This window comes from Aquibaculum sediminis, from assembly GCF_040712085.1.
GTDB lineage: Bacteria > Pseudomonadota > Alphaproteobacteria > Kiloniellales > DSM-21159 > Aquibaculum > Aquibaculum sediminis.
This window is the reverse complement of the sequence record NZ_JBFCVK010000003.1, coordinates 279,470-335,807: the sequence shown is the minus strand read 5'-3', so window position 1 is coordinate 335,807 and position 56,338 is coordinate 279,470. Positions and strand designations below refer to the sequence as shown.

The 56,338-nt window shown below is 67.0% G+C and carries 51 protein-coding genes (2 of these 51 cut by a window edge); 31 read left to right on the top strand and 20 right to left on the bottom strand.

Features of this window, described 5'->3' with window-relative positions; translation table 11 throughout:
• Positions 1-633: the 5' portion of a hypothetical protein gene (locus tag ABZ720_RS06685; RefSeq protein WP_366554731.1), read on the bottom strand. 159 nt of this gene lie to the left of the window's left edge; 633 of the gene's 792 nt are visible here — the first part of the coding sequence; its start codon is at positions 631-633; its stop codon lies beyond the left edge, outside the window.
• Positions 634-1,013: 380 nt separating this feature from the next.
• On the opposite strand from ABZ720_RS06685, the gene ABZ720_RS06680 reads away from it, so the two are divergent.
• From ABZ720_RS06680 to ABZ720_RS06665, 4 genes are all read left to right on the top strand, one after another.
• Positions 1,014-1,898, top strand: a complete 885-nt coding sequence (locus ABZ720_RS06680) for a DMT family transporter (protein ID WP_366554730.1) — start codon at positions 1,014-1,016, stop codon at positions 1,896-1,898.
• 111 nt (positions 1,899-2,009) lie between these two features.
• Positions 2,010-2,465: a carboxymuconolactone decarboxylase family protein gene (locus tag ABZ720_RS06675; protein WP_366554729.1), complete on the top strand. Its 456-nt coding sequence runs from the start codon at positions 2,010-2,012 to the stop codon at positions 2,463-2,465.
• 1 nt (position 2,466) lies between these two features.
• Complete coding sequence (locus ABZ720_RS06670) at positions 2,467-3,339, top strand: sigma-70 family RNA polymerase sigma factor (protein WP_366554728.1); 873 nt, start codon at positions 2,467-2,469, stop codon at positions 3,337-3,339.
• 167 nt (positions 3,340-3,506) lie between these two features.
• Complete coding sequence (locus ABZ720_RS06665) at positions 3,507-4,418, top strand: LysR substrate-binding domain-containing protein (protein WP_366554727.1); 912 nt, start codon at positions 3,507-3,509, stop codon at positions 4,416-4,418.
• On the opposite strand, the gene ABZ720_RS06660 is transcribed toward ABZ720_RS06665, so the two are convergent.
• Positions 4,419-5,363: a PDR/VanB family oxidoreductase gene (locus ABZ720_RS06660; protein ID WP_366554726.1), complete on the bottom strand. Its 945-nt coding sequence runs from the start codon at positions 5,361-5,363 to the stop codon at positions 4,419-4,421. It abuts the gene before it with no gap.
• 250 nt (positions 5,364-5,613) lie between these two features.
• On the opposite strand from ABZ720_RS06660, the gene ABZ720_RS06655 reads away from it, so the two are divergent.
• The gene (locus ABZ720_RS06655) at positions 5,614-6,798 is read left to right on the top strand and encodes an aromatic ring-hydroxylating oxygenase subunit alpha (RefSeq protein ID WP_366554725.1); all 1,185 of its coding nucleotides are present in this window, start codon (positions 5,614-5,616) and stop codon (positions 6,796-6,798) included.
• A gap of 75 nt (positions 6,799-6,873) precedes the next feature.
• Positions 6,874-8,217 carry an NAD(P)/FAD-dependent oxidoreductase gene (locus ABZ720_RS06650; protein ID WP_366554724.1) on the top strand — a complete coding sequence of 448 codons (1,344 nt, stop codon included), beginning with the start codon at positions 6,874-6,876 and terminating at the stop codon, positions 8,215-8,217.
• Between the two features lie 36 nt (positions 8,218-8,253).
• Here the strand turns inward: ABZ720_RS06650 and glyA are convergent, their stop codons facing one another.
• From glyA to ABZ720_RS06625, 5 genes are all read right to left on the bottom strand, one after another.
• Positions 8,254-9,582, bottom strand: a complete 1,329-nt coding sequence (gene glyA / locus ABZ720_RS06645; protein ID WP_366554723.1) for a serine hydroxymethyltransferase — start codon at positions 9,580-9,582, stop codon at positions 8,254-8,256.
• A 34-nt stretch (positions 9,583-9,616) separates the two neighbouring features.
• Positions 9,617-10,681 carry a tartrate dehydrogenase gene (locus ABZ720_RS06640; RefSeq protein ID WP_366554722.1) on the bottom strand — a complete coding sequence of 355 codons (1,065 nt, stop codon included), beginning with the start codon at positions 10,679-10,681 and terminating at the stop codon, positions 9,617-9,619.
• Positions 10,682-10,721: 40 nt separating this feature from the next.
• Positions 10,722-11,468, bottom strand: coding sequence for a haloacid dehalogenase type II (locus tag ABZ720_RS06635; protein ID WP_366554721.1), 747 nt, complete (start codon positions 11,466-11,468; stop codon positions 10,722-10,724).
• Between the two features lie 35 nt (positions 11,469-11,503).
• Positions 11,504-12,184, bottom strand: coding sequence for a histidine phosphatase family protein (locus ABZ720_RS06630; protein ID WP_366554720.1), 681 nt, complete (start codon positions 12,182-12,184; stop codon positions 11,504-11,506).
• A gap of 76 nt (positions 12,185-12,260) precedes the next feature.
• Positions 12,261-13,163: a cation diffusion facilitator family transporter gene (locus ABZ720_RS06625; protein ID WP_366554719.1), complete on the bottom strand. Its 903-nt coding sequence runs from the start codon at positions 13,161-13,163 to the stop codon at positions 12,261-12,263.
• A gap of 269 nt (positions 13,164-13,432) precedes the next feature.
• On the opposite strand from ABZ720_RS06625, the gene ABZ720_RS06620 reads away from it, so the two are divergent.
• The 17 genes from ABZ720_RS06620 (at position 13,433) to ABZ720_RS06540 (ending at position 33,233) form a co-directional block, all read left to right on the top strand.
• Positions 13,433-14,239 carry an IclR family transcriptional regulator gene (locus ABZ720_RS06620; protein ID WP_366554718.1) on the top strand — a complete coding sequence of 269 codons (807 nt, stop codon included), beginning with the start codon at positions 13,433-13,435 and terminating at the stop codon, positions 14,237-14,239.
• Positions 14,236-15,252 carry a thiamine pyrophosphate-dependent dehydrogenase E1 component subunit alpha gene (locus ABZ720_RS06615; RefSeq protein ID WP_366554717.1) on the top strand — a complete coding sequence of 339 codons (1,017 nt, stop codon included), beginning with the start codon at positions 14,236-14,238 and terminating at the stop codon, positions 15,250-15,252. Before ABZ720_RS06620 ends, ABZ720_RS06615 begins: the two co-directional genes overlap by 4 nt.
• Positions 15,252-16,235, top strand: coding sequence for an alpha-ketoacid dehydrogenase subunit beta (locus ABZ720_RS06610; RefSeq protein ID WP_366554716.1), 984 nt, complete (start codon positions 15,252-15,254; stop codon positions 16,233-16,235). The genes ABZ720_RS06615 and ABZ720_RS06610 overlap by 1 nt, the downstream gene beginning before the upstream one ends.
• 58 nt (positions 16,236-16,293) lie before the next feature.
• Complete coding sequence (locus ABZ720_RS06605; RefSeq protein ID WP_366554715.1) at positions 16,294-17,319, top strand: DctP family TRAP transporter solute-binding subunit; 1,026 nt, start codon at positions 16,294-16,296, stop codon at positions 17,317-17,319.
• Between the two features lie 71 nt (positions 17,320-17,390).
• Positions 17,391-17,933: a TRAP transporter small permease gene (locus tag ABZ720_RS06600; protein WP_366554714.1), complete on the top strand. Its 543-nt coding sequence runs from the start codon at positions 17,391-17,393 to the stop codon at positions 17,931-17,933.
• Between the two features lie 4 nt (positions 17,934-17,937).
• Positions 17,938-19,239 (top strand): TRAP transporter large permease, encoded by a 1,302-nt coding sequence (locus tag ABZ720_RS06595; RefSeq protein ID WP_366554713.1) that lies wholly within the window; start codon positions 17,938-17,940, stop codon positions 19,237-19,239.
• A 24-nt stretch (positions 19,240-19,263) separates the two neighbouring features.
• Positions 19,264-21,003 (top strand): thiamine pyrophosphate-binding protein, encoded by a 1,740-nt coding sequence (locus tag ABZ720_RS06590; RefSeq protein ID WP_366554712.1) that lies wholly within the window; start codon positions 19,264-19,266, stop codon positions 21,001-21,003.
• 5 nt (positions 21,004-21,008) lie between these two features.
• The gene (locus ABZ720_RS06585; RefSeq protein ID WP_366554711.1) at positions 21,009-21,803 is read left to right on the top strand and encodes an alpha/beta hydrolase family protein; all 795 of its coding nucleotides are present in this window, start codon (positions 21,009-21,011) and stop codon (positions 21,801-21,803) included.
• Positions 21,804-22,031: 228 nt separating this feature from the next.
• A complete protein-coding gene (locus ABZ720_RS06580; protein ID WP_366554710.1) occupies positions 22,032-24,917 on the top strand; it encodes a molybdopterin oxidoreductase family protein in 2,886 nt (961 codons plus the stop codon).
• The gene (locus ABZ720_RS06575; RefSeq protein ID WP_366554709.1) at positions 24,914-25,663 is read left to right on the top strand and encodes a 4Fe-4S dicluster domain-containing protein; all 750 of its coding nucleotides are present in this window, start codon (positions 24,914-24,916) and stop codon (positions 25,661-25,663) included. Before ABZ720_RS06580 ends, ABZ720_RS06575 begins: the two co-directional genes overlap by 4 nt.
• A 34-nt stretch (positions 25,664-25,697) precedes the next feature.
• Complete coding sequence (locus tag ABZ720_RS06570; protein WP_366554708.1) at positions 25,698-26,639, top strand: dimethyl sulfoxide reductase anchor subunit family protein; 942 nt, start codon at positions 25,698-25,700, stop codon at positions 26,637-26,639.
• 124 nt (positions 26,640-26,763) lie between these two features.
• Complete coding sequence (locus ABZ720_RS06565; RefSeq protein ID WP_366554707.1) at positions 26,764-27,873, top strand: S-(hydroxymethyl)glutathione dehydrogenase/class III alcohol dehydrogenase; 1,110 nt, start codon at positions 26,764-26,766, stop codon at positions 27,871-27,873.
• Between the two features lie 85 nt (positions 27,874-27,958).
• A complete protein-coding gene (gene fghA / locus ABZ720_RS06560; RefSeq protein WP_366554706.1) occupies positions 27,959-28,804 on the top strand; it encodes an S-formylglutathione hydrolase in 846 nt (281 codons plus the stop codon).
• Positions 28,805-28,897: 93 nt separating this feature from the next.
• Entirely contained in the window at positions 28,898-30,781 is a 1,884-nt protein-coding gene (mnmG, locus tag ABZ720_RS06555; protein WP_366554705.1) for a tRNA uridine-5-carboxymethylaminomethyl(34) synthesis enzyme MnmG, read from the top strand.
• A 4-nt stretch (positions 30,782-30,785) separates the two neighbouring features.
• Positions 30,786-31,421, top strand: a complete 636-nt coding sequence (gene rsmG, locus ABZ720_RS06550) for a 16S rRNA (guanine(527)-N(7))-methyltransferase RsmG (protein WP_366554704.1) — start codon at positions 30,786-30,788, stop codon at positions 31,419-31,421.
• A complete protein-coding gene (locus ABZ720_RS06545; RefSeq protein ID WP_366554703.1) occupies positions 31,418-32,272 on the top strand; it encodes a ParA family protein in 855 nt (284 codons plus the stop codon). The genes rsmG and ABZ720_RS06545 overlap by 4 nt, the downstream gene beginning before the upstream one ends.
• Positions 32,273-32,303: 31 nt before the next feature.
• Positions 32,304-33,233 carry a ParB/RepB/Spo0J family partition protein gene (locus ABZ720_RS06540; RefSeq protein WP_366554702.1) on the top strand — a complete coding sequence of 310 codons (930 nt, stop codon included), beginning with the start codon at positions 32,304-32,306 and terminating at the stop codon, positions 33,231-33,233.
• A 12-nt stretch (positions 33,234-33,245) separates the two neighbouring features.
• Here ABZ720_RS06540 and ABZ720_RS06535 read toward each other — a convergent pair whose 3' ends face one another.
• From ABZ720_RS06535 to argH, 4 genes are read right to left on the bottom strand one after another with little or no spacing between them, the layout of a single operon-like run.
• Entirely contained in the window at positions 33,246-35,774 is a 2,529-nt protein-coding gene (locus ABZ720_RS06535; protein ID WP_366554701.1) for a TIGR02302 family protein, read from the bottom strand.
• A gap of 43 nt (positions 35,775-35,817) precedes the next feature.
• Positions 35,818-37,104, bottom strand: a complete 1,287-nt coding sequence (gene lysA / locus ABZ720_RS06530; RefSeq protein ID WP_366554700.1) for a diaminopimelate decarboxylase — start codon at positions 37,102-37,104, stop codon at positions 35,818-35,820.
• Positions 37,101-37,283, bottom strand: a complete 183-nt coding sequence (locus tag ABZ720_RS06525; protein WP_366554699.1) for a lipoprotein — start codon at positions 37,281-37,283, stop codon at positions 37,101-37,103. Before ABZ720_RS06525 ends, lysA begins: the two co-directional genes overlap by 4 nt.
• Positions 37,280-38,695 carry an argininosuccinate lyase gene (gene argH, locus ABZ720_RS06520; protein WP_366554698.1) on the bottom strand — a complete coding sequence of 472 codons (1,416 nt, stop codon included), beginning with the start codon at positions 38,693-38,695 and terminating at the stop codon, positions 37,280-37,282. The genes ABZ720_RS06525 and argH overlap by 4 nt, the downstream gene beginning before the upstream one ends.
• Positions 38,696-38,720: 25 nt before the next feature.
• On the opposite strand from argH, the gene ABZ720_RS06515 reads away from it, so the two are divergent.
• Positions 38,721-39,269, top strand: coding sequence for a TlpA disulfide reductase family protein (locus ABZ720_RS06515; protein WP_366554697.1), 549 nt, complete (start codon positions 38,721-38,723; stop codon positions 39,267-39,269).
• A 12-nt stretch (positions 39,270-39,281) separates the two neighbouring features.
• On the opposite strand, the gene ABZ720_RS06510 is transcribed toward ABZ720_RS06515, so the two are convergent.
• The 3 genes from ABZ720_RS06510 to ABZ720_RS06500 form a co-directional block, all read right to left on the bottom strand.
• Complete coding sequence (locus tag ABZ720_RS06510; protein ID WP_366554696.1) at positions 39,282-40,169, bottom strand: 4-(cytidine 5'-diphospho)-2-C-methyl-D-erythritol kinase; 888 nt, start codon at positions 40,167-40,169, stop codon at positions 39,282-39,284.
• Positions 40,170-40,171: 2 nt separating this feature from the next.
• Positions 40,172-41,914, bottom strand: coding sequence for a tetratricopeptide repeat protein (locus tag ABZ720_RS06505; protein ID WP_366554833.1), 1,743 nt, complete (start codon positions 41,912-41,914; stop codon positions 40,172-40,174).
• Positions 41,915-42,092: 178 nt separating this feature from the next.
• A complete protein-coding gene (locus ABZ720_RS06500; RefSeq protein ID WP_366554695.1) occupies positions 42,093-43,745 on the bottom strand; it encodes an electron transfer flavoprotein-ubiquinone oxidoreductase in 1,653 nt (550 codons plus the stop codon).
• Between the two features lie 192 nt (positions 43,746-43,937).
• Between ABZ720_RS06500 and ABZ720_RS06495 the strand changes: the two genes are divergently transcribed.
• The 3 genes from ABZ720_RS06495 (at position 43,938) to moaB (ending at position 47,428) form a co-directional block, all read left to right on the top strand.
• Positions 43,938-44,825, top strand: coding sequence for a uracil-DNA glycosylase (locus tag ABZ720_RS06495; RefSeq protein WP_366554694.1), 888 nt, complete (start codon positions 43,938-43,940; stop codon positions 44,823-44,825).
• Positions 44,826-45,006: 181 nt separating this feature from the next.
• Complete coding sequence (locus ABZ720_RS06490) at positions 45,007-46,776, top strand: lytic transglycosylase domain-containing protein (RefSeq protein ID WP_366554693.1); 1,770 nt, start codon at positions 45,007-45,009, stop codon at positions 46,774-46,776.
• A gap of 106 nt (positions 46,777-46,882) precedes the next feature.
• A complete protein-coding gene (gene moaB / locus ABZ720_RS06485) occupies positions 46,883-47,428 on the top strand; it encodes a molybdenum cofactor biosynthesis protein B (RefSeq protein WP_366554692.1) in 546 nt (181 codons plus the stop codon).
• 51 nt (positions 47,429-47,479) lie between these two features.
• Here the strand turns inward: moaB and dnaQ are convergent, their stop codons facing one another.
• Genes dnaQ through ABZ720_RS06460 form a run of 5 tightly spaced genes read right to left on the bottom strand, consistent with a single transcriptional unit; the run spans position 47,480 to position 51,073 of the window.
• Positions 47,480-48,154: a DNA polymerase III subunit epsilon gene (gene dnaQ / locus ABZ720_RS06480; protein WP_366554691.1), complete on the bottom strand. Its 675-nt coding sequence runs from the start codon at positions 48,152-48,154 to the stop codon at positions 47,480-47,482.
• Positions 48,147-48,776 (bottom strand): dephospho-CoA kinase, encoded by a 630-nt coding sequence (gene coaE / locus ABZ720_RS06475; protein WP_366554690.1) that lies wholly within the window; start codon positions 48,774-48,776, stop codon positions 48,147-48,149. Before coaE ends, dnaQ begins: the two co-directional genes overlap by 8 nt.
• A gap of 1 nt (position 48,777) precedes the next feature.
• Positions 48,778-49,614: a shikimate dehydrogenase gene (locus ABZ720_RS06470; RefSeq protein WP_366554689.1), complete on the bottom strand. Its 837-nt coding sequence runs from the start codon at positions 49,612-49,614 to the stop codon at positions 48,778-48,780.
• Positions 49,611-50,231: a Maf family protein gene (locus ABZ720_RS06465; protein WP_366554688.1), complete on the bottom strand. Its 621-nt coding sequence runs from the start codon at positions 50,229-50,231 to the stop codon at positions 49,611-49,613. Before ABZ720_RS06465 ends, ABZ720_RS06470 begins: the two co-directional genes overlap by 4 nt.
• The gene (locus tag ABZ720_RS06460; RefSeq protein ID WP_366554687.1) at positions 50,228-51,073 is read right to left on the bottom strand and encodes a pyruvate, water dikinase regulatory protein; all 846 of its coding nucleotides are present in this window, start codon (positions 51,071-51,073) and stop codon (positions 50,228-50,230) included. The genes ABZ720_RS06465 and ABZ720_RS06460 overlap by 4 nt, the downstream gene beginning before the upstream one ends.
• Positions 51,074-51,507: 434 nt before the next feature.
• Between ABZ720_RS06460 and hemE the strand changes: the two genes are divergently transcribed.
• The 4 genes from hemE (at position 51,508) to rho (ending at position 55,639) form a co-directional block, all read left to right on the top strand.
• A complete protein-coding gene (hemE, locus tag ABZ720_RS06455; RefSeq protein ID WP_366554832.1) occupies positions 51,508-52,572 on the top strand; it encodes a uroporphyrinogen decarboxylase in 1,065 nt (354 codons plus the stop codon).
• Positions 52,573-52,589: 17 nt separating this feature from the next.
• Entirely contained in the window at positions 52,590-53,642 is a 1,053-nt protein-coding gene (gene hemH, locus ABZ720_RS06450) for a ferrochelatase (RefSeq protein ID WP_366554686.1), read from the top strand.
• Between the two features lie 50 nt (positions 53,643-53,692).
• Entirely contained in the window at positions 53,693-54,133 is a 441-nt protein-coding gene (gene hemJ / locus ABZ720_RS06445) for a protoporphyrinogen oxidase HemJ (protein WP_366554685.1), read from the top strand.
• A gap of 249 nt (positions 54,134-54,382) precedes the next feature.
• The gene (rho, locus tag ABZ720_RS06440; protein ID WP_366554684.1) at positions 54,383-55,639 is read left to right on the top strand and encodes a transcription termination factor Rho; all 1,257 of its coding nucleotides are present in this window, start codon (positions 54,383-54,385) and stop codon (positions 55,637-55,639) included.
• A gap of 101 nt (positions 55,640-55,740) precedes the next feature.
• On the opposite strand, the gene ABZ720_RS06435 is transcribed toward rho, so the two are convergent.
• Positions 55,741-56,338: the 3' portion of a quinone oxidoreductase family protein gene (locus ABZ720_RS06435; RefSeq protein WP_366554683.1), read on the bottom strand. It continues 377 nt past the right edge of the window; the window shows 598 of its 975 coding nt (coding positions 378-975); its start codon lies off the right edge, out of view — the gene reads right to left on this strand; its stop codon occupies positions 55,741-55,743.

The window sequence follows — 56,338 nt, the reverse complement described above, 5'->3', positions numbered from 1 at the left end:
GGTTCCTGGCACAACAAACCCGCCACCATCATATGTTTTGGATATATGTTTAATTGTTTGTGCTGTTGATTCATATATGTAATATGGGATGTTGTTGGTTATTCCAGAACCCAATTCAAAATATGATATCATACCAGGAGAAATATCCACAGACGTCTCTCCTGACTCTGTTTTTAGATAGTGGTTCGGCAAACTATCCGGCATCGAAATGTAATTAATAATTACTTTAACATTTTTCACGGATTTTGTGTTGCTTATATTTTCTATTCCGATGAGATATTTCACAAATCTGATAGTTTTATCGCTTTCCTCCGAACAGTATACCATACACTCCTTTTTGTTCATGCTTACTTTATTCGGCAGATTTACTTCATTGGGAAAACTAATGCGCAAAGGCCCGCGCCAAGATCTCCACCAGGGACGAACGAGCGGCCGTATGTCAATCCAGACAATCCATAACAATGCCGCTGCGAGCAACAACCACATAACGGTTTCGCGTTGGGGAAGGATGTTGCCCCATTCGTACCCATAAGCGATTGGCCAATCTCTAATGTTTGGCCAAAACCACAGTATTCCCAACACGCTCATCATTATTGACAACGAGCGCCAGCTTGCCTTTAATACCTTAAACAAACCACTTATCCTCATAATTTACTTTTTACTTTGTTATTGGTGACCGTTAATCATTTTACTGTTTTGTCCATAAACCACCAAACATTTGGTTACTCTTCGGTCTTTTATGAGCAATATTGACAAAAATTAGAACCGACAAACCGCCTTATTTTACATGTGTCTTCGTTTTTCCATATCGTTCGCCTCAAGAGTGACCAAGCACTCGTCGCTGCCATGACCCTCATCGGGTTTACATAATGAGATTCCGGGGCTCAATAAGGTCGCTGTAAATTAGGCTCTACCTACCATAACAGGTTTGTCCCAGCCCCACAGCAGCCCCCTCGCCACCAACCCGCCCATCTGTTAGAGGCAAAGGGAAACCATTATAGGTGAAGCGTGGCATGAGTCAGCAATCGCAGTTCGGGCCGAAGGACATCTCGCGCGGGATCCTCACGATCTGCGCCGGCGTGGCCTTCCTGGTACTGAACGACGCGATCGCGAAGCTGCTCACCGAGCGCTACGACCCGGTCCAGATCATCTTCCTGCGCAATCTGATCGGCATACCAATGATTGTGGCCGTGGCCGTGGCGCTGCGTGGGCGGCGGGTGCTGCGCACCCGGCACCTGGGCCTGCACGCCTTGCGCGGCACTCTCATGATGGCGGGGGCCTATCTCTACTTCACCAGTCTCAGCTTCCTGCCCCTGGCCGAAGCGACGGCACTGATCTTCGCGGCGCCGATCTTCATCACCGCGCTGTCGGTTCCGCTGCTCGGCGAGGCGGTGGGCTGGCGGCGCTGGGGGGCGGTGCTGCTCGGCTTCATCGGCGTGCTCATCATCGTCCAGCCCGGCGGCGAGGCCTTCCAGGCCGCCTCGCTCCTGCCGGTGGCCGCTGCCTTTCTCTATGCCATCTTCATGATGAGCGCGCGCTGGCTCGGGCCCGGCGAGAGCATGTGGACCATGATGCTCTACGTCGTGCTCTTCCCGATGATCTACTCGGCGCCCTTCGCGCTCCAGGCCTGGGAGCTGGTGCACACGCCGGATCTCTGGTTCTTCCTGGCGATCGCGGTTTGCGGCAATCTGGGGATCACCCTGATCGGCCAGGCCTTCCGCAGCGCGCCGGCGGCGGTGGTGGCGCCCTTCGACTACACGGCCCTGATCTGGGCCACCGGACTCGGCTGGCTGATCTGGGGCGACATTCCGCAGTCCTGGACCATCGTCGGCGCGCTGGTGATCATGGCCAGCGGCATCATCATCGTGCTGCGCGAGGCGGCGCAGGATAAGCGATAGGTCACCAAAGCCGCTTCGATCAGCCGGCCATGGTGAAAAGCATGTCACAATGGACCGGTGCATCTCGTCATGGGATCAGTGATTGGAAATCCCGAGATGAAGGAGCGATGCATGTCCCCACGAATCGATGCCTTTGCGGTGGCCCCCGAGCTTATTCAGGCCATGATCGACATGGAGGTGCGGCTGCGAGAAGCCGGCCTCGAGTCCAGCCTCAGGCACCTCGTCAAGACACGCGCATCCCAGATCAATGGCTGTGCCTATTGCATCCACATGCACACGCGCGAGGCCCGCTCGGAAGGCGAGAGCGAGGAAAGGCTCTATCTGCTCAATGCCTGGCGTGAGTCACCGCTCTACAGTGAGCGGGAACGGGCCGCTTTGGCCTGGACCGAAGCGCTCACGCGGATCGAGAAGACAGGTGCGCCCGATGCGGACTACGAGGCGTTGCTAGAGCGTTTCTCGAAGGAGGAGGCCGTGGCCCTCACGCTGGTCATCACCACCATCAACGCGTGGAATCGCATTGCCATCGGCTTCCGATCGGTTCATCCGGCGGGAACGGGCGCGGCTTGAGGTGACCACAGAAGCCTTTGTTAGGGAGCGGTCCAGCCTGTTCGGGCTGGCCTACAGAATGCTGGGCTCGGTGGCTGAGGCAGAGGACATACTGCAGGAGGCCTTCCTGCGCTGGCAGGGAGCGAATCACGCAGAGGTGAACAACGTCCGCGCCTTCCTGAGGAAGATCGTGACACGTCTTTGCCTCGATCACCTGAAGTCGGCGCGGGCACGGCGCGAACACTATGTCGGCGCCTGGTTGCCGGAGCCGCTGATCGACGAGAGTCCAGCGCCGGATGACCTGGCGCAGGACTTGTCATTTGCGCTGCTGCTGGCGCTGGAACGCCTCTCCCCGCTCGAGCGCGCCGTCTTCCTCTTGCACGATGTCTTCGAAACGGATTTCGCGGAGATCGCCTCCCTGCTTGGGCGCAGAGAAGCCGCCTGTCGCCAGCTCGCTGCGCGGGCACGGGCCAATATCCGCCGGCAAAGACCGCGCTTTTCCGTTCCAGCTGAGCAAGCAAGGGCCTTCGCGACGGCCTTCGACAGGGCCTCGCGAGAGGGTGACCTGGCCGTGCTCCACTCTCTTCTGGCGCAGGACGTCGTGCTCTACACCGATGGTGGCGGCCGGCGTGCCGCGGCACTCAACCCCATCTTCGGCCGCGACAAGGTCTGCCGCTTTTACCTGGGGCTGGTCCGCAAGGGCCTGACGGCGCCCCCGCTGACCCGCCGCTTCGGCTGGGTCAACGGGCAGCCCGGGTTGGTGACACTGGAACGTGACGGCCTACCGCAAGCCATCGGCCTTGAGATCGACGACAGCGCAATTCGGGCCCTCTACGTCATTCGCAATCCAGAAAAATTGCGGCATATAGCCGTGGGCGAAACCACCGACGGCTGAGGTGCCCGGCCACGACCCTGCCGCGGCGCGACCCTGCGCTCTGGCGGAAGGAGCGAAGCCTGCGTACAAGGGACTCGAGAGGCGTTCGCAGTCCCGGAGCCGCGATATTGGGCAGTTCGTGGCGGCAGCAGGTCCATGCGCCTCGGCAACGCTGGGGAAGCACTGGCATGTCCCGCAGGATCTACAATCTCCCGCCCCTGACCACGCTCAGTGTCTTCGAGGCGGCGGCGCGCCATCTCAGCTTCAAGAACGCCGCGGCCGAGCTCAACGTCACCCCCGCAGCGGTCAGTCACCAGATCAAGGCCTTGGAGGACCATCTCGGCGCGCCCTTGTTTCTGCGCCGCCACCGCGGCGTTGAGCTGACCGAAGAGGGCAGCCGGCTCTTCGCCACCCTGGCGGAGAGCTTCGTGCGTCTCTCCCACACCCTGCGGGAGATCCGCCAGCGCGGCGAGGGCGCGCGGGTGACGATGGGCACCACCTCCGCCGTCGCCAGCCTCTGGACGACCAAAATCCTGGCCGACTTCTGGCGCCAACACCCGGAGGTGACCGTCGATCAGCTGGTCTCGGACACGAGTTTCGGCAACACGGGCGAACTCGACATGTTCATCCGCTACGGCCCCGACGCCAATCCGCTCTGGGACCAGCATCCGCTCTACCAGGACACCCTGGTGCCGCTGGCAAGCCCGGAGGTGGCGCAAGGCCTGCAGTCGCCCAGCCTAGAGGAGCTCGCCGCCCAGCGCCTGATCTACCTCGAGTCCCACGACCAGAGCTGGACCCGCTGGAGCGATTGGTTCGAGGCGCTGAACTGCCGGCTGCCGCAGCAGCGCGCGCTGCGAGTCAACAACTACATGATCGGGCTCTATGCGGCGATGGACGGCCTCGGTCTGGTGCTCGGTTGGCGGCGACTGGTGGACCCCATGATTCGCCGAGGGGAGCTGGTGGTGATCAGCAATTACAGCGTACCGGCACCCCAGTGGTTCTACCTCGTCACCCGACCGGACGAAGGCCTTTCCGACGCCGGACGCACACTCCGGGACTGGATCATCGCCACGCTGGGGGACGACGCCAGCGAGGGGTGATCACAGGTCCAGCACCAGGCGCGGCGAGCGCGCCCGGGAAACGCAGGCACACATGAAGGCGTTTGCCGCCTGATCATCGGGAGAGAGCACGCCGTCACGGTGCTCCACCTCGCCCTCCAGCACATCGACGATGCAGGTGCCGCAGAGCCCTTCGCAGCAGGCGGACTCGACTTCCAGGCCACCTCGGCGCAAGGCGTCCAGCAGGCTTTCATCGCGCCCCACCTGCAGGACACCGCCGCTGCGCGCCAGTTCGACCTCGAACGCCACCGTGTCGTCGGCGGCAAAGTCGGCCGCTGCCGCAAAACGCTCGAAATGGATGGCGCCGCCACGCAGGACGCGCCCGGCATCGAAGACTGCCTGCAGCAGGCCCTCCGGGCCGCAGACATAGACGTCGCTGCCCGCCGGCAGGCGCTGCAGCAGTGCGGTAAGATCGATGCGCCCCTGTTCCGCACTGCAATGCAGGTGATAGCGCTCATCCAAACCCAGCCCGCAGAAGGCGGGATCGAAAGCGGCCTCCTCCCGCCGGCGCGCCAGGTAGTGGACCTGGAAGTCGGCCCGGGCCATCTGCAATGACCGCGCCATGGGAAGGATCGGCGTGGCGCCGATGCCCGCGGCCAGCAGCGTGATGTGCCGATCCATCTCGCCCAGGCTGAAATGATTTCGAGGCTCCCCGATCTCGACCAGGGCTCCCGGCGCAAGCGCATGCACCGCGCGTGAGCCGCCACGGCCCTCGGCTTCCCGCTTGACCGCAACGTTGAACCAGCGCCCGGCCGGATCCCAGTCCCAGACCGAGTATTGCCGCACCAGGCCCTCCGGCAGGGCGAGGTCGATATGGGCTCCCGCCGCCAGGCCGCTCAGCGGGCGCTCGCACATCTCGAAGCGAAGGTCCGTGATCTCGTCGGTGAGAGGCGTTTTCGCGAGCAATCGGGCCGGGTCTGTCGGCATGGCCACCTCCCTTCGGCCTTGTACGACCGGCCCCCAGATCGGGCAGAATCCGCCAGGACTTCAAGCCGGAAAAATCTCACCCTGGGATCAGTACAGCTCACCTTGGCACGCGTGCAGCGCAACAGGCCATATCGGCTAACACGACCCTCAAGTGAATCCAGCTCAAGTCACCCATAATTTTTCTGCCGTTGAGTGGGAATACACAGGCGAGCAGGCTCATGGCACGAACTGGCGTCGAGGGAGAAGACCGATGGACGCACATACCCTCACCGAACATACCCTGACGACCGTCCCGCCCCGCGGTCTTGCCCCGGATCGCGGCCTGCCCAACGAGCACTACATCGACAGCGGGCTGTTCGCCGAAGAACGGTATGGCCTCTTCTTCACCCAGTGGGCAGGTCTCGCCTTCGGGAATGACGTTCCCCAGCCCGGCGACGCCCGGCCGGTCGATTTCCTCGGCGTGCCCTTGCTCCTCCTGCGCGATCGGGACGGCAGCATCCGGGTGTTCCAGAACACCTGCCGCCACCGCGGCATGCTGCTGGTGACCGAGCCAACCCGCATCCGCGGCGCCATTCGCTGTCCCTATCACAGCTGGTGCTACGGCATGGACGGCAGCCTGCGCACGACGCCGAACGTCGGCGGCCCCGGGCAGAACTGCCACCCGGCGCTCGACCCGAGCGAACTGGGCCTGATCCCGATCCGCAGCCACGTCTGGCGCGACATCGTCTTTGTCAATCTGGACGGCACAGCGCCCCCCTTCGAAGTAGCCCACGGGCCACTGCTGGAGCGCTGGCGCGCGTTCGAGCAACCGCTGTACTTTGGCGGCCCTGGTTCCGCCTTCGAATTGGAGGTGCAGTCCAACTGGAAGCTGGCGGTCGAGAACTACTGCGAAAGCTACCACCTGCCCTGGGTTCACCCCGAACTCAACAGCTACTCCCGGCTGGAGGACCACTACAACATCGAGGGCGACGGCGGCTTTGCCGGCCAGGGGTCACGGGTCTACCGCCAACTGTGCGGCGAGGACGGCGCCGTGCTTCCGGACTTCGCCGGGCTGGGCGAGACCTGGAACGAGGCGGCCGAGTACATCGCGCTCTACCCCAACGTCCTGCTGGGCGTACAGCGCGACCATGCCTTCGCCGTGCTGCTCGAACCGCGTTCCTGCGAGCGTACGCTCGAGCACATTGTGCTTTACTACGCCCAGGATCCCGCCAGTACCCCGGAGCTGGACGCACTGCGCGCTGAGAATGCGCGCCGCTGGAAACGCGTCTTCGAGGAGGACATTTTCGTGGTCGAGGGCATGCAGAAGGGCCGCCACGGGCTGTACTTCGACGGCGGGCGCTTCTCCCCGGTAATGGACGGGCCCACACAGCACTTCCATCACTGGGTCGCCCGGCAGTTTGCGGCGCCGCCGCGCACACTGCGGGCGTCCATCTGAACCCCGACACCAGTACATTCGAAACTTCGGGTCGAAAACCTCGCCCCGGTTAGAACGCGCGGAGCAGCATCAACCATGGCCTTCCCCGAACAGGCAGAGTTCGTCATCATCGGCGCCGGCATTCACGGCCTCTCCACCGCCTGGCGTCTGGCCGAAGCCCTGCGCGAAAGGGGAGAGACGGTCGAAGGCCGCATCGTCGTGCTGGACAAGGCCGGCATCGCCAGCGGCGCTTCAGGCATTGCCTGTGGCGTGGTGCGCAACAACTACTTCCAGCCGGCCATGCGCCGGCTCATGGCCCATTCGGTGAGCGTGTGGGAAAGCGACCCCGAGGCCTTCAGCTACCATCCCGTCGGCTACATGCAGATCTCCTGCGAGGCCATGCGCGCGGACGTGGGCGAGATCTTCGCCCAGCAACAGGCGATCGGCTACGAGAGCGTCTTCATCGAGGGCGCCGAAGACAGCACGCGCTACATGCGCGGCTTCTTCGACGACTGGCAGGCCCGGGGGGTCACCTCAGTGCTGCACGAAAAGCGCGGCGGCTACGCCAACAACACCAAGGCGATCTATGGCCTGGCCGCGAAGGCCGAGGCGCTGGGCGTGCGCATCATCACCGGCACCGAGGTGCTGGGCCTGGTGAGCGATCCCGGCTCGGCGGCGATCCGGGCGGTCGAGACCCAGCGCGGCACGCTGCACTGCGAGCAGCTGGTGATCGGCGCCGGCCCCTGGGTACGCGACTTCTGGCACATGCTGGAGCTGCCGCGCCGGATCACCCTGCGGTCAAAGCCGGGGGCCGCACCCCGGGAGGTCGATATGTGGCGCTACTGGCAGCTGGAAGAGGGCGTGCTGCAGGTCGAACCGGGCCTGCTGTTGACCAACGACGGTGCCGTGCCGCCGGTCATCCACGTGGACAGCGATGCACCGCTCCACTCGGATGTCGACGGTTCCCTGATCACCGAGGAGGCCTGGGGCATCTACTACAAGCCCGACTGGCACTTCGGCGGCGTCCAGGGCGGCGCGGCCCCCTACCCCATCGATGCGCCGGCCGAGAAGGTGGCGGTGGACCCTTACGGCCCGGAAAGCCCCGACTTCGTGTCAGGCCCGGACTTCGCCCACATGTGGGTCTCGGCGCTGGCGCACTGCCACAAGCGCTTCCATGGCACCCTGCCGAAGTACGCGCGCGAGCCTTCCGGCGGCATCGGCTGCTTCACCCCGGATTCCTTTCCGGTCTTCGACCGCTTCCGGGACAATGTTTGGCTGATTGCCGACAGCAACCACGGCTACAAGATGATCGGCGTCGGCCGGCTCGTGGCCGAGGAGATGCTGGGCGCGCCGCAGGAGCTGCTGGCGCCCTTCCGCTTCGCGCGCTTCGAGCAGGGCGAGCTGCACCCCACCTCGAACAGCCCCTTCCCCTGGAGCTGACCCGGCGCCGGCCTTGTTGTGGGCCGGGTCCCGGAATCAGCGCAGGAAGTGCAGCTCCCGGAAGCGCTGGCGCCAGGCGGTGACCTCCGGCGCTACCTGGGCCGGGTCGCCGGACGGGTCGAGCGCACGGGCGATGAAACCGGCCAGCCTCGGCATGTCGTCTGCGCCCATGCCCCAGCGCACGATCTCGGGCGTGCCGAACCGCAGCCCGTTCATGTCGCCCTCGACCGCCGGCAGCGGCAATCCGATGCCGCAGGTGAGCAGGTTGGCCTGGCGCAGGCGCTTGGCCGCCGCCTGTCCACCGCCCAAGGCCGCCGCCTCCAGCGCGAGCTGTTGCGAGCGGGTGAAACCCGCTTGCGTGCGAAACACCGGCAGGTCCGCGCTCGCCAGGGCCTCGGCCAGCGCCGCGGCGGTATCCACCATGGCGGCGGCATAGGCCTCGCCCTTGGCCTTCCAGTCCAGCAGCGTCATAGCCAGGGCCGCGGTCTTGCCCGCATCGAAGTTGGCGGTCAGTCCGGGAAAGGCGATTGCTTCCACCTTCTGCGCCAGGTCGGCCTCGTTGGTCACGATCAGTCCGCCCGGCGGCCCGCCCAGGCTCTTGTAGGTGCTCATGGTCATGGCATGAGCGCCCTCCTCCAGCGGCTGCTGCCAGGCGCGCCCGGCAATGAGCCCGGACATGTGCGCGGCATCGTAGAGCAGCCAGGCGCCGACCTCGTCCGCCAGCGCGCGGATCTCCCCCACAGGATGCGGCAGCAGATTGAGACTGCCGCCGATGGTGATCAACTTCGGCCGCAGTTCCTGCACCTGCCGGCGCAATGCCTCCAGGTCGACGCTGTAAGCTTCGGGATCGACGCGAGCCGTATGAATGTCCAGGCCGTAGAGGCCGGCAGCGCCGGCGCGGTGGTGGGTCACATGCCCGCCGATGGCCGCGTCGGGCACGATGATGGAATCGCCCGGCTGACAGGTGGCCATGAAGACGTAGAGGTTCGCCAGGGCGCCCGAACCCACGCGCAGCTCCACATAGCGCGCGCCGAAGACTTCGGCGGCCAGTTCGGCAGCCATCAACTCGATGCGCTCGATCGCCTCCAGGCCCATCTCGTACTTGTCGCCGGGATAGCCCAGGGAGGGGCGACTGCCGAGACCGGCGCCCAGCAGGGCCTCGGCCTTGGGGCTCATCACGTTGGTGGCGGGATTGAGATTGACGCAGTCCTGCTCATGGATGCGCCGGTTCTCATCAATCAGCCGCTCGAGCTCGCGGGCGTTGGCCTTCACATCGGCTGTCGCGGTGCGCCCGGCCCACTCCCGAGCCAGCGCCTCACAGGCCTCAGGCAACCAGGGTCGCGGCGCCAGTGCCGGTTGCGTCATGTTGTCCCTCCCCCTTCAATGGTCTTCTACAGACTCACTCGTTGTCCGCCTTGAGCGCGGCAATGACCGCTTGCGTGACGTCGCGGGTGGTGGCCTTGCCGCCCAGGTCGGGGGTGAAGGGACCACCGGCGGCGGTGACCCGCTCAATGGCGCGCATCAGCCGGGCGGCTGCATCTGCCTCCCCCAGGTGCTCGAGCATGAGCGCGCCGGTCCAGAAGCTGCCCAGCGGATTGGCGATGCCCTTGCCCATGATGTCGAAGGCCGAGCCGTGAATCGGTTCGAACATGGAGGGGAAGCGCCGCTCCGGGTCGAGATTGGCGGTGGGGCCGATGCCAAGGCTGCCGGAGAGCGCCGAGGCCAGATCGCTGAGGATGTCGGCATGCAGGTTGGTGGCCACCACCACGTCGATGCTCTCGGGCTTGAGCACGAAGGTGGTGGTCATGGCGTCCACCAGTTCGAAGCGCAGCGCGACCTCCGGGAAATCCCGCGCCACCTCGCGGGCGATCTCGTCCCAGAGCACCATGCCATGGCGCTGTGCGTTGGACTTGGTCACGACGGTCAGTTGCTTGCGCCGGGTCATGGCCAGCTCGAAGGCATAGCGCATGATCCGCTCCACCCCGCGGCGGGTGAAGATGGAGACCTCGGTGGCCACCTCCTCCGGCAGGCCGCGGTGGCTGCGCCCGCCCTGGCCGGCGTACTCGCCTTCGCTGTTCTCCCGCACGATGACGCAGTCGAGAGCGCCCCGGCGCAAGGGCCCCTCGATGCCGGGCAGCAGGCGGGCGGGGCGGACGTTGGCGTACTGGTCGAAGGACTGGCAGATGTTGAGGCGCAGGCCCCAGAGCGTCACATGGTCGGGGATATCCGTGTCGCCCACGGCACCGAAATAGATGGCATCAAAGGGGCGCAGCGTCTCCAGCCCGTCTTCGGGCATCATCCGCCCCGTGGCGCGGTAGAGGTCGGAACCCCAATCGAAGGTTTCGCTTTCGAAGGTGAAACCACCGTTGCGTTCCGCCACGGCCTGCAAAACCTCGATCCCCGCCGGAATGACTTCCTGGCCAATCCCGTCGCCAGGGATCACGGCGATACGATAGTGCGTCATGCCTGTTCCTTCTTCCCGCCCGCCGAAAATCTGCTCGCTCTCAGTGCGCGTCTGCCTTGCCGTCACCGCAAAGCCTGTCCGCCAATTCCTCGGTGGAGGCCACGACGAAATCCCACGCGCCTTCGGCAGCAAGGTCCGTGGTCTGGTTCGGCCCGTGCTCCGTCGGTCGCGGGACAAAGGCAGTTTGCATGCCAAGCGCTTGTGCCTGGGCAAGATCATCATTGTGGGCGGCGACCATCATGACCTCTTGCGGCGGCAGCCGCAGCAGCGCCAGGGCCGTTAAATACACCTCAGGGTCTGGCTTGTAGTGGCGCGCCAGTTCCGCGCCCAGGATGCAGTCCCACGGCAGCCCGGCGTGGCGTTTCAGATTGGCCATCAGCGCCACGTTGCCGTTCGACAGCGGCGCCAGCAGGAAGCGCTCATGCAATCGGGACAGGCCGCCGGGCACATCGGGCCAGGGGTCCAGGCGATGCCAGCCACGCACCAGCCCCTCGATCTCCGCCTCCTCGAGACGCTGCCCGAGGCCGAAGGTCGGCAGCAGGGCAAGCAGAGACTCCCGGTGCAGGTCATCCAGCACGGTCCAGGCGCGCCGGCCGCTGCGCACCTCGTCCATGGAGGGGGCATAGCGGCCGCGCCAGGCGTCGGCCAGCCCGGGCCAATCGACCTGATCCAGCCCACGAGCCTTCCCGAAGTCGCTGAGTTGCCGGATCAGACTGCCGCGCCAATCCACCAGGGTGCCGAACACGTCGAACAGCAGCGCCTTCGACTTCGTGTTTCCCTGCTTCACAGCCTCGCCCCCTTCTTCCTGCTCTGCGGCGAAGCCTAACGCCATCCTTCGGGTACTGCAGCAACGCTCTGCAAGCGCTCTGCACAGGCGGCTCGCGCGCGCAGGCGTTCCAGTCCCCAGGAGCCGGCCTCGTGCCGGAAGAGCAGCGGCACGGCATTGGCGCGGTCGGCCTCCGACAGGGGAAGGCGCAGCAGCGCCGCGGTCGCGCGCAGCACCCCGCCATGGGCAACGATCAACACCGTCTCCTGCGCAAGGTGGCGCTGCAAGGCCTCGGCACAGCGTGCAACGAAAGCCGCGATCGGCTCCGCCCCTTCCGGGTCGCCACTCCACAGCAGGCCCCGCCCACTGGTGCCCTCGATGGGCCCGAAGCTCCGTTCGCGCAGACCGCGATCATAGGTGCCGACCCGCTGATCCAGGGCCGTCGCAACGATCCGGGCTGTCTCCGCAGCGCGGGACAGATCGCTGGCGATGATGCGCTTCGGACGGACGACCGACGCGCCCAGTTCCCCAGCTGCAGCCCGGGCCTGGGCCCGACCCACCTCGTCGAGCGGCACGTTCTTGTGCCCCTGGATGATGCCCCGGTGATTGGCGCTGGTGCGCCCGTGGCGCAAAAAGAGAAAGCTCGTGGCGCGCGGGCGGAAGCTCTCCGCCAGGCGGGCGCCGGCTTCAACGACCCGATCGTTTGCAATGGCATCTGCATCCCGCAGCGCTGTCACACCAGTCTTCCTTTCATTCAGAGCGGCGGCGCCAAGGCATTGGCGCCTGGATATACACGCGATGCCGAGGGAGGACTCAGCTGGCCGCCTGACCGCTGTAGCCACGCAGGATCACCACCGGATCGACGCCGGGAATCTCTTCCGCCAGCTCGGCACCGATGCGCTCGGCCAGGTCCGATGCCTCTCCCAGCGGGCGATTGCGGTCCACGAAGAGCTCCATCTCCACATGGATCACGCTGCCGCCGCGGCGGGTTCGCACGCGTCCCAGCTGCTCGAACGCGTCGATGTTGCGCGCCAGCACCCGGTTGATGCCATGCTGCAGGGGTTCCGGCAACGAGCGGTCGAGCAGGTCCGGCAGGCTGTTGCGCAGCATGGCGATCCCTGCACCGGCCATGACGATGATCACGCAGAGCGTGCCGATCTGGTCGGCCCGGCGCGCCACCTCCGGATTCTCGGTCAGCATTGCCACGGTCACGGCCGCGGTGACCAGGCCCGAGGCCACGGTCTTGACCCAGCGCGCCTGATACTGCGCGCGCACGATGAGGGATTCGCCGTCCCGGTTGGCGCGGTAGAGACCAAAGAGCTGTATACCGTTGACCGCGAAGATCATGAAGGCCATGGCGATCGCGGAGGTGGCGAGGATACCGGTGGGCTGCGGCTTCACCGCCAGACCCGCAACCCGCCACAGCAACACACCCGCCGTCAGCAGCAGTAGGCCGGCGATGAGGATCGTGATGCTCTGCTCGAGCTTGCCGGCGCCGTATTCGTAATGCTCTAGTCGGCGACGATGAATGCGTCGCAGCGTCGTGTAGGAAACGAGACCAACGGCAATCAAAAGCGCGCCGCGCAAAGAATCTGCAATGATTGGCCAAGAAAGCGCGAGGATACCGACCGCAGCATAGGGGATAAGTGTGATAAAGTCCAAGGCAACGGCAAAACCAACGGCTTTTTCCCGACGCTGCTCGGCAGGTCCTAGCATGCGGTGCCCCCAAGTCACTTCGATACAATAGGAGTGGCTCGTCTCGTGATATTATTCTAATACGGAATGGTTGGCCAAGCCAGTCTGTTCTATACCGCGAGTTGGCGCAGTCGAGAGGGACGTGCGATTGCGGGTGGCCTGCCGGCAGGGTGCAACGCACGGGCGGGAAGGCCCTTGACGGGCAACTTGTTCCAATTACTAATGCGCCTCATTCCGCGTGACGGAACAACCGCACCGGCTTCGGCTCAAGGGGGAGCGCGCCTGACACCATGGTGACCCAGGCATCGGAAGAGACCTCGACGGTCAAGACCATCGATCGGGCAGCCTCGATACTGCGCTGTCTGGGCGAGGGCGCGCCGGCTGGGTGCCGACTGTCCGACGTTGCCACCTGCAGCGGTTTGGGCAAGGCCACGGTGCATCGCCTGCTCACCGCGCTGGTGGAAGTGGGCTTCGCGGACCGTTGCGACGAGAGCAAGCGCTATCGCCTGGGCTACGGCATCTATGCGCTCGGCGGCGCTGCACGACGCTTCCAGATCACCGAATTGGCCCGCCCGGCCCTGCTACGGCTGGCGGCCGAGACCGAAGACACGGTCTTCCTGTCCATCCGCGACGGCGACGAAGCACTCTGCATCGACCGCTGCACGGGCGCCTTTCCCATCCGTACCCTGACGCTCACGGTGGGCGACCGTCGCCCGCTGGGCGTCGGCGCCGGCAGCCTGGCGTTGCTGGCCTTTCAGCCGGATGCGGAAATCGAACGCGTGCTCACCAGCAACGAGGCAAGCCGCGCGGCCTATCCCGGTTTCGAGGCAGCGGCCCTGCGCGCCATGATCGAGCAGAGCCGCAAAAGCGGCCATGCGCTCAACGACGGGCGCATTGTCAGCGCCATGGCCGCGGTGGCCGTTCCGGTGTTTGGCCCCGAAGGTCGGGTCGAGGCCTCTCTGTCTATTGCCGCCATCCGTGAACGTATGAGCCCGACGCGCATCGTCGACCTCGTCCGGCGCCTGACACGGGAAGCCGAGAGCCTGGGCGACCTGCTGCAATCCCGCGAACTATCCGAAAGGAGCGACAAGGCATGACCCCTGCCCCCGCTGCGCCGCAACGGCACAGCAACCTGGACCGGCCGCATCTGCTGCGCCTCTATGAACTGATGCTGCGGATCAGGGCCTTCGAAGAGCTGGCTGTTGAGGCTCAGAAGGAAGGCTACGTCCTGGGCGCCATCCATCCCTCCATCGGCCAGGAGGCCGTGGCGGCCGGTGTCTGCGCCCAGTTGCGCCGCGACGACCTGATGCTCTCCACCCACCGCGGGCACGGGCATACGCTCGCCAAGGGCGCCGACGCGCTGGCCATGATGCGCGAGCTCTTCGGTCGCGAAGGCGGCACCTGCGGCGGCAAGGGCGGCTCCATGCACATCGCCGACTTCGAGGTCGGCATGCTGGGCGCCAATGGCGTGGTTTCCGCCAACATTCCCATCGCTGCCGGCGCCGCGCATGCCATCAAGCTGCGCGGGGGGGACCGCATAGTCGCCTGCCTGTTCGGTGACGGCGCCATCAACCGGGGCCCCTTCCTGGAGGGGCTGAACTGGGCCAAGGTCTTCGAGCTGCCGGTGCTCTTCGTCTGCGAAGACAACCGCTTTGCTGCGACCACCCGCACCAGCAGCATGACCGCAGGACCGGGCGCCGCCGCCCGCGCGGAAGCCCTGGACATTCCGGCGGAAACCCTGGACGGCAACGATCTGCTGGCAGTGGAGAGCGCCACCCGCGACGCCATCGCCGCCATCCGCGCCGGCGGCGGGCCGCGGCTGCTGCATTGCCGCACCTACCGCATGACCGGCCACACCGCCGTCGATCCGGCAGCCTATCGCCCCGCGGAAGAGGTGGCACAGTGGCGCGAGGCCGATCCCATCGCGCGCGTTGCCGCCCTGCTGCAGGACGGTGGCAGCGGTGACGGCGAACTGGATGCGATCGCTGCGAAAGTGCGCCAGGCCATGGAAGAAGTCTGCCAGAGCGCAAAGGACAGCCCTTGGCCTGCAGAGGCCAGGGCTTTCGAAGACGTACAGGATATAGGCGACCCGCGGGAGAGGGCATACTGATGGCCGCAATCACTTATCTCGAAGCCGGCAGGCGTGCCCTGGCCGAGGAAATGCGGCGCGACCCATCGGTCTGGGCCGTGGGCGAGGATCTGGGCCGCGGCGGCGTCTTCGGCCAGTACAAGAGCCTGGCCGACGAGTTCGGCGCCGCGCGCATTTCCGACGCCCCGATCTCCGAGGCCTGCATCATGGGCGCTTCTGTCGGCGCCGCAATGAGCGGCACCCGGCCGGTGGTGGAGATGCGTTTTTCCGACTTTGCGCTTTGTGCCGTGGATGAACTGGTCAACCAGGCGGCCAAGGCCCGCTACATGTTCGGCGGCCAGACCAAGGTGCCGCTGGTGGTGCGTCAGCCCATGGGCATGTGGCGCTCTTCCGCCGCCCAGCACTCGCAGTCGCTGGAAGCCTGGTATGTGCACATCCCCGGACTGGTGGTGGTGGCCCCGGGGACGCCGGCAGACAATCTCGGTCTGCTGAAGTCCGCCATCCGCTGCGACGACCCCGTGGTCTATCTCGAGCACAAGAATCTCTGGACGCTGGAAGGCGAGGTCCCCGAGGACGAGCATCTGACGCCGCTGGGCGTGGCCGAGACTGTGCGCGAGGGCCGCGACGTCACGCTGGTCACCTGGTCGGCGCAGCGCTGGTCCTGCCTGGAGGCGGCCGAGACGCTGTCTGCCGAGGGCATCGAGGCCGAGGTGATCGACCTGCGCACGCTCTGGCCCTGGGATCGCGACCGGGTTCTGGCCTCGGTCGAGAAGACCGGCCGCCTGCTCGTGGTTCAGGAGGCGGTTTCCGTCGCCGGATTCGGCGCGGAGATTGCGGCGAGCGTGGCCGAGGCGCTACACAAGCGTCTGGCGGCACCCGTAAAGCGTTTGGGCGCACCGCGCGTGCCGGTGTCCTATGCGCCGCCGCTGGAGGCCCGGGTCCGGGTCACGGCGGAGGCGATCGTTGCGGCGGCCAGGGAGCAGATTGCCCCGGCGGCCGCGTGAACCGGACGGAGCGCCTCGAGGCGCTCCATCCGCATTTCGAGGGAGGAATAGGAAAACAATGCTGCGTATGAAACATCTGGCGGCGGCAGCCGTCGTCGCGGTGGCCGGCCTGCAGGCCGGGCCGCTGATGGCCCAGGACTACAAGGACGAGTACCGCATCTCCACCGTGGTGCCTGCCCCCTTCCCCTGGGGCATCGCTGCGGAAACTTGGGCCGAGCTCGTCGATGAGCGCACCGAGGGCCGCATCAAGATGCAGGTCTATCCGGGCGCACAGCTGGTGCAGGGCGACCAGACCCGCGAGTTCACCGCGCTGCGCCGCGGCATAATCGACATGGCGGTCGGCTCCACCATCAACTGGTCGCCGCAGATCGTGGAGATGAACATCTTCTCCATGCCCTTCCTGATGCCGGACTACGACGCGCTGGACGCCCTGACCGGCGGCCCGGTGGGTGAGCGCATCTTCGAGCTGGTCCAGGAAAACGGCGTGGTGCCGCTGGGCTGGGCCGAGAACGGCTTCCGCGAACTCACCAACTCCCAGCACGAAGTCCGCAAGCCAGCAGACCTGGAAGGCCTGAAGATGCGCGTGGTCGGCTCGCCGATCTACAACGACATGTTCACCGCGCTGGGCGCCAACCCGACCCAGATGAGCTGGGCCGACGCCCAGCCCGCACTCACCACCGGTGCCGTCGACGGGCAGGAAAACCCCATGTCGATGTACGCCGTGCTGAACATGCACGAGCTGGGTCAGAGCTATGTGACCCTCTGGCACTATGTTGCCGACCCGCTGATCTTCGCGGTCAACCAGGGCGTCTGGGACTCCTTCACCGAGGAAGACCAGGCGATCGTGCGCCAGGCCGCGCTCGATGCCGGCGCGCACGGCATCGACGTGGCCCGCAAGGGCCTGGTGGGCGACGACCAGAGCCTGATCGAAGAGATCCGCGGCATGGGCGTGACCATCGTCGAGCTCACCGAAGAAGAGCGTGAAGCCTTCGTGGAGGCCACGCGTCCGGTCTACGAGGAGTGGCGTGAGCGCATCGGCGCCGACCTCGTCGACATGGCTGAAGAGTCCGTCGCCAACCGGTAAGCAACGAAAGCGAACCCCACCGCCGGGCCCCCGGCGGTGGGGTTGTTTCTGTGGCCAAAGCGAGCTGCCTCATGAGCGATCAGATTCCCCCTGAAACGGAACCGCAGCCAGCCGACCCGGCCGCGCACACGCGTATCCCGATCAAGATCGAAGAGGCCTTGGGCGCCGCGGCCATGGCCGCGATCTGCGTGATTTCCTTCGGCAATGTCGTAGTGCGCTATGCCACCAACGTCTCTTTTGCCTTCACCGAAGAGTTCTCGGTCTTCCTGCTGGTGTTCATGACCTTCGTCGGCTCGTCTGCCGCCTTCGCGACCGGCCAGCACATCCGCATATCCTTTTTCCTGAAGCGCCTGCCCACGCCGATTCAGTGGGTCTGCGAGATCATCACGCTGCTGGCCACCACCGGTCTCTTCTCCCTCATTCTCTACTACAGCGCCCAGGTGACCTGGGACGAGTGGTACTGGGGCGAGACTTCGCCGGGACTGGGCTATCCCACCTGGATTTACACCGTGTGGCTTCCGGTTCTGTCCCTCGCAATTCTGCTGCGCCTCTTTGGCCGCGCCTGGGCCTGGCTGCGCCCGGGTCCGCAGCGTTATCAGCCGGAAGCGGACTAGCACCATGTTCGAAGCCAATCTCGCCCTGCTGCTGGTCTTCGCCGCCTTGATGCTCATCGGCACCCCCATTGCGGTGGCCTTGGGGGTCGGCGGCACCGTTGGCATTCTCCTGGGCCTCGATACCTTTGCGCTGGGGACCCTGGGCACCAACACCTACAACGGCATCGCCAAGTACCCGCTGATTGCGATTCCGCTCTTCATCCTGACCGGCATGATTTTCGAGCGCTCGGGCGTGGCCGGTCGCCTGGTCGGCTTTGCCCAGGCCTGCATCGGCCCGCGCCGGGGCGGCCTGGCCCTGGTGGCGATCCTGGTCTGCCTGATCATGGGCGGCATGTCCGGCTCCGGTCCCGCCGATGCCGCCGCAGTGGCCACGGTGATGATCCCTTCCATGCTGCGCGCCGGCTATCCCAAGCCCTTTTCCGCCAGCGTCATCGCCGCTTCGGCCTCCACCGCCATCGTCATCCCGCCCTCCATCGCTCTGATCGTCTATGCGGTGATGGTGCCGGGCACCGACCTGCGCGCGCTGTTCGCTGCCGGCGTCGTGCCCGGCCTGCTGGTCGGGCTGGCCGTGGCCATCCCCACCGTGATTCTCAGCCGTCGCAACAACTTCGGCGAAGCGGAAGTGGCTGAACGGCCGCCATTCTGGCCCAGCTTCTGGGATGCCCTGCCCGGCCTCATGGCCCCGGTCATCATCCTGGGCGGCCTGCGCAGCGGCCTCTTCACCCCGACGGAAACCGCCGTTGTGGCCGTCTTCTACGGTCTGCTGGTGGGAACGCTGCTCTATCGCACCATGGGCTGGCGGGACATCTACCGGGTTCTGGTGGAAAGCGCGAAGATCTCAGCGGTCCTGATGCTGATCGTATCGCTGGCCGGCATCTTCGCCTGGGCCGGCTCCACCATGGGCGCCTTCCGCATGGCCGCCGACGGCCTGCTCACCGTCAGCGACAGCCAGTGGATCATCCTGCTGTTGGTCATGGCCCTGCTGCTACTGGCCGGCATGGTGCTGGACGGTGTGTCCATCTACCTGATCACCCTGCCGCTGCTGGTGCCCATCGTCACCGCCTTCGAATGGTCCTTCGTCTGGTTCGGCATCCTCATGGCCATGAACATCGCCATCGGGCAGTTCACGCCGCCCGTTGCGGTCAATCTCATGGTCACGGCCAGAGTGGCGTCGGTGCCCATCGAGAGCACCTTCCGCTGGGTCGGCTGGATCCTGCTGTCGATGATCACTGCCCTAGGGCTGATCATTGCCTTCCCCGAGATCGCGCTCTGGCTGCCGCGCGTCCTCGGCTACCGCATCACTTGATACCAATGTTGGAGTGAACTCTTCATGACTGACGGCGTCGCTTCGCGCGATAACGAGATGACCGGGGGCGAGGCCCTCGCCCGCATGCTGCAGGCCCATGGCGTGGGCCCCATGTTCGGCATGGGCGGTTTTCAGCTGCTGCCCTTCTACGATGCCGCCCGGCGTCTCGGCCTAGCCCATTCGCTGATCAATGATGAGCGCTGCGGCGTCTTCATGGCCGATGCCTACGCCAAGGTCAGCGGCCGTGTCGGTGTCTGCGATGCCACGCTCGGCCCGGGCGCCACCAACCTGGTCACCGGCCTGGTGGAAGCGCTCAACGCCGGCAGCCCGCTGGTGGTCATCATCGGCGACAGCCATCGCGCACACTCCTGGAAGAACATGACCCAGGAATCGCGCCAGACCGAGATCCTTCGCCCCGCCTGCAAGGAGCTGCTGCGGGTCGAGCAGATCGAGCGCCTGCCGGAACTCGTGCGCCGCGCCTTCCAGGTCGCCACCAGCGGCCGTCCGGGCCCGGTGGTCATCGACCTGCCGGAAGACGTCTGCCATGACACCCACCCCTTCGACAGCGAAGAGCTGAGCGCGGATGCCCGCTGGCAGTCGGCACCGGCGCTGCGCGCACGCCCCGATGCCGAGGATACGGCCAAGGCTGCCGCGCTGCTGATGGAAGCCAAGCGCCCGCTGATCCTGGCCGGCGGAGGTGTGCACCTGTCCCAGGCCGCCGAGAGCCTCCAGGCCTTCGCCGAGGCTGCCGGCATCCCGGTCGCCCACACCATGAGCGGCAAGGGCGCGGTGGCCTGCACCAGCCCGATCAGCGCCGGCCTCTTCGGCCGCTATGACCGCATCGCCAACCAGCTGATCGAGGAAAGCGATTGTCTCCTGGTCGTCGGCTGCAAGCTGGGCGAGATCGCCACCAAGCGCTACACCGTACCACCGCCGGGCAAGACCCTGATCCATCTCGAGGTCTGGGCCGAGGAAATCGGCCGCTGCTACCCGCCCACCGTGCCGCTCTGGGGCGATGCCAAGGCCGGCATCGAGGCCCTGGCCAAGGCGATTGGCGGCCGCGGCCGTGAAGCCCGCGGACCCTGGCTCGCCCAGGTGGTCGAGCAGATGGCCGCCTGGCGCGAAAAGGTGCGCGAGAAGCTGGAAAGCACCGAAACCCCGGTGTCCATGGGCCGTCTGCTGGGCGAGCTCAACAAGGTGCTGCCCGCCGATGCGCTGCTGGTTGCCGACGGCGGCTTCGCGGCCCACTGGGGCGGCCTCCTGTACGACAGCAAGCAGCCCGGCCGCGGCTTCGTGCCCGACCGCGGTTTCGCCTCCATCGGTTACGGCCTGCCGGGCGCCATGGGCTGCAAGCTGGCAGCACCCGAGCGTCCGGTGGTGGCGCTCACCGGCGACGGCGGCTTCAACATGGTGTTGGGCGAGCTGGAAACCGCCCGCCGCCTGGGCCTCGCGGTTACCATCATCGTCGTCAACAACGCGGCCTCGGGCTACGTGAAGGCGCTGCAGCACCTGATGTACGGCGAAGGTGCCTATCAGTCGAGCGACCTGGCGGAAACCGACTACGCCAAGGTGGCCGATGCGCTCGGCTGCAAGGGCATTCGCGTGGAGGATCCGGAAGCGCTGCATGGCGCCCTGGAGACGGCGCTGGCTGAAAAGGGCCGGCCCACCATTCTCGACGTGGTCGTCACCCGCGACCCGGCCAAGATGTTGCCGGGCGTCGACAACCGCGCCGCCAAGGTGCGCAAGGGCGACCGGGTCGCCTGAGCGCCATGGCCCCACCGCTCCTCGCCGATACCGTCACCCGCCTCGGCCCCGAGGCGGTGGGCGCCGTCCTGGTCACCGGGTCGCACGGCGGCGTCTATGCCGCCTATCTCGCGGCCCGGGCCGGACTGCGGGCCGTCATCTTCAATGACGCCGGTGTCGGCCTGGAGGAGGCGGGGGTCGCCGGCCTTGCCTGGTTGGAGGAAAGAGGCATCGCTGCCGCCGCAGTCGATCACGCCAGCGCGCGCATCGGCGAGGCGGCCGACATGCTAAACCGCGGGCGCATCTCCCGGGTCAACCACCAGGCCCGGGCTTGCGGCGTGGCAAGGGGGCAGGACTGCGCCCAGGCAGCGGCCTTGTTGGAGGCCGCCGAGGCGGTTGCGCTGGAGGTCGCGCCCATGCGCGAGGCGCGCCAGGTGATCGAGAGGCGCCACTGTCGCCTGGTGCTGATCGATTCCGCCGCGCTGGTGCAGCCCGAGGATGCCGGACAGGTGGTGATCACCGGCTCCCATGGCGCGCTCTTCGGCGGGGATCCGGCCAATGCGCTGAAGGCTGACGCTCGGCTGGCCGTCTTCAACGACGCCGGTCTCGGCCCCGACGAGGTGGGTGCTTCGCGCCTGCCGGCACTGCAGGGCCGCGGCATCGCCGCCGTCACCGTCGCCGCCGCCAGCGCCCGCATCGGCGACGCCCGCTCGGCGCTCGAGAGCGGCATCATAAGCCGCGCCAATCCCCTGGCCCAAGCCCTGGGTGCGCGGGAAGGCATGGCCTTGCGCGATCTCATGAACAGCCTGACCGGGCTGTAGAGCGCCTGGCGGTCCCAGGCTGAAGCCCACTCCGCCTCCAGCGCCGTATCGAACTGGCCTTCGGCGGTGCGGGTGAGCTCCCTGTCGCTCCCCTTCGGCTGCATCTGAACGCGCCCCGGTCTTGCGTACCGGCCTCGGCTGCGAAGCCTTTGTCACTTCGGGCTGTTGTCCGACGAATCTTGCCATTAGGCTGGCTTGCAAAGAGTCACGGGGAGAGGCGGCAAGCCGATGGCGGAGCCGAGGGTCGAGACCTCGCTGAAAAGCTGGGACGAGGTGAAGTCCACCACCTGCTACATGTGCGCCTGCCGCTGCGGCATTCAGGTGCATCTGAAGGACGGTCAGGTGCGGCACATCGAGGGCAACCGTGACCATCCGGTCAACAAGGGCGTCCTCTGTGGCAAGGGCTCGGCCGGCATCCAGCAGCACCTCTCGCCGGCCCGACTGACCCAGCCCCTGCGCCGGGTCGGCCCGCGCGGCGCCGGTCAGTTCGAGCCGATTTCCTGGGAGGAGGCCCTGGCCACGGCGAGCGATTGGCTGGCGGAAATCCGTGCCAGCGACCCGCGCAAGCTGGCCTTCTTCACCGGCCGCGACCAGTCGCAGGCGCTCACCGGATGGTGGGCGCAGCAGTTCGGCACGCCCAACTTCGCCGCCCATGGCGGTTTCTGCTCCGTGAACATGGCGGCCGCCGGGCTCTATACCTTCGGCGGCTCCTTCTGGGAGTTCGGCGAGCCGGACTGGGCGCACACGCGCCTCTTCCTGCTCTTCGGCGTGGCCGAGGACCACAGCTCGAACCCCATCAAGATCGGCCTGGGCAAGCTGAAGGCCCGCGGCGCCAAGGTGGTCTCGATCAATCCGGTGCGCAGCGGCTATTCCGCCATCGCCGACGAGTGGGTCGGCATCCGCCCCGGCACCGACGGCCTGCTGGTCGGTGCGCTGATTCACGAGCTGCTGCGCGCGGGCAAGGTCGACCTCGAGTACCTGCAGCGCCACAGCGATGCCGCCTGGCTGGTGATCCAGGATCCCGGCGGCGCCGAGGACGGCCTGATCGCCCGAAGCGAGGCTGGAGACCCCCTGGTGCGCCACCGCAGCACGGGCGCGCTGCTCCCCGCGAAGGACGCGGGGGAAGAGGCGGCGCTCCATGGCGACTGCGTGTTATCGGATGGCCGCAAGGCCATCCCCTCGTTTCAGTTGCTGGTCGAGCGCTTTCTGGACGAGGCCTACAGTCCCGAGCGCGTGGCCGAGGCCTGCGGCGTGCCGGCGGAGACGATCCGCCGTCTGGCCGCCGAGATCGCCCAGGCCGCCTTCGAGGAGGCGATCGAGCTAGACATTCCCTGGACCGACAGCCAGGGCCGACGCCACGAGAAAACGCGCGGGCGGCCGGTGGCCCTGCATGCCATGCGCGGCATCTCCGCTCACTCCAACGGCTTCCAGACCTGCCGGCTGCTCCACCTCCTGCAGCTCCTGATCGGCAGCATCGATGTGCCCGGCGGCTTTCTCTACAAGCCGCCCTACCCCAAGCCGCCCCCGCCGGGGATCAAGCCGGCGGGCAAGCCGGGCCAGGTCGAGGCAGGCAAGCCACTCCCCGGCCCGCCGCTCGGCTTCGTCACCGGCCCCGAGGACCTGCTGGTGGACAGCGAAGGCCGGCCGCAGCGCATCGACAAGGCGTTTTCCTGGGAGGCGCCGCTGGCCGCTCACGGCCTGATGCAACGGGTGATCGCCAATGCGGCGCAGCGCGACCCCTACGGCATCGAGCTGCTGTTCCTCTACATGGCCAACATGAGCTGGAACTCGGCGGTCAATGTCCCGGACACCATCGCGCATCTGACCGCCACCGATCCCGACAGCGGCGACTATGTCATCCCGCGGATCATCTACTCCGACGCCTATGCCTCGGAGATGGTGGCTTATGCGGACCTGATCCTGCCGGACACCACCTACCTGGAGCGCTGGGACTGCATCTCCCTGCTCGACCGGCCGATTTCCGATGCCGAGGGCGCCGCCGACGCGATCCGCCAGCCGGTGGTGGCGCCCGACCGGGACGTTCGCCCCTTCCAGGACGTGCTGCTCGATTTGGGCGCGCGGCTCGGCCTGCCCGGCATGACGCAGGAAGACGGCACGCCGCGCTTTCCCGGCGGCTATGCCGACTACATCGTCAACCACGAGCGCGCACCCGGCATCGGCCCGCTTGCCGGTTTCCGGGGCGATGACGGCGAGGCCAAGGGCAAGGGCGCGCCGCACCCTCGCCAGCTCGAGCGCTACGTCGAGCAGGGCTGCTTCTGGCGCAGCGAACTGGCGCCCGAGGAGCGCTACTACCGCTTCGACAACCGCGCCTACCTGGACTGGGCGGTCAGCCACGGCTTCCTGCCGAAGGCCGAACCCATCACCCTGCGCCTCTACTGCGAGCCGCTGCAGCGCTTTCGGCTTGCCGCCCAGGCGCATGGCCCCCTTCTCCCGCCCGAGCACGAGCGCGCGCGGCTGACACGCTACTTCGACCCCCTGCCCTTCTGGTACCAGCCGCTCGAGGAGGAGGCGATCGGCGATGCCGCGGCCTATCCGCTGCACGCGGTCACGCAGCGCCCCATGGCCATGTATCACTCCTGGGGCTCGCAGAACGCCTGGCTGCGCCAGATCCACGGCTCGAACTGCCTCTACATGGCCCGAGCCCGCGCCGAGGCGCAGGACCTGGCCGATGGCGATTGGGTGGCGCTGGAAAGCCCGCACGGGCGCATCGTGGTGCAAATCGCGGTGATGGACGGCGTCAACTCGGACACGGTCTGGACCTGGAATGCCATCGGCAAGCGCTCAGGCGCCTGGAATCTGGCGCCGGACGCGCCCGAAGCGCGCAAGGGCTTTCTGCTCAATCATCTGATCGGCGAGCTGCTGCCGGAGCGCGAAGGCGGCTATCGCTACGCCGCCAGCGACCCCATCACGGGGCAAGCCGCCTGGTACGATCTGCGGGTGCGCCTGACCAAGGCGTCCCCCGAGGAAGCGGCGGCGGCCCAGAGCCAGCCGCAGTTTGCCACGCTGCCGCAGCCGCCGGGCAGTGCCACGCGTCCTCGCCTGCGCCGCGGGCCGGGGCAACCCAATCAAAAGCGAGACAGGAAGACGGCATGACCAGCCTGCCCGACACCAGCGCGCCGGGCCAGAAGAAGCTCGGGCTCGTCATCGATCTCGACACCTGCGTGGGCTGCCAGGCCTGCGCCGTCTCCTGCAAGGAGTGGAACGACCAGGGCGTGAGCGCCCCCTTGAGCGACCGCGATCCCTATGGCGCCGATACCTTGGGCGTGTGGCTCAACCGGGTGCACGGCTACGAGGCCGGCGAGGGCAGCGAGGCGCGCGGGGTCCACTTCCCGCGCTCCTGCCTGCACTGCGAGGATGCCGCCTGCGTGACCGTCTGCCCCACCGGGGCCTCCTACAAGCGGGCGGAGGACGGGATCGTGCTGGTCGATCCCGACACCTGTATCGGCTGCAAGCTCTGCGCCTGGGCCTGTCCCTACGGCGCGCGGGAGTACGACCAGGATCACGGGGTGATGAAGAAGTGCACGCTGTGCGTCGACCGCATCTACAACGACAACCTGGCACCCGAGGACCAGGTGCCGGCCTGCGTCAAGGCCTGCCCCACCGGGGCACGCCATTTCGGCGATCTCGGCGACCCCGACAGCGCGGTCTCCCGTCTGGTGGAGGAACGCGAAGGCTACGACCTGCTGCCCGAACTGGGCTATAAGCCGGTCAACAAGTACCTGCCGCCGCGACGCAGAGACGCCGCAGCCGCACCCCCCTCCCTTGCTTCCCTGGCCGGCGAAGGCGACGGCCTGACCGAGCGTTTCTTTCGCTGGGCCGACCGCGTGCTGTCCCGCTGATCCGGCGCGGCGGGACTTTCACAGAGGAGCGAGCATGCATCCTGCCTATTCGGTGATCCTCTTCACCTCGGTGACCGGTGCGGGCTACGGCCTCCTGGGCCTCTTGGGACTGACGGCTGGAACGACGTCCAGCCTGCCCGGCCCCGGCACCCTGACCGCCGCCTTCCTCCTGGCTTTCCTGCTGATCACCGGCGGGCTGCTCGCGTCGACCTTTCATCTCGGCCATCCGGAGCGGGCCTGGCGGGCGCTCAGCCAATGGCGCAGCTCCTGGCTGTCGCGCGAGGGCGTGCTGGCGCTGGCCACCTACCCGCCGGCGCTGGTCTTCGCCTGGCTCGCCATCACCGACCATGACGGCGCGCTGCTGCGTGTACTGGGGTTGGTGACCGCCTTTCTCTGCGCCGTCACCGTCGTGGCCACGGGCATGATCTATGCCTCCCTGGCCACGATCCGCCAGTGGCACCAGCCGCTGGTGGTGCCGGTCTACCTGGCCTTCGCCCTGGCCAGCGGCGCCACGCTGCTGCTGGGATTCGCGGTGCTGGGAGGCCAGATGCAGTCCGGCCACTTGATCCTGGCTGGCGGCACGCTGGTCCTCGCCCTGCTGCTCAAGACGCTCTACTGGCGCGCCATCGACCAGGAGCCTCGTGATCTCGACATGGGCAAGGCCACCGGTCTGGGCCACCTGGGCCGCGTGCGGCAGTGGGAGGCCGGGCACACGGCCGAGAACTTCGTCCAGCAGGAGATGGGCTACCGCATTGCCCGCCGTCACGCCGGAAAGCTCCGCCGTCTGGTGACCCTCGGCCTGGCTATTGCACTGCTCTGCGTGCTGCTGACCGCCACCCTGCCTGGCACCCTGGGCGCTTTCTGCGCACTGCTCGCCCTGGCCTTTACCCTGGCCACGACACTGGTGGAGCGCTGGCTCTTCTTCGCCGAGGCGCAACACGTGGTCACGCTCTTCTATGGTGCGGAGCGGGCCTGAGCCGCCGGCGAGGTCCTGGGCGACCCTGACGCCTTTTGATGCCGGATCGTCTCATCCGGGTCTTGCCCCGCATCGCGGCGGCGGAGAGGATGCAGCACGCTCTTTGACAAGGAGGAGAGATCCCATGGACGTGCGTGCAGCGGTGGCCTTCGAGGCCGGCAAGCCCCTTTCCATCGAGACGGTGCAGCTCGAGGGACCGAAGGAAGGCGAGGTTTTGATCGAAGTGAAGGCGACCGGCATCTGCCACACGGACGCCTTCACCCTCTCCGGCGATGACCCCGAAGGGCAGTTTCCGGCCATTCTGGGCCATGAGGGCGCGGGCGTGGTGGTCGAGGTCGGCCCGGGCGTGAAGAGCCTGAAGCCGGGCGATCACGTGATCCCGCTCTATACGCCCGAGTGCCGCGAGTGCGAGTACTGCCTCAACCCCAAGACCAACCTCTGTCAGGCGGTGCGCAGCACCCAGGGTCAGGGCGTGATGCCGGATGGCACCAGCCGCTTCTCTTTGAACGGCAAGCCCATTCTGCACTACATGGGCTGCTCCACCTTTTCCAACTACACGGTGCTGCCGGAGATCGCGCTGGCGAAGATCCGCGAGGACGCGCCCTTCGACAAGGTCTGCTACATCGGCTGCGGCGTCACCACCGGCGTCGGCGCCGTGGTCAACACCGCCAAGGTCGAGCCCGGCTCCAACGTGGTGATCTTCGGCTTGGGCGGCATCGGCCTCAACGTGATCCAAGCCGCGCGCATGGTGGGCGCCGACATGATCGTCGGTGTGGATATCAACCCGGCGCGCGAGGCACTGGGCCGCAAGTTCGGCATGACCCACTTCGTCAATCCGAAGGAGGTCGAGGGCGATCTCGTGCCGCATCTGGTGGAACTCACCAAGGGCGGCGCCGACTATTCCTTCGAGTGCATCGGCAACACCCAGACCATGCGCCAGGCGCTGGAGTGCTGCCACAAGGGCTGGGGTGAATCGATCATCATCGGTGTCGCCGGCGCCGGGCAGGAAATTTCCACCCGCCCCTTCCAGCTGGTGACCGGTCGTTCCTGGCGCGGCACGGCCTTCGGCGGCGCCCGCGGACGCACCGATGTGCCGAAGATCGTCGACTGGTACATGGAGGGTAAGCTCAACATCGACGACATGATCACCCACACCATGCCGCTGGATCGCATCAACGAGGCCTTCGACCTGATGCACGCCGGCAAGTCGATCCGCTCCGTCGTCGTCTACTAGACCGGATCGCGTTCCACTTGGATCGCAAAGCGATGCCAATTGAACGCGGTCTGCACTAAGCCTGAATACAGGAGGGTCACCGCCCATGTCACTGGAAACCATCGCCGAGAACCGCTGCTTCGACGGGCTCCAGGGCGTCTATCGCCACGACTCCCAGGCCTGCAACGGTCCGATGCGCTTTGCGCTCTACCGGCCGCCGCAGGCCCTGGCGGGCGAGGCCTGCCCGGTGGTGACCTTCCTCTCGGGCCTCACCTGCACCGAGGAGAACTTCACGGTGAAGGCCGGCGCCCAGCGGGTGGCCGCCGAGCTGGGGCTGATTCTGGTCGCGCCCGACACCTCGCCGCGCAACCAGGGCATCCCCGGAGAGGATGACAGCTACGACTTCGGCAGCGGCGCGGGCTTCTACCTCGACGCCACCCAGACGCCCTGGTCCAAGGCCTACCGCATGGAAAGCTATCTCACCCGGGACCTGCCGGCCGTCTTGGAGGAACACTTTCAGGCCGACTGGTCGCGCCAAGGCATCATGGGCCACTCCATGGGCGGCCACGGCGCATTGACCCTGCACTTCAAGAACCGGGAGCGTTGGCAGTCGGTTTCCACCTTTGCCCCCATCGTCGCCCCCATGCAGGTGCCCTGGGGCCAGAAAGCCTTCACGGGCTATCTGGGTGACGACCGTTCAACGTGGGAGGCCTATGACGCCTCTGCCCTGGTGCGGGCGCGACCCTCCGGGGCCGAGATCCTCATAGACCAAGGGACGGCCGACAATTTCCTGAGCGAGCAGCTCCGTCCGGAGCTTTTCGAGCAGGCCTGTCGCGATGCGGGTCAGCCGCTGCAGCTGCGGATGCAAGAGGGCTACGACCACTCCTATTTCTTCATTGCGAGCTTCATCGAAGACCACCTGCGCCATCACGCCGCCGCCTTGCGGGGCTGAGCGCCCGACTCGTCCTTCCCCTGAGCAGGCGTTTCACGTGAAACGCCTGCAACGGCCTTGACCCCTTCGACGGCTTTTGCGCATCTTGCCGTTATGCGCAGATTCGATGTCATTGTCGTCGGCGGAGGTCATGCGGGCTGCGAGGCCGCAGCCGCGGCTGCCCGGCTCGGCGCCAACACTCTCCTTCTTACCCACGATCCTGCCCGGATCGGCGAGATGTCCTGCAACCCGGCCATTGGCGGCCTGGGCAAGGGCCATCTGGTGCGCGAGATCGACGCACTGGACGGCCTCATGGGCCGCGCCATCGACCGGGCCGGCATCCAGTTCCGCCTGCTCAACCGCAGCAAGGGCGCGGCCGTTCGTGGCCCGCGCGCCCAAGCCGACCGCAAACTCTATCGCGCTGCGGTCCAGGCGCTGCTGCGCGAGCAGGCCAACCTGACCATCGAGGCAGCGGCCGTCGAAGATCTCACTCTTGATAGCCAGGGGCGCTGCAGCGGTGTGGCAACGGCGACGGGCGAGACCTTCGCAGCAGGCGCCGTGGTACTGACCACCGGCACCTTCCTGCGCGGCTTGATCCACATCGGAACTGAGCGCATCCCCGCCGGCAGAGCAGGCGAGGCGCCGGCGATGGGGCTCTCCGCCACGCTGGAGCGCTGTGGCTTTCGCCTCGGCCGCCTCAAAACCGGCACGCCGCCGCGGCTCGACGGGCGCAGTATCGACTATGCCAGCCTAACGCCCCAGCCGGGTGACGACCCGCCGCAGCCCTTCTCGACCCTGACCGAGCGGATCGAAACGCCCCAGATCGACTGCCACATCACCCACACCACGCCGGCGGTGCACGCCCTGATTCGCGACAACCTGTACCAGGCGCCGCTCTACTCCGGGCAGATCGAGTCCGTCGGCCCGCGCTACTGCCCCTCGATCGAGGACAAGGTGGTGCGCTTTGCCGAGCGTGAACGCCACCAGATCTTTCTCGAACCCGAAGGTCTGGACGACCATACCGTCTACCCGAATGGCATCTCCACCTCCCTGCCGCGCGACGTGCAGCAAGCCCTGCTGCACCAGATCCCCGGGCTAGAGCAGGTCGTCATGCTGCAGCCCGGCTATGCCATCGAGTACGATCACGTGGACCCCCGCGAGCTGGAACCCAGCCTGGAGACCCGGCGCCTGCCCGGCCTCTATCTTGCCGGCCAGATCAACGGCACCACAGGTTACGAAGAGGCCGGCGCGCAAGGCCTGATCGCCGGCCTCAACGCGGCCGTGGCAGCGGGTGGTAGCGGCGAGATCTTCCAGCTCGATCGCGCAGAGGCCTACATCGGCGTGATGATCGACGACCTGATCACCCGTGGCGTGACCGAGCCCTATCGCATGTTCACCAGCCGGGCCGAGTATCGCCTGCAGTTGCGGGCCGACAATGCCGACCAGCGCCTGACCGACCACGGCATCGCGCTGGGCTGCGTCGGGCAAGAACGCCAGGATGCCTTTCGCGCCAAGCAACAGGCGCTGGGTAGGGCGAAAGACCAACTCACGGGCCTGTCCGCCACCCCCGATGCCCTGCAGCGCGCAGGCATCGAGGTCAACCGTGACGGCCAGCGCCGCACCGCCTTCGACCTGCTGCGCTATCCCGACATCACCCTACCCCGGCTCGCCGCCCTCTGGCCCGAACTGATAGCGCTCTCCCCCGCCGTGGCCGAGCAGATGGAGATCGAGGCGCTCTACGCCGGCTACATCTCGCGGCAGGAAGCCGACATCCGAGCCTATCGCAAGGACGAGGCCCTGCGGATACCGTCGGACCTCGATTTCCACGCCATCCCCTCCCTCTCGAACGAGGTGCGGGAGAAGCTGACCGCGGCCCGCCCGGCAACCCTGGGCGCCGCGGGGCGCATTCCCGGCGTCACGCCCGCCGCGGTCCTGGTGCTGCTGCGCCATCTGCGAGCGCCGGCCAAGCGCCCGGCCAAACCCAGTGATGCGGCCTGAGGCCATGAGCGTCGCCCCTGCACCCCTCAAGCCGGAGGATTTCGCCCGCGCACTGGGCGTTTCACGTGAAACGATGCAGCGCTTGGAGACCTACGCCGGGCTGCTGCAGAAGTGGAATCGCTCCATCAATCTCGTCAGTCGCGAGAGCCTGACCGACCTCTGGCGCCGGCATTTCCTCGACTCGGCCCAGCTCATCGCCTTCCTGCCACCGCCCCCGCCGGATCGGCCGCTGCGCATCCTCGATCTTGGCAGCGGTGCCGGCTTTCCAGGGATGGTGCTGGCGATGCTGGGGGCCGGCGAGGTGCACCTGGTGGAATCCGATCGGCGCAAATGCGCCTTTCTGCGGGAAGTGGCACGCACCACGGGAACGCCGGTATCGGTGCGGCCCCAGCGCATCGAGCACATCGAGGGCCTGCGCGCCGACGTGATCACCGCGCGCGCCCTGGCGCCGCTGGACCGGCTGCTCGACTACGCCCGGCCCCTGCTGCTGCCCGAGGGCGTCTGTCTTTTCCTCAAGGGCCGTGCCGTGGAGCGCGAAATCACCCAGCTGTCCCCGGACCCCAGCTTGCGCATGGAGACCTTTCCCAGCCGCGCCGCCAGCGACAGCGTCATCTTGAGAATAGGGAGTCTTGCCTCATGACGGCCCCAGCGAGTGATCAAAGCGAGTCGGCCACCGTCGAGCGACTTCCCGCCCGCACTCGGGTGCTCGCCGTCGCCAATCAGAAGGGCGGCGTGGGCAAGACGACCACCACCATCAATCTGGGCACGGCCCTCGCCGCCTGTGGCGCCCGGGTCCTGGTCATCGACCTCGACCCGCAGGCCAATGCCAGCACCGGCCTGGGCCTCGATCGCGAGGCAGGGCGCACCACGATCTATGACGTGCTTCTGGGCGGTGTGGACCTTGCCGAGGCTTCCCTGCCCTCGATCGTGCCCAACATGGATGTGCTGCCCTCCTCGGTGGAGCTGTCCGGCGCCGAACTTGAGCTGGTCAACGAACCGCGCCGCGAACGCCGCCTGCGCGAGGCCTTGACCAAGCATCAGGGACGCTGGGATTTCATCCTGATCGACTGCCCCCCCGCCCTTGGCCTGCTGACCGTGAACGCCCTGGTCGCCGCTCATGGCGTAATAGTCCCCCTGCAGGCCGAGTTCTATGCCCTGGAAGGGCTCAGTCACCTCTTGCGCACCATTGATCGCATCCGCCGCGCGCTCAACAGCGTCCTGGAACTGCAGGGCATCGTCCTGACCATGTACGACAGGCGGAACAACCTCTGTGAGATGGTCGCCAACGACGTGCGCCTGCACCTGGGCGACCGGGTTTATGACACCATGATCCCACGCAATGTGCGTGTCTCTGAAGCGCCATCCCACGGCAAACCCGTACTGCTTTACGACCTGCGCTGCAGTGGCTCCCAGGCCTATCTCGGCCTGGCGCGCGAAGTGCTGCAGCGGGAAGGGCGGCCCCTGCCCCCGATTCCGGCTCTCGCATCCTGACTCTGCTTCCTGAACCTGAGGACATGCACCCATGAGCAACTCTGGCACTCCGGCTTCGAAGCGCGGTTTGGGACGCGGCCTGGCCGCTCTCCTGGGCGAAGATGCGACCACCCTGACCCCGGCCTTTAGCGAGAATGGCGAGACGCCGGCCCCACCTCCGGGTCATCGCGTGCCCATCGAATACCTCCACCCAGGTCGTGTGCAGCCGCGGCGTCGCTTCGATGAAAGCCAACTGGAGTCGCTCACGGACTCCGTACGCGCACAGGGCCTGCTCCAACCCATACTCGTGCGTCCGCATCCCGATCGTCCGGGCGAGTACGAAATCGTTGCCGGCGAACGTCGCTGGCGCGCGGCCCAACGCGCTCAGCTCTACGAGGTGCCCGTTCTCCTGCGCGAGCTCAGCGATGTGCAGGCCCTGGAACTGGCCCTGGTGGAGAACGTTCAGCGCCAGGACCTCGACGCCATCGAGGAAGCGGAAGGCTACCGGCGCCTGCTCGAGGAGTTCGGCCATTCCCAGGAGGAGCTGGCCCGCCTGATCGGCAAGAGCCGCCCGCACATCGCCAATACCCTGCGCCTGCTGAACCTCGGCGATCCCGTCAAGGAGCTGGTGCGCGAGGGTAGCCTCTCGGCCGGGCACGCCCGCGCGCTGCTCGGGGCCGACAACCCGGAAGCCCTGGCCGGGGAGGTGGTCAAACGCGGCCTCTCCGTCCGCGAAACCGAGCGCCTGGTGGCCAAGGGACGTGACGACAACGGCGCCGGACGCCCCCGTCGCTCCCAATCGGCCCCGCGGCAGGACAAGGATGCCGACACCCTGGCCCTGGAGCAGGATCTCGCAGCGCTGCTGGGCATGAAGGTCACCATCGACCTGCGCGGGCAGGGCGGCGTGCTCTCCCTGCACTACGATGACCTCGATCAGCTTGACGAAGTGCTGCGGAGGCTCAACCAGGACCCGGCGCGATAGGACTCTGCCGGCTCAGAACTGCCGCAGCAGCCGTTCCAGGTAGTCCAGCTCGATCTCCGGGCGTTCGCGTTCACTGCTGCGCCGCCGCAGTTCGTTGAGGATTTCGCGGGAGCGCTGCAGCGCCGATTCTTCCGGGATCTCGACCCCCTCGCCCGACTCAAGATAGCCGCCCCGGCCACGCCGCCGGCCCAGTGGGTCCATTTCTTCGTCGCCCGGCCGGCCGAAGCTGCTGCCCTCGCCCCCCTGCCCCTCACCAAGCTGCTGGGCAAAGTCCTCGAGCAGCGCTTCCATGCCCCGCTGCAGGTGATCCAGGGCCTCGCCCTGTGGCCCCAGCGCCCGGCCCGAGGAGCCCTGCTGCAGGGCATCACGCGCGGCACGCATCGCCTGTTCCGCTGAGCCGAGGGGTGAGGGAATCGATCCCGTCATGTCGCCCGAGCGCCGCATGAGCTCCCCCAGCTCGCGGCGAAGCTCTTCTTGGGTCTGGGCGTCAGCACCCTCGGTGCCCGGCGCGCGTCCCGGGCTGCCTTCCTCACCCTCGCGGCCGCCCTCACCGTCCTCGGCACCGCGCATGTCGCCACGCTGGTTGCGCTGGAAACTGCGGTCCAGCAGTTCCTGCTGCCGGCTCATCATCTCTTGCAGGTCCTGCATCATCTCGCGCGATTCCTGCAGGCGCTCGTTCAGCTCATTCTGCTGCATCGGCTGTGCCTGCAGGTTCTCCAGCATGCGCTGAAGCTGGGCCAGCAGTTCGCGGGCTTCCTCCCGCGCCCCACTGCGCGCCAGTTCGCGCGCCTGTTCGATCAGTTCCTGCAGATCCTGGCGCTCAAGATTGTCACCACCCGGGGGCTGCTCCTGCGGCGGCAGGTCCTCCAGGCCTTCCATGGCCTGGTCCAGCAGGTTCTCCAGGAACTGGTCGAGCGCCGACTGCAGCTCGTTCATCAGGCGCTCGACCTCTTCCTGCGGCGCATCCTCTTGCAATGCTTCCTGCAACTCCTGCTGCAGCTCCCGCAGCCGGCGCTCGGCGATGGCCACCTCGCCTTCCTCGATCCGCAACGCTAGATCCCAGAGCAGCGCCTGCACCTCCGGCACCGCCGCCTCGCGGCGGTCGAGCAGCAGTCGTTCCGCCGCGGACATGATGCCCAGGGACACCACGAGGTCATTGAAATAGTGGTCCGGCCGCTCCGCCAGCCGGTCCAGGCCACGGGAAACCGGCACCCGAGCGCCAGGATCCAGCGTCAGCTCGCGCCGCAGGTCCGCCAGGGCCCGGGCCACGGGATGATTGAAGGTGCGCGCCGGCAGCACGGTCTCAAAGGCTTCACTGCGCCCGCTCTGCCCGGCCGCATCGACGGCCTCCAGGGTCATGGTCACCGCAATACCCGCCCAGGGGTGCGGTGTGAGATCCTGGAAGCTCTCCGCATCGGCTGGTTCCCCCTGCCCGGCCTCGCCCCGCCGTCCGGGCAAGGGAAGGGAAAGCTGCAGCTGTTCGCCCGCTCCCTGCGCGTCCCGGCGCTCGATCACGGCCGACAGGCTTTCCACGCCATAATCATCGGCCACGCGATAGCGAAAGTGGATAGCGCCGCGCGCCGCACGCGCCGGCGCCGCCAGGAACTCGACCCAGGGCGGTTGATCGGGCACCACCTCAAGGGTCCAGTTGCCCAGCTGCTCGCGCCCGCGGCCGATGCTCAACACACCGCCCTCATGCAGCTCGGCCTCGCTACGGAACACGCCGTCCCTGCGCTCTTCAAGCTCGCCCAGTGCCGTGTCATCCAGGCTCAGCCAGGGCGTGCCGTAGCCGCCCTGAAGCTGCACCAACAAACGGCTCCCCTCGGGCATACTCAGCAGTGTTCCACCCTGCTCCTCGCCGCTGCGGCCTTCGAGATAGTGGGGTGCTGCACCGGTGTAGGCCGGTGGACTGATCCAGGCATCGAGGCGGGCCGGCACCGATTCCGCCGGCGCCGGGGTCCCGGGCACAAGGGCCCGCTCCAGACGTGGCCACCAGGCATCTCCCGCGGTCACCAGCGCGATGACCAGCGGCAGCCCCACCACGGCGCGCAGCCCCACAGAGTCCCGACGCGACCAGCCGGCCCGCGGCCATCCCAGGCGCAGGCGCTGCAACCCGGCCAGCAGGCGTTGGCGATGCAGGTCCCAATAGGCAGCCCGGTCCTCCGAGGTCCCGCCGCCGGCAAGCGGTCGATCCTCCAGCGCGGACAGCGGGCGGTGCGGCACCCCGCTGTCCCGCTCCAGGCGGCGCTGTGCCTCCTCCTGGCGGGGCAGGGCCAGACCGCGCAGGTTCCGGCGCAGCAGCTCGAAAAAGGCCAGCGACAGAACCACCAGCACCAGGCTGTGCGTCCAGAAGCCAAGCCGTGGCAGGACATCAAGGAAGGCGAGGGTGAGAAACAGCCCGAGCACCAGACCCGCGGGCATCAATGCCGGCCAGAGGCGCTCCCAGAGCAGCGCCGCCCGCGCCAGGCCGAGCTTGCGGGCCAGCCCGGGCAGGAGCTTCTTGCCAGACCTGGAAGTCTCGCTTGCGGGTTTGCCGTTCACGACACGCCTTGCCTTTCACGCAGGGGCCGTCAGGGCTGATACTCTAACCGCTTTTCGGCGCCTTGCCCAACCAACTGGGCAGGCTTTCCGCCCGCATCAATGCGTCATGGTTCGGCCGTGCCCGAATCACCTCGAAGCTGTCGCCCTGCACCATGACTTCCGCGACCGGCGGGCGGGAATTGTAGGTCGAGGCCATGGTGGCGCCATAGGCGCCCGCAGCGCCGAAGGCCACAAAATCGTCCGCCGCCAGCTCCGGCAGCTCGCGCCCTTCAGCAAAGAGGTCGCCGGTTTCGCAGATTGGCCCCACCACGTCATAGTGCAGGCGCGCCGCGCTGCCAGGCTCGCGCAGCGGCACGATGTCGTGCCAGGCGTCGTAGAGCGCCGGGCGCATCAGGTCGTTCATGCCGGCATCGACGATGAGGAAACGCCGGCTGCGCCCCTGCTTCACGTAGACCACCCGCGAGACCAGCAGCCCCGCCTCGCCCACCAGGTGCCGCCCCGGCTCGAAGACCAGCGGCACGTCCAGCCGCCCGGCCGTGCGCGCGACCACCGCTGCGTAGTCCTCCGGTGTCGGCAGGGCTTCCTGTTGATAGGCGATGCCCAGGCCGCCGCCGAGATCCAGCCGCTGCAGTGGCACCCCGGCCTGCCGCTGCTCGGCGAAGAGACCGGCGACCCGTTGGAAAGCGGCCTCGTAGGGCTCCAACTCGGTGATCTGGGAGCCGATGTGGGTTGCGAGGCCGACAGGCAAGATCCCGGGCAGAGCCACCGCTTCCTGCAGGACAGCGGCCGCATCGTCATAGTCGATGCCGAACTTGTTCTCGGCCTTGCCTGTGGTGATCTTGGCGTGGGTGCGGGCGTCGACGTCGGGGTTCACGCGCAGGGCCACCGGCGCCTGCACCCCCTTGTCCCGCGCCACCTGGTCCAGCAGGCGCAGTTCCTCGCGGGATTCCACGTTGATCTGCAGGATGCCCGCTTCCAGGCCCAGGGCCATTTCGCGCGCGGTCTTGCCCACCCCGGCAAAGACGATCTTTTCCGCCGGCACGCCGACCGCCAGGGCCCGGCGCAGTTCGCCCTCGGAGACCACATCCGCGCCCGCGCCCTCGGCCGCGAAGGTTGCGATCACCGCAAGCTGGGGATTGGCCTTGACCGCGTAGCAGACCAGGGCATCGAGGCCCGCGCCCTGCAAGGCCCCGAAAAAGCGGCGGTAGGCATGCCGCATGGCGCTGGCGGAATAGAGGTAGAAAGGCGTGCCCACCGCAGCAGCGATGTCTTCCACCGCCACCCCTTCGGCCAGGAGGCGGCCTTCTGAATAGGTAAAGGCCTGGGTCACGGCTGCGCCTCGCGTCCCTCCGGGGCCGGCGCCTGCGGCACCACCGTGTGGGGGGCAGGATACTGCCGCTCGCCCAGGCGATAGCGTGCTTCCTCGCCCTCCGGCACCACCGGGTCGCCCTTGACGCCGCAGGCAGCGAGCAGGCCCGCCAGCAGCGCGATCAGAACCGCCGCCCTCATGCCCAACGCTCCCGCGCCGCCTTGACGGCCGCCCGCACGTTCTCCGGCGCCGTGCCGCCGAAAGCGCTGCGGCTGGAAACCGAGCGCTCCACGGTCAGGACGGAATAGACATCCTGGGTGATCCGCGGCTCCACCGCCTGCATCGCGTCCAGCGGCAGGTCGGCCAAGTCGACTCCTTGGTCTTCGGCCCGGGCCACCAGCGTCCCGGTCACGTGATGGGCGTCGCGGAAAGGCAGCCCCAGCACGCGCACCAGCCAGTCGGCCAGGTCCGTCGCCGTCAGGAAGCCCTTGGCCGTCGCCGCATGCATGGCGTCGCGGTTGGCCTCCAGGTCGCGCACCATGCCGGCGGTGGCGGAAATGGAGAGGGCCAGGGTGTCGAAGGCGTCGAACACCGGCTCCTTGTCCTCCTGCATGTCCTTGCCGTAGGTCAGCGGCAGGCCCTTCATCACGATCAGCAGGGTGTTGAGTCCGCCGATCACCCGGCCTGCCTTTCCACGCACCAGTTCCGCCGCATCCGGGTTCTTCTTCTGCGGCATGATGGAGGAACCGGTGGTGAAGGCGTCCGAAAGATGAACGAAACGAAACCCTTCGGCGCACCAGAGCACCAGTTCCTCGGCAAAGCGCGAGAGATGCACGGCCAGGATCGAGCCGGCGGCCAGGAACTCCAGGGCGAAATCCCGGTCGGACACCGCATCGATGGAGTTGGCCATGGGGCGCTCGAAGCCCAGCGCCCGGGCCGTCATCGCCCGGTCGATGGGAAAGGAGGTCCCCGCCAGGGCGGCCGCGCCCAGGGGGCTCTCGTTCAGCCGCGCGCGGCAGTCGGCGAAGCGCCCGCGATCCCGCCCGATCATCTCCACATAGGCCAACAGGTGATGACCGAAGGTCACTGGCTGCGCCGCCTGCAGGTGGGTGTAGCCCGGCATGACCGTGTCGGCCTCGGCCCCGGCCGTATCCAGCAGCGCTGCCTGCAACTCGGCCAAACCGGCATCGACCTGATCGACGGCATCGCGCACCCAGAGCCGGAAGTCCGTCGCCACCTGGTCGTTGCGCGAGCGCGCCGTGTGCAGCCGCCCCGCCGCCGGACCGATCAGCTCGCGCAACCGGGCCTCCACGTTCATGTGGATGTCCTCCAGCGCCGGGGAGAAGCGGAACTGCCCTGCGTCGATTTCACCCAGGATCGTCTCTAGACCCCGATCGATGGCATCGCCATCTTCCGCAGAGATGATCCCCGTGGCCACCAGCATGGCGGCATGGGCGCGGCTGGCAGCAATGTCCTGCGTGTAGAGACGGCGGTCCACATCGATGGAGGCGTTGATGCGCTCCATGATGGCGGCTGGGCCGGCGGCAAAGCGCCCGCCCCACATGGCGTTGGCGGCTTTGTCCGGCGCGTTCTTGGGCTGCTGATTGGTCATGGCTGTGGTGTAGCGGATGGAGGCGATGAAGAAAAAGCTTTTCCTTGCAGCACTCTTGCTTCCCCTGACGGCGGCAGCAAGTGCCCTTTCGGCGAGTGAGCCGCCGCTCAATGGCTGGTTCGCCGAAGGCTACCAGACCATGGAGGCAAGCGCCCCGGACATCCCCATCACCCGGCTGAACGATGGCGAAGAGGAGCAGGTCACCCTGGCCGACTACACCGGCGAGGTGCTGCTGCTCAACTTCTGGGCCACTTGGTGCGCCCCTTGCGTCGAGGAGATGCCCGCCCTGGACGCCCTGGACGCCGAACTGAGCAACGAGGATTTCCGTGTCCTCGTCGTCTCCAACGACCGCCGCGGCGCCGAGCAGGTCCTGCCCTTCTATGAGGAGCACGGCCTGGAACATCTGGGCATCTGGCTCGACCCGCGCGGCGACCTGATGCGCGCCATGGAAACCCGCGGCCTGCCCACCAGCTTCGTCATCGATCGAGAAGGGCAGGTTGTGGGGCGTGTGGAAGGCGCCGCGCCCTGGGACGGCGCCGAGGCCATCGAACTGCTGCGCTGGTATCTCGAATAGTGCCGGAGCGCCTCAGGGTTCGGAGCCGCCCGTGAGCAGCGGCGCGGCCTGAACCCACCAGTCCGGCTGCGCCGCCCTCAGGCGACGGGCCGCCGCTTCCGCTTCCTCACGCCCGGCGAACAGCCCGAAGCAGCTGGCCCCGCTGCCGCTCATGCGCGACAGCAGGCAGCCGGGGTTTCTTTCCAGGGTGCCCAGCACCTCACCGATCTCGGGGCAGAGTGTGCGCGCGGCTGGCTCCAGATCGTTGGCGCTGCGGCGCAGGCAATCCGCCAATTCTGCCGCCGTGCGCGGCGGCGTCTCCCAGAGCGGACCGGCGCCGGAAAAGGCGCCGCTGCGCGCCCGGAACACCTCCGGCGTTCCAAGGGCCACGCCCGGATTGGCCAGAACCAGCCAGGCCGGCGGCAGCGCCGGCAGCGGCTCCAGGCGCTCGCCCACGCCGCGCATCATGGCCGGCCGGCCGAGCAGGCAGACCGGAACGTCCGCCCCCAGTTCGGCAGCCAGGGCCTGAAGGCGGGGTTCCGGCAGGCCGAGCGACCAGAGGCGCTGCAGCAGGCGCAAAGCGGCGGCGGCATCGGCGGAGCCACCGCCCAGGCCCGCAGCCACCGGCAAGCGCTTTTCGAGCGTCAGAACAGCGCGCTCAGCCACACCGGCGGTCTGCGCCAGCAATCGCGCCGCGCGCAGCACCAGATTGCCCGAACCCGCGTCGTGCAGCGCAGCAGCGAAGGGACCAGTGATCTCCAAGGACAGCTCCGCCGCGGGGCGCGCAGTCAGGCGGTCCCCGCAACCGGCAAAGGCCACCAGGCTCTCCAGTTCGTGATAGCCGTCGGCGCGGCGGCCCACGACCCTCAAGGTGAGATTGAGCTTGGCCGGCACCGTCTCGACGACGGCCCCTGCCCCCATGATCACAGCGCCGCCTCGTCCGGCAGCCCGTCCTCCAGCTTGCGCTCGATCGCCGGGATGTCCTTGTCCTCGGGATCAAGGGAGAGGGCCCGACGCCACTGCACCACGGCCTCGCGCTCGCGCCCGGTCTTCCAGTAGGCGTCGCCCAGGTGATCGTTGATCACCGGGTCCAGAGGCTGCAGTTCCACCGCCCGCTCGAGCTGCTCCACAGCGTTCTCGTACTCGCCGAGGCGGTAATAGAGCCAGCCCAGGGAGTCGACGATGTGGCCATCGTTGGGTTCACGCTCGACCGCGCGCTCCAGCATGTCCGCCGCTTCCTCGAAGTTCTGCTCCTGCTCGATCCAGGAGTAGGCGAGATAGTTGAGGACGTAGGGCTGGTCCGGTTCCAGCTCCAGGGCGCGCAGGAAATCGGCTTCTGCCTGGTCCCATTGCTCGCTGCGCTCATGGGCAATGCCGCGGAAGTAGAAGAGCACCCATTGCTGTCGACTGATTCCGCCCACGCGCTCGAGCGCTTCACTGTAGGCCTCGGCGGCCGCCTCGAAATCCTCCTGGCTGCGCAGGAGGTTGCCCAGCCGATAGGGCGGCTCGTAGCGCTCCGGCCGCGCCTCGGCCAGGGCGCGCAGCCGTGCCTCGGCCGCTTCGTTGTCGCCCAGTTGCTGCAACTCCTCGACCATGCGCAGGCCGGCATTCCAGGCGAAGGGCGAGTCTTCGGGAATGTCTTCGTAGACCGCGAGCGCGGCATTGGAGCGTTGCTGATACTGCAGAATTTCCCCGATCAGGATGCGGGCGGCCTCCATCTCCGGCGCCAGATGCAGCGCCAAACGGGCATGGATCAGGCCGGGGATCGGCACCTGCTCCTGCGCCATCAGGCTGGCAAAGTCGAACAGCGCTTCAGCAAATCCACGGAGCGGGTCGGCCACCAGGGGTTCAGGTTCGCCGCTGTTCGCGCGCAGCCGTTCCACCAGCAGATTGTCGGGGTTCTGTTCGGCGAAAGCCTCGTAAAGCGCCTCGGCCTCGGCTGCTTCGCCGCCACGCTCCAACACGTTGCCCAGGTACCAGACCAGGCGCATGGACAGGCGCTCGCTCACCTCCGCCATGGTCTGCGCCGCCTCCAACGCCTCACCATCGCGTCCCAGCACATCCAACAGCAGCACCCGATGCAGCCCTGTCAGGGCGCTCAGACCACCATCGCGCTCGAGCGTTTCCAGGGATTCCAGGGCTTCCTCGCCCTTGCCCTGCGCGACGGCGAGCCAGGCATCCAGCAGAGGTCTCGTGATCTCGACCAGGCCCGAGGCGGGCTGGTCGGCCAGCAGGCTGCGGGCGCGGGCCGGATCATCCTGCTCCAGAGCCTGGCCGGCGAGCAGCAGCAGCGCCGCTGCATCCGCCCGGCCCTGCTCCAGCAGGCGCTCGGCCAGATTGTAGGCCCGGTCCATGCGCCCTTCCGCGGCGTTCAGCATGAAGGTTTGCTGCAGCAGGGCGGGATTCTCCGGGTCGCCGGAGAGCGCATGCACCAGGAATTCCGCTGCGGCGCCGTAGTCGCCCCGCCCTTCCGCAACCAGGCCGGCAAGGTAGCTGCCGTAGATGCTCTCTTGCGACCAGACGCTGTCGGAGAGCAGGCGGTCCGGCGCACTGTCGGGCGAGGCCGTGGCCTGTGCCGACGGCGCGATCAACCCCAATCCGGCGGCCAGTGCCGCTGCGATCAGCGGTAGTTTCAGGCCGCTGCTGCGGCGCAGTCGATAGGCCATGCGCGTCACGCACCCTTTCTGCCGGTGAGACCTTGCCCCAAACTAGACCGGATCGCGTTCAATCTGAACCACAAGGTTTTAGATAGATCACGCGTACCCGGATCGCCGGCTCACGCTTTGACCGCCTGCACCGGCGAAACCTTCGCGCGCGTGCCGGCTTTTTCTGCGGGCAGCAGGCTCACATGTTCGGATAGTTCGGCCCGCCGCCGCCTTCAGGCACCGTCCAGTTGATGTTCTGAGCCGGATCCTTGATGTCGCAGGTCTTGCAGTGGACGCAGTTCTGGGCGTTGATCACGAAGCGCGGATTGGAGCCGTCATCGTCGCGCACCACCTCATAGACCCCGGCGGGACAATAGCGCTGGGCCGGCTCGTCATAGAGCGGCAGGTTCTTGTCGATGGGGATCGAGGCATCGGCCAGGCGCAGGTGGACCGGCTGGTCCTCCTCGTGAATGGTGTTGGAGATATAGACGCTCGAGAGACGGTCGAAGGTGATCACACCGTCCGGCTTGGGATAGTCGATCTTCGGCATCTCCGCCGCCGGCTTCAGGGTCTCGTGGTCCTGATGCTTGTGATGCAGTGTCCAGGGCAACTTGCCGCCGAAAAGCTTGAGGTCGATCCCGCCGTAGAGGAAGCCCAGGCGATTGCCCCAGCGCGCCGCCGCCGGCCGGAAGTTCCGGGCAAGACGAAGCTCCTCGTGCACCCAGGAGCCGCGGTACTTCTCCTCGTAGCTCTCCAGGGTGCCATAGCCGTCGTCGCCCCCAGCCAGCGCCTCGGCCACGCTCTCCGCGGCCAGCATGCCGGTCTTCATGGCGGTGTGGCTGCCCTTGATCTTGGGCACGTTGAGGAAGCCCGCCGCGCAGCCCAGCAACAGACCGCCCGGAAAGGCCAGCTTCGGCACCGATTGCCAGCCGCCTTCGTTCAGTGCCCGCGCGCCATAGGAGATGCGCCGCCCGCCTTCGAGCATCGGCCGGATCGCCGGATGGGTCTTGAAGCGCTGGAACTCCTCGAAGGGATAAAGGTGCGGGTTCTGGTAATCGAGCCCGATCACGTAGCCGATGTAGGCCTGGTTGCCCTCCAGATGGTAGATGAAGGAGCCGCCCCAGGTCTTGTCGTCCATGGGCCAACCGGCCGTGTGGATCACCGTGCCCTGCTTGTGCTGGGCGGGATCCAGTTCCCAGAGTTCCTTGATACCGATGCCATAGGTCTGCGGGTCGCGCCCGTCGCGCAGTCCGAAACGCTGCTCGAGCCCCTTGGTGAGCGAGCCGCGGCAGCCTTCGGCAAAGAGCGTGTACTTGGCCAGGAGTTCCATACCCGGTTCCCAGCTCGGCTTCTTCTCGCCGTTGCGGTCCAGGCCCATGTCGCCGGTGGCCACGCCGCGCACCCGGCCGGACTCGTCGTAGAGTATCTCCGCGGCCGCGAAGCCGGGATAGACCTCAGCCCCCAGCGCTTCGGCCTGCTCGGCCAGCCAGCGGCAGACATTGCCCAGCGAAACGATGTAGTTGCCGTGGTTGTGGGTCTGCTTCGGCAGCAGGGAGACGGGGATGTTCCGGCTGCCCTTTTCGCTCAGCAGCAGGAAGCGCTCGTCCTCGACCGGCGTGTTCAGGGGCGCGCCGCGCTCCTTCCAGTCCGGGAGCAGCTCGTTGAGCGCCCGTGGCTCCAGCACGGCCCCCGAGAGGATGTGCGCGCCCACTTCCGAGCCCTTCTCCAGAACGCAGACGCTGATGTCCTGCCCGGTTTCCTCCGCCAGCTGGCGCAAACGGATCGCCGCCGCCAGTCCCGCCGGGCCGGCGCCCACGATCACAACGTCGAACTCCATCGACTCACGTTCCATCGCTCTCTCCCGTTTAGACCGGATCGCCGCGTTCCGCGCCAGGCCCCCAATTGCGGCTCATCAGAACGGCGCCTTGGTGGTAAAAGAAACCACCACGGCGACCGCCTCTTTGCAACCCGCGCCCGCAAGGAACGGCGGGGCGAGTCGCGCACGGGCTTGCCGTAAGGTCAGCGGCAGGTCACTTTTGGCATCATGACGGAGAGTGGGCAGGAGCAGGACGCGCTGGCAGCGCTGCGCTGGCTGGTCGACGCCGGGGCCGACGAGGCCCTGGCCGACATGCCGCAGGATCGCTATGCGCAGGCGGTCCTCCCGGCAACAGCCCAACCCGCGGCGCCCCAACAAGCCCCGCCCGCCCCTGACCGGCGCAGTCCGCCACCCGATCTCTCCAGCGATGCCCCCGGCACCTGGGCTCCCAAGATCAAGCCGCCGAGCGCGCCCCAGGCCGTCATCGAGGATGCCCGCGCCCAGGCCAATGCGGCCCAGGACCTGGAGAGTCTGCACACCGCCATTCGCGCCTTCGAGGGCTGCGCCCTGAAGCAGTCCGCCACCAACACGGTGATCTTTCGCGGCAACCCGGCCGCCCGCGTCATGCTGATCGGCGAAGCGCCGGGCCGCGACGAGGACCTTCAGGGCGAACCCTTTGTCGGTGCGGCCGGACGTCTGCTCGATGACATGTTGCGGTGGGCGGGCTTCGGCCTCGATGAGGTCTTCATCACCAACGTGCTGTTCTGGCGACCGCCGGGCAATCGCACGCCGGAGCAACGCGAGATCGCGGTGTGCCTGCCCTTCATCGAACGGCAGATCGCTCTCTTGCAGCCACGCCACCTCTTGCTGATCGGTAATGTCGCCACCAAGTCCCTGCTGGTGCGCAGTGAGGGCATTACCCGCCTGCGCGGACGCTGGTTCCCTTATGAGCAAGAGGGCCTGTCATCACCCCTGCCAGCCATGGCGTCGCTGCACCCGGCATATCTTCTGCGCCAGCCGGCACAGAAGCGCTTGGCCTGGCGGGACATGCTGGACTTCCGTGCGGCCGTGGCCGGCAATCTGGATCCTCTGGCTGGATCCGCTCACAGCACCTGAGACCTGAGCGCAAGGGCCTTTCCAGCCATCATGCAGCAGGCGCCCTCGGGATGCACTGAACTGCACAATCGGGTCCAAGGTGCGAAAAGTTCCATTCCCCTCTGGCGCCGACGCCGAAAATGAGTCTAAAATGTTGTGGGGCAAGTGTGGTTCTCCGTCGGGCGAGAGGAGAAGGTTTCCCGTGAGTGTTCAAAAGGCATGCGCGTCGCTGCGCGCGGTGCTGTGCGGAGCAGTGATCTGCCTGCTTCCGTTTGGCTCAGCCGTGGCTGCCGAAGCAGGCGGACCCGGCAGCGGCCCGGAGGTGCAAGCGGAAACCGCTGCGCTGCCGAGCCTCGGTGCCGCGCAGCCAACTGCCATGCCGGAAATTCTCTCCCGCGCCGATGCGCTGCGCTACCGCCGCATCTTCGATCTGCAGGGGGATGGGCGCTGGGACGAAGCCGATCGGCTGATCGCCCGTCTAGCCGATCAGCGCCTTATGGGCCATGTGCTCTTCCAGCGCTACATGCACCCCACGGCCTACCGCTCCGAATACAGCGAACTGCGCAACTGGCTGGCCCAGTATGCCGACCAACCCGGCGCCCACCGCATTCATCGCCTCGCCCTCCAGCGCAAGCCTTCCGGAGCGCCGGATCCGCGGGCGCCCAGGCGCAGTAGTGGTTTCCGGGTCGATCTCTCCGCCGCACCGGCGACGGAGATCGAGACAGCGGATCACTCGCCCCTGATGACCGTATCGGCCAGCACACCGACGGCCCAGGACAGCGAAGGCCTGCCCGCCTTCACCGTCGGGCGCGGCACGGCGGGAAGCTGGATCCTGCCGGGCGATCGTGAGCGCGCGCAGGATGTTTCCGACAAGGCCGCGGAGCTGGCGACAGCCCAGGCGCCGCAGCAGCATTGGAACAAGGGTCTGGAGGCCTGGCGCCGCGGGGAAACCGAGGCGGCCGCTGCCTACTTCCAGGCCATCGTGATCGACGATCAGGCCAGCGGCTGGATCCGCTCGGCCGGCGCCTATTGGGCCGCGCGCGCGGCATTGCGTCTCGGGCAGCCCCAGGAGATGAGCCGCTGGCTGCGTGAAGCCCTCTCCGAGCCGCGCAGCTTCTATGGCCTGCTGGCACAGCAGGCGCTGGGCACGGCACCAGCCTTCGATTTCACCGAGGTCGCATACGATCCCAAAGCCATGAACCGCCTGCTCGGCCAGCCGGCCGTCAAGCGCGCCCTGGCCCTGGCCCAGGCGGGGCAGCCTTCCCGGGCGGCGGACGAGATCGAAAGCCTGGGCGGGACCTTCAATTACCGCGAGGCCGAAGCGCTGCTCGCGCTCATCGACCGCGCCGGTCTCCCGGCCAAGGCCTTTGATCTGGCCAGCCGCATGGAGCAGATCGTCGGTGCAAACAACGGCCTGGGCACCCTCGACGTGGGGCTCTTTCCCCTGCCGCCCTGGGAGCCCAACGGGGGTTTTACCCTCGATCGGGCGCTGCTCTACGCCCTGATGCGTCAGGAATCCGCCTTCGACCCCACGGCCCGCAGCCCCATGGGTGCCAGCGGCCTGATGCAGCTCATGCCGCGCACCGCCAGCTACGTCTCCGGCGACAACAGCCTCGCCGGCGCCAATCGGCACCTTCTGCTGGACCCGGCCTTCAATCTCGAACTGGCCCAGCGCTACGTCAGCTATCTCCTCGAGTACGACGGCGTGGACAACAATCTGCTGCACCTGGCCGTGGCCTACAACGCCGGGCCGGGCAACCTCCAACGCTGGCTGGCCTCCATGGAAAGCGCCGGCGTCGACACGAACGATCCGCTGCTCTTCATCGAGAGCCTGCCCTCGGCCGAGACGCGCAGCTTCATTCGCCGCGTCCTGACGAATTTCTGGATCTATCGCTTGCGTCTCGAGCAGCCGACGCCCTCCTTGGCTACGCTGGCGGCCGGCGAATGGCCCTACTACGAGGCGCTCGACTGAGTCGACCTGCGGCGGCACGCCCCCTGGTCCCTCCTGCTTGGGCAGCGTATATCCAGTCTGGGTGATCCCGGCGCAGCCGGGACGGAACAGCTCGCGGGAGCAGACCATGAACCGCATCGATGAAAGCCGGCCTTTCCTGCCGGTGCGAATTGCCATCCTCACCGTGTCCGACAGCCGCAGCGCCACGGAGGATCGCTCCGGCGACACCCTGCGGCGCATGATCGAGAGCGACGGGCATGAAGTGGCGCGGCGGGAAATCTGCCGCGACGAGGTGAGCGACATTGTCGCCTTCCTGCGCAGCTGCATCGAGGATTCCGAAATCGACGTGGTGATCAGCACCGGCGGCACCGGAGTGACCGGCCGCGACGTGACGCCGGAAGCCTTCGAGGCCGTGCTGGAAAAGCACATCGAAGGCTTCGGAGAGCTGTTCCGCATGCTGTCCTACCAGAAGATCGGCACCTCGACGATCCAGTCGCGCGCCCTGGGCGGTGTCGCCGGCGGCACCTACCTCTTCGCGCTGCCGGGCTCGCCGGGTGCCTGCAAGGACGGCTGGCAGGACATACTGCGCTGGCAGCTCGACGCCCGCCATAGACCCTGCAACCTCGTGGAGCTGATGCCGCGGCTAAAGGAGCACCTGCGCGCGGCGGAATAGACCGGTTTCACGCGCTCCCCGTCCGCTACCCCGGTGCCCGCAACCCCAGCGTCAATTCCGCCAGAGCGGCTCCTTCAGGCTGTCGAGCATGCGCTCGTGCGCGGCGATCTCGGCCTCGCTCGGGGCATGCTGGCGCGGCTCGCGATAGCGCCGGGTGACGCCCACAACGCGGCTCGTGCCCCCACTTGCCTGACTGTCCAGCGTGAGCCCGGGCTGGCGCCCGCCGCGCAGTTCCAGATAGACCGCCGCCAGAAGCTGGCAGTCGAGCAGGGCGCCATGCAGGCTGCGGACACTGAGATCGATGTCGAAGCGGCGGCAGAGCGCGTCCAGGCTTGCCTGCGCCCCCGGAAAGCGTCGCCGGGCCATCGCCACGGTATCCACCGCCTGGGTCATGGGGATCGGTGAGTGCCCCAGGCGCGCCAGTTCCGCATTCAGGAATTTGATGTCGAACTCTGCATTGTGGATAACCAGGGTGTCTTCCCGCACGAAGGCGAGAAAATCCTCGGCGATCTCGGCAAAGCGCGGCTGTCCGGCCAGAAACTCCGATGACAGTCCGTGAACCTTGAAGGCCTCTTCGGGCATGTCGCGTTCGGGGTTGATGTAATACTGCCGCGTCTGCCCCGAGGGCACATGGTTCAAGAGCTCGACGCAGCCGATTTCCACCACCCGGTCGCCGCTCGCCGGGTCCAGTCCGGTGGTTTCGGTATCCAGCACGATCTCACGCATCCAGCCCAGTCCCTTCGTTCGCGCAGGTCGCAACGGCCGGGCACAGGCGGCGCACGATCCGTCGCAACTGCCGGAAGGTATCGCCTTTGCCGCGGCCGGTCAGCACCAGGAAATCGGCGCGCCGCCGCTTTTCCCGATCCGGCATCTGCTGCGCCCGCACGGCGGCCAGACGCTCAGCGGTCATCCCGGGTCGACGCAAGACACGCTGCTCCTGCAAAAAGGACGGTGCCGTCACCAAGGCAACGGCGTCGCAGAGCCTGTCGCCGCCGGTCTCGTAGAGCAGGGGGATGTCCAGCACCACCAGCGGCCGGCGGGCTCTGCGGTGCCGGCGCAGAAAGGCCAGGGCCTCGGCCCGCACCAGGGGATGAACGATGGCCTCCAGTCGCCGCAAGGCAGCGGGATCCCCGAACACGGCCGCGCCCAAGCGACGGCGATCAACGGCGCCCTCGACCACGCTATCGGGAAAAGCGGCCTCGATCGCCGGCACGGCAGCCCCGCCCGCTGCGAAGAGCCGATGCACCGCCGCATCCGCATCGTGCACCGGCAGCCCAATGCGCCGCAGCATGCTGGCCGCGGTCGACTTGCCCATACCGATGGAGCCCGTCAGGCCGAGCACGCGCACCTCAGGCCTCCAGCACCGCCTGGCGCAAGGCAGGGGTGACCTCCGGTTCCACCCCGAACCAGGACTGGAACCCCGGCCGCGCCTGATGCAACAGCATGCCCAGACCATCCACAGTGCGGTTCCCCCGCCGTTTGGCCTCCTCCAGGAGGGGTGTTTCCAGCGGCGCATAGACGATATCGGTGACCAGGGCTGCCGAGGGGAGCTGCGTCAGTTCGAGCTCCAGCGGCGCCTTGCCGGTCATGCCCAGCGCCGTGGTGTTCGCCAGCAGATTGGCGCCATCCAGCGCGGCGTGCCGCGCTTCCCAGTCGACCACCTCGATGGCGCCGCCCAGCTCCGCCGCCAAGGTCTCGGCCCGCGCCCGCGTGCGGTTGAGCAGGCGCACGGCCGGCACGCCCGCATCCAGCAAAGCCACGAGGATGGCGCGCGCCGCGCCGCCGGCACCCAGTACAACGGCCGGACCGGCCGACGCCTGCCAGTCCGGTGCCTCCTGGCGCAGGTTGGCCAGGAAACCGAAACCGTCGGTGTTGTCGCCGGCAATGCCCTCCGCGCCGAACAGCAGCGTGTTCACCGCACCGATCCGCTCGGCGCGTGGTGAGAGACTGTCGCAAAGCGCCAGCACCGCTTCCTTGTGTGGGATGGTGACATTGGCACCGCGAAAACCCAGCGCCACCAGTCCGCGCACTGCCGTCTCCAGGTCTTCCGGGCGCACGGCGAGCGGCACATAGGCCCCGTCGATGCCATAGTGCGCCAGCCAGTGGCCGTGCAGCTGCGGCGAGCGAGAATGCGCCACCGGCCAGCCCAGTACCCCGGCGAGGCGTGCCGCACCGCTGATGCTCATGACAGGAGCACTCCCTGCGCCCGCAGAATGTCGAGCAGCGGCAGCAGCGGCAGCCCGAGCACACTGAAATAATCCCCCTCGACCCGCTGGAAGAGCTGCGCGCCCAAGCCCTCCAAGTGATACGCCCCGACCGAGCTCAACACGGCCGGCCCCGCTGCCTGCAGATAGGCCTGCAGGAAATCTTCCGAGAAGGGCCGCATCGTCAGCCGCACCTCGGCGGTATGGTGCCAGAGGCGCTGGTCGTCACGCAGCAGGCACACGCCGCTGAACAGGCTGTGTCGCCGTCCGCAGAGAGCCCGCAGTTGCTCGGCCGCAGCCTCGAGGCTTTCCGGCTTGTCGAACCAGCGCCCCTCGCAGGCCAGCATCTGATCGGCGCCAATCACCAGTGCCCCAGGACGACGCCGCGAGATCGCCAGAGCCTTCAATTCGGCCAGGGTTTCGGCGGCCTGTGCCGCCGAGGCGCCTTCGGCAGCCAGGGAAGCCTTGACCTCGGCCTCGTCGACCGGTGCGGCCAGCGCTTCCACGGTCAAGCCGGCATCAGCCAGCAACCTGCGCCTCGCCTCGCTTGCCGAGGCCAGTACCACCGGCGCTGCGTCAGCCTGCTGCAGGCCCGTCATTGCGCAGCCGCCTTGCGATGCTCCTGCAGCAGGGTGAGGATCGCCGCTGCCGTTTCCTCGATGGAGCGCCGGGTGACATCGATCACCGGCCAGCCACGCTGCGCACAGAGCCGGCGTGCCTGCTGCACTTCCGCAGCCACGGTCTCAAGATCGGCGTAGCTGCCTGCCTCGTTGCGCTCTCCCATGGCCCGCAAGCGCGTGCGGCGCACGTCCACCAGGCGCGCCGGATCCTTGGTCAGGCCGACGATCAGCGGTGCTCGCGTGCGGAAGAGCGCCTGGGGCAGCGGGAGGTTGGGAACGATCGGCACATTGGCGGCACGCACGCCGCGCTGCGCGAGATAGATGCAGGTCGGGGTCTTGGAGGTGCGCGAAACGCCCACCAGCACCACATCCGCATGCTCCAGCCTGTCGACACCCTGGCCGTCGTCGTGGGCAATGGCGAAGTCCATGGCCTCGATGCGGTCGAAGTAGACCGAGTCTAGCGTGTGCTGGCGCCCGGGTCGTCGGCTGCCGGCAAGCCGGAAGTGGCCTGCCAGGGCGTGCATGACCGGGTCGAGAATGTCCACGGCCGCTACATTCAGGCGGTGGCAGGCATCGATCAGCGTCCCACGCAGGCTATCGTCCACCATGGTGTAGAGCACCGGCCCCGGGTTGGCCTCGATCGCTGCGATCGCCTTGTCGAGCTGGCCGCGGGTGCGCACCAGGGTCCAGATGTGCTCGATGGGTTCGATGGCGTCGAACTGCACCAGACAGGCCCGCGCCACGGAATTCACCGTTTCTCCGGTGGCGTCGGAAATCAGGTGCAGATGGTGCTGATGCACGGTGTCGTTACCCTCGTTCACGCTCAGCCTTCACCCTTTCCCCACCCTGCAGTGGATAACTTCTGTGTTGCGACCGGTTGTCCACCGCCCGGTGGATTCCGTCCCCGCTGCACGCGCTGGCGCACAGGCCCTGTCCACCTCGGGATGGACTTGTACAGACCTGGGGATAACTCTGCGCGTCGATGATCCCTGCCCCAGTTATCCCCCCAATTCACAGGCCGACGCAAGCGGCGGGCTTTCTGCGGTTTTGGATGATTGGTCCCACGGAATATTAAGAGATCACGGTCATCCGGCACGCCGTGGCCCATCCTGGGCATGAATCTGGGCATGGCCGTGCCATCCCCAGGACTCACCGCTCTACTACAACAAAAACCTACTCTTATTTTTAACCCTGACTCAGGGTAAGAGGGGGCATGAGCAAAAAGCCGCCGGCCCCACAGATCCCGAACGCCATCATGGACGCATCCTTTCCCGCCGCTGACGAGAAGCGCCTGCTGCGCGTGCTGCGCGGCGAGAGCCTGCAGCCGCCCCCGATCTGGCTCATGCGCCAGGCCGGTCGCTACCTGCCGGAGTACCGTGCCTTGCGGGCGGAGGCCGGCAGCTTTCTCGATCTGTGCTACAATCCGGAACTGGCCTGCGAGGTCACCTTGCAGCCGATCCGGCGCTTTGGTTTCGACGCCGCGATCCTCTTCTCGGACATCCTGGTCATCCCTCATGCGCTGGGCCAGAAGCTCTGGTTCGAGGAGGGCAGGGGACCGCGCCTGGAACCCTTGCAGGGCGCGGGGGACCTGGTTTCGCTCGACCCCGGGCGCATCGAGGAGCGCCTGCAGCCGGTGTTTGCGACCCTGGGCCTTCTGCAAAAGTCCCTGCCGGCGGAAACCACGCTGATCGGTTTTGCCGGGGCGCCCTGGACCGTTGCCAGCTACATGATCGAGGGTGGATCGAGCCGCGACTTTCTCAAGGCCAAGCGCTGGGCCTACGGCGATCCCGAGGGCTTCGCCCGCCTGATCGGCCTGTTGGTGGAGGCCACGGCCGGCTATCTCATCGCCCAGGTGGAAGCGGGAGCCGAGGCCCTGCAGCTCTTCGATTCCTGGTCGGGCGTCTGGCCGGAGCCGGAGTTCCGGCGCTGGTGCCTGGCGCCACAGCGCGAGATCGTCCGTCGTGTGAAGGCGGCGCACCCGCAGGTGCCGATCATCGTCTTCCCGCGCGGCGCCGGGCCGCTCTACGCCGCCGTGGCCGAAGAGGTGGGCGCCGATGCGCTTTCGCTCGACACCACGGTGCCGCTGGACTGGGCGGCGCGCCACCTGCAGCCGAAGGTGGCCGTGCAGGGCAATCTCGATCCCGCGCTGCTGCTGGTGGGTGGCGAGGCACAGGACGCGGCGGTGGATCGCATCCTGGAGCAACTTGGCGAGGGACGCTTTATCTTCAATCTTGGCCATGGCATCGACAAGCACACCCCGCCGGAGCATGTTGCCCGGCTGGTGGAGCGGGTCCGCGCGCAGCGTCCGACGCCGGCTTAGCCAAGGGGAACACCGCGATGCCCAGGGATTTTCCGGTTCGAGCACCGCGCGCGTTGCCGGATGATCATCCGACTCTGGCACCGCGGCGCGTGGGTGTGCTGCTGATCAACCTGGGCACGCCCGAGGCCACGGACTACTGGTCCGTGCGGCGCTACCTCTCGCAGTTCCTCAGCGACCGGCGTGTCGTGGAACTCTCGCCGCTCCTGTGGCAGCCCATCCTGCAGGGGATCGTCCTGTCCCGGCGTCCGACGAAATCCGGTGAGGCCTATGCCTCGATCTGGGACAAGGAGCGCAACGAGTCGCCCCTGCGCGCCATCACCCGGCGCCAGGCAGAAGGCGTGGCCGCGCGTTTCGCCGAAACCCATCCCGACCTGGTCGTCGACTGGGCCATGCGCTATGGCCAGCCCTCTATCCCCGCGAAGCTACAGGCACTGCAGGAGCGCGGCTGTGAGCGTATTCTGCTCCTACCGCTCTATCCGCAGTACAGCGCGGCCACCACCGCCACGGCCTGCGACGAGGCCTTCCGCTGGGCCATGCGCCAGCGCTGGCAGCCATCTCTGCGGGTCGGCGCGCCCTACTACGACGACCCGCGCTACATCGAGGCGCTCGGCCGATCGATGCAGGCATCGCTGGAGACGCTGGCGTGGGAGCCGGAGCGCCTGCTGGTCTCCTTCCACGGCATGCCCCGGGAGACCCTGGCCAAGGGCGATCCCTACCACTGCCACTGCCAGAAGACCGGGCGCCTGCTGCGCGAATGGCTCGACTGGCCGGAAGAGCGCTTCCAGGTGGTCTTCCAGTCGCGTTTCGGCCCCAAGGAGTGGCTGCAGCCCTACGCCGATGCCACTGTGGCCGCTTTGGCCGGCGAAGGGGTCAAGCGGCTGGCCATCGTCAGTCCGGGTTTTGCTGCCGACTGCCTGGAAACCCTCGAGGAGTTGGCGATCGGCCTCAAGGAAAGCTTTCTCGAAGGTGGGGGTAGCGATTTCGCCTATCTTCCCTGCCTCAACGACAGCCCCGGCGGCCTCGATCTGCTCCAGGGCCTGGTTGAACAGGAGCTCGCAGGTTGGTTATAGGCTGGAGAAAGTGAGCCGATGACCCCGCTGGCGACCCGAACAAGGTGACCATGACCCTTCTGAGCACACTTTATCCCTGGATCAAGGCCCTGCACGTGATGTCGATCATCGCCTGGATGGCGGCGATGCTCTACCTGCCGCGGCTTTTCGTCTATCACGTCGATGCCCCGCCGGGCTCCGACATGAGCGAGACATTCAAGATTATGGAGCGCCGCCTGCTGCGCGGAATCATGACCCCGGCCATGATCGCCTCGCTCCTCTTCGGCTTGCTGTTGCTGCTGGTCCCCGGGGTGCTGGCCCAGGGCTGGCTGCACGCCAAGTTTCTGTTGTTGCTGGGGATGTTCGGCCTGCACGGCTTCTTCGCCCGTTGCCGCAAGGAATTCGCAGCCGACCGCAATCGCCGGTCTGCGCGCTTTTATCGCTGGATGAACGAAATGCCGGCGTTGTTGCTGGTCGCGATCGTGCTGCTGGCGGTGGCCAAGCCTTTCTGACTCCGAGCGCTCAACTGTCCTTGACGCGCGCCGCAGGAAAAGGCTACCTAGAAATCAGCCCGGCTCTTGCCGGGGCCTTTTCCGTTTCCCACCTTTACGGGTAGCTCGACCTGAACAAGGTCGCGGGGCCAAGGGTCGCAGCCGCCGACCAAGCGCTCGCCGTAGCCCGGCTTCCCGCTTCCCGACGTTATTCACCGGCCATCACGCCGGTCTTTCAGCCAATCCCTCAGCCGCTGTCAGAGCACCTCAATGAATCTCGCAGAACTCAAAGCCAAATCTCCGGCCGACCTCCTCGCCTACGCCGAGGAGCTTGAGATCGAGAACGCCAGCACGCTGCGCAAGCAGGACATGATGTTCGCGATCCTCAAGCAGCTCGCCGAGAACGATATCGCAATCTTCGGCGGCGGCGTGCTCGAGGTTTTGCCTGACGGCTTCGGTTTCCTGCGCAGCCCGGAAGCGAACTATCTCCCGGGACCGGACGACATCTACGTCAGCCCAAGCCAGGTGCGGCGCTTCGGCCTGCGCACCGGCGATACGGTGGAGGGGCAGATCCGCTCGCCCAAGGACGGCGAGCGCTATTTCGCCCTCCTCAAGGTCAACACCATCAACTTCGACCCGCCGGAAGCCACGCGGCATCGCATCAACTTCGACAACCTGACGCCGCTCTACCCGGATGAGCGCCTGCAGCTCGAAGTCGAGGATCCGACGATCCGCGATCAGACCAGCCGCGTCATCGACCTGACAGCACCTCTGGGCAAGGGACAGCGCGCCTTGATCGTGGCGCCACCGCGCACCGGCAAGACCATGATCCTGCAGAACCTGGCGCGCTCCATCGCCAAGAACCACCCGGACGTCTACCTCATCGTGCTGCTGATCGACGAGCGGCCGGAAGAGGTCACCGACATGGACCGCTCCGTGATCGGTGAGGTGGTCTCCTCCACGTTCGACGAGCCGGCCCAGCGCCACGTGCAGGTCGCCGAGATGGTGATCGAGAAGGCCAAGCGCCTCGTCGAGCACAAGAAGGACGTGGTGATCCTGCTGGATTCCATCACCCGCCTTGCACGCGCGTACAACACCGTCGTGCCCTCGTCCGGCAAGGTGCTGACAGGTGGTGTCGACGCCAATGCGCTGCAGCGTCCCAAGCGCTTCTTCGGTGCCGCACGCAACATCGAGGAGGGCGGCAGCCTCACCATCATCGGCACGGCGCTGATCGATACCGGCAGCCGCATGGACGAGGTGATCTTCGAGGAGTTCAAGGGCACCGGTAACTCGGAAATTGTCCTGGACCGCAAGCTCGCCGACAAGCGTACCTTCCCGGCCATCGACATCGGCAAATCCGGCACCCGCAAGGAGGAGCTGCTGGTCGACAAGGCGACGCTGTCGAAGATGTGGGTCCTGCGCCGAATCCTCATGCCGATGGGCGTGGTGGACTCCATGGAGTTCCTCACCGACAAGCTCAAGCAAAGCAAGACCAACGCCGATTTCTTCGCTTCGATGAATCAGTAGGGGCAAGCGCCAAAACGACGAAAACCCGCCGGGAGATACATCCCGGCGGGTTTTTCAGTTCTGCGTCTTCATCCTGTTTGTTTAGGATGATGTGACTGAGTTCAGGGTAGCAACAACGTCGAACCCGTGGTTTTCCGCGCTTCCAGGTCGCGGTGGGCCTGGGCCGTTTCCGACAGCGGGTAGGTCTGGTTGATCTCGATCTTGACCTTGCCGGTACCGACCATGTCGAAGAGCTCCGTAGCGCTGGCCACGAGGTCCTCGCGCTTGGCGGTGTAGGTCATCAGCGTCGGCCGGGTGACGTAGAGCGAGCCCTTGGGCGCCAGCGAGGTGACGTTGAAGGGCGGCACCGCGCCGGAGGCATTGCCGAAGCTCACCATCAGGCCCAGGGGCTGCAGGCAGTCGAGCGAGCCCTCCCAGGTGTCCTTGCCCACGGAATCGTAGACCACCGGCACGCCCTTGCCGTCGGTGATCTCCTTGACGCGCTCGACGAAGTTTTCGGTCTGGTAGTTGACGGTGTGGGTGCAGCCATGGGCCTTAGCCAGCGCGGCCTTCTCGTCGCTGCCCACCGTGCCGATGACTGTGACGCCCATGGAGGAGAGCCACTGGCAGGCGATCAGCCCGACGCCACCGGCTGCGGCATGCCAGAGCACAGTTTCGCCCGGCTGCACCTGGTAGGTACGACGGACCAGATACTGTACC

Bases quoted from the DNA above. Each gene is read 5' to 3' on its own strand.
- ABZ720_RS06680 (WP_366554730.1), top strand. From the start codon at position 1,014: ATGAGTCAGCAATCGCAGTTCGGGCCGAAGGACATCTCGCGCGGGATC.
- ABZ720_RS06675 (WP_366554729.1), top strand. From the start codon at position 2,010: ATGTCCCCACGAATCGATGCCTTTGCGGTGGCCCCCGAGCTTATTCAG.
- ABZ720_RS06665 (WP_366554727.1), top strand. From the start codon at position 3,507: ATGTCCCGCAGGATCTACAATCTCCCGCCCCTGACCACGCTCAGTGTC.
- ABZ720_RS06660 (WP_366554726.1), bottom strand. From the start codon at position 5,363: ATGCCGACAGACCCGGCCCGATTGCTCGCGAAAACGCCTCTCACCGAC.
- ABZ720_RS06655 (WP_366554725.1), top strand. From the start codon at position 5,614: ATGGACGCACATACCCTCACCGAACATACCCTGACGACCGTCCCGCCC.
- ABZ720_RS06650 (WP_366554724.1), top strand. From the start codon at position 6,874: ATGGCCTTCCCCGAACAGGCAGAGTTCGTCATCATCGGCGCCGGCATT.
- glyA (WP_366554723.1), bottom strand. From the start codon at position 9,582: ATGACGCAACCGGCACTGGCGCCGCGACCCTGGTTGCCTGAGGCCTGT.
- ABZ720_RS06640 (WP_366554722.1), bottom strand. From the start codon at position 10,681: ATGACGCACTATCGTATCGCCGTGATCCCTGGCGACGGGATTGGCCAG.
- ABZ720_RS06625 (WP_366554719.1), bottom strand. From the start codon at position 13,163: ATGCTAGGACCTGCCGAGCAGCGTCGGGAAAAAGCCGTTGGTTTTGCC.
- ABZ720_RS06620 (WP_366554718.1), top strand. From the start codon at position 13,433: ATGGTGACCCAGGCATCGGAAGAGACCTCGACGGTCAAGACCATCGAT.
- ABZ720_RS06615 (WP_366554717.1), top strand. From the start codon at position 14,236: ATGACCCCTGCCCCCGCTGCGCCGCAACGGCACAGCAACCTGGACCGG.
- ABZ720_RS06610 (WP_366554716.1), top strand. From the start codon at position 15,252: ATGGCCGCAATCACTTATCTCGAAGCCGGCAGGCGTGCCCTGGCCGAG.
- ABZ720_RS06605 (WP_366554715.1), top strand. From the start codon at position 16,294: ATGCTGCGTATGAAACATCTGGCGGCGGCAGCCGTCGTCGCGGTGGCC.
- ABZ720_RS06600 (WP_366554714.1), top strand. From the start codon at position 17,391: ATGAGCGATCAGATTCCCCCTGAAACGGAACCGCAGCCAGCCGACCCG.
- ABZ720_RS06595 (WP_366554713.1), top strand. From the start codon at position 17,938: ATGTTCGAAGCCAATCTCGCCCTGCTGCTGGTCTTCGCCGCCTTGATG.
- ABZ720_RS06590 (WP_366554712.1), top strand. From the start codon at position 19,264: ATGACTGACGGCGTCGCTTCGCGCGATAACGAGATGACCGGGGGCGAG.
- ABZ720_RS06585 (WP_366554711.1), top strand. From the start codon at position 21,009: ATGGCCCCACCGCTCCTCGCCGATACCGTCACCCGCCTCGGCCCCGAG.
- ABZ720_RS06580 (WP_366554710.1), top strand. From the start codon at position 22,032: ATGGCGGAGCCGAGGGTCGAGACCTCGCTGAAAAGCTGGGACGAGGTG.
- ABZ720_RS06575 (WP_366554709.1), top strand. From the start codon at position 24,914: ATGACCAGCCTGCCCGACACCAGCGCGCCGGGCCAGAAGAAGCTCGGG.
- ABZ720_RS06570 (WP_366554708.1), top strand. From the start codon at position 25,698: ATGCATCCTGCCTATTCGGTGATCCTCTTCACCTCGGTGACCGGTGCG.
- ABZ720_RS06565 (WP_366554707.1), top strand. From the start codon at position 26,764: ATGGACGTGCGTGCAGCGGTGGCCTTCGAGGCCGGCAAGCCCCTTTCC.
- fghA (WP_366554706.1), top strand. From the start codon at position 27,959: ATGTCACTGGAAACCATCGCCGAGAACCGCTGCTTCGACGGGCTCCAG.
- mnmG (WP_366554705.1), top strand. From the start codon at position 28,898: ATGCGCAGATTCGATGTCATTGTCGTCGGCGGAGGTCATGCGGGCTGC.
- rsmG (WP_366554704.1), top strand. From the start codon at position 30,786: ATGAGCGTCGCCCCTGCACCCCTCAAGCCGGAGGATTTCGCCCGCGCA.
- ABZ720_RS06545 (WP_366554703.1), top strand. From the start codon at position 31,418: ATGACGGCCCCAGCGAGTGATCAAAGCGAGTCGGCCACCGTCGAGCGA.
- ABZ720_RS06540 (WP_366554702.1), top strand. From the start codon at position 32,304: ATGAGCAACTCTGGCACTCCGGCTTCGAAGCGCGGTTTGGGACGCGGC.
- ABZ720_RS06525 (WP_366554699.1), bottom strand. From the start codon at position 37,283: ATGAGGGCGGCGGTTCTGATCGCGCTGCTGGCGGGCCTGCTCGCTGCC.
- argH (WP_366554698.1), bottom strand. From the start codon at position 38,695: ATGACCAATCAGCAGCCCAAGAACGCGCCGGACAAAGCCGCCAACGCC.
- ABZ720_RS06515 (WP_366554697.1), top strand. From the start codon at position 38,721: ATGAAGAAAAAGCTTTTCCTTGCAGCACTCTTGCTTCCCCTGACGGCG.
- ABZ720_RS06510 (WP_366554696.1), bottom strand. From the start codon at position 40,169: ATGGGGGCAGGGGCCGTCGTCGAGACGGTGCCGGCCAAGCTCAATCTC.
- ABZ720_RS06505 (WP_366554833.1), bottom strand. From the start codon at position 41,914: ATGGCCTATCGACTGCGCCGCAGCAGCGGCCTGAAACTACCGCTGATC.
- ABZ720_RS06500 (WP_366554695.1), bottom strand. From the start codon at position 43,745: ATGGAACGTGAGTCGATGGAGTTCGACGTTGTGATCGTGGGCGCCGGC.
- ABZ720_RS06495 (WP_366554694.1), top strand. From the start codon at position 43,938: ATGACGGAGAGTGGGCAGGAGCAGGACGCGCTGGCAGCGCTGCGCTGG.
- moaB (WP_366554692.1), top strand. From the start codon at position 46,883: ATGAACCGCATCGATGAAAGCCGGCCTTTCCTGCCGGTGCGAATTGCC.
- dnaQ (WP_366554691.1), bottom strand. From the start codon at position 48,154: ATGCGTGAGATCGTGCTGGATACCGAAACCACCGGACTGGACCCGGCG.
- ABZ720_RS06470 (WP_366554689.1), bottom strand. From the start codon at position 49,614: ATGAGCATCAGCGGTGCGGCACGCCTCGCCGGGGTACTGGGCTGGCCG.
- ABZ720_RS06465 (WP_366554688.1), bottom strand. From the start codon at position 50,231: ATGACGGGCCTGCAGCAGGCTGACGCAGCGCCGGTGGTACTGGCCTCG.
- hemE (WP_366554832.1), top strand. From the start codon at position 51,508: ATGGACGCATCCTTTCCCGCCGCTGACGAGAAGCGCCTGCTGCGCGTG.
- hemH (WP_366554686.1), top strand. From the start codon at position 52,590: ATGCCCAGGGATTTTCCGGTTCGAGCACCGCGCGCGTTGCCGGATGAT.
- hemJ (WP_366554685.1), top strand. From the start codon at position 53,693: ATGACCCTTCTGAGCACACTTTATCCCTGGATCAAGGCCCTGCACGTG.
- rho (WP_366554684.1), top strand. From the start codon at position 54,383: ATGAATCTCGCAGAACTCAAAGCCAAATCTCCGGCCGACCTCCTCGCC.